We start from the raw sequence: 55,799 nt of genomic DNA on the forward strand, positions 1-55,799 counted from the left end.
AAGCGCTCGCCGGCCTCGCGCAGCAGCCGCTCGCCGTCGTCGGTCGGCCGGCACAGGTCGTCGGTCTCGCGCCCGCTGAGCATGTGATTGGTCTTGCCCTGCCGGTCGAGCTGCAGCGCACGCGCCTGGGCGACCCGCGCGGCGACCGCGGCGCTCGGCTCGCCGGGCGCCGTCGCACGCGACGCGAGTTCGGCCGGCGACAGCGCGGGCAGGTCGATCTGGATGTCGATGCGGTCGAGCAGCGGCCCCGACAGCTTGCGCAGGTAGCGCGTGGCGACGTCCGGTGTGCAGCGGCAGCGCCCGGACGGATCGCCGTGCCAGCCGCACGGGCACGGATTCATCGCGGCGATCAGCTGGCACGCGGCGGGGAAGTCGGCCTGCTGCGCCGCGCGCGAGATCGTGATGCGGCCGACTTCCAGCGGCTCGCGCAGCATCTCCAGCACGTGCCGGTCGAATTCGGGCAGCTCGTCGAGAAACAGCACGCCGAGGTGCGCGAGCGTGATCTCGCCCGGCTGCGGCGGGTTGCGGCCGCCGACCAGCGCGGCGGCGCTCGACGAGTGGTGCGGCGCGCGAAACGGGCGCCGCCGCCAGTGCGCGGGCGAGAAGCCGATGCGGCTCGCGGAAAGGAGCGCGGCCGACGCCAGCGCCTCGTCGTCGGTCAGCGGCGGCAGGAGGCCGGGCAGGCGCGCGGCGAGCATCGACTTGCCGGCGCCGGGCGGCCCGATCATCAACATGTGGTGCCCGCCCGCGGCGGCGACTTCGAGCGCGCGCCGGGCGCCGCGCTGGCCGACGACGTCCGCGAGATCGGGGGCGGCCGGCGCCGGCACGCCGTCGAGGCCGGGCGCCTCGACCGGCGCGAGCCGGGCATCCGGCGCACCGGCCAGGTGCGCGCATAGCGCGGGCAGGTCGGGCGCGCCGAACACGGTGACACCCGGCACCAGCGCGGCCTCGGCCGCGCTGTGGAGCGGCAGGTACAGCTCGGGCGGACGGGCTGCGACCGCCGGCCCGGACGGCGCGACGGCCGCGGCGCAAGACCCGAAGCCCGCGCCGGTCCCCGCGGCGGCGGGCCCGAAGCCAGATCCGGTCTCCGCGGCGCAGGAGCCGAAGCCCGCTCCAGTCGGCGCGGCGCGCCAGTCCCGTGCCGCGCCGCACGCCATCGCGAATGCGCCCCGCATCGGCCGCAGCGCGCCGGTCAGCGACAGTTCGCCCGCGAATTCGCGGCCGGCCAGCGCATCGGCCGGGAGCTGGCCGTTCGCGGCGAGGATGCCGAGCGCGATCGGTAGGTCGAAGCGGCCGGACTCCTTCGGCAGGTCGGCCGGCGCGAGATTGACGGTGATGCGCCTGACGGGGAAGTCGAATCCGCAGTTCTGCAGCGCGGCGCGCACGCGCTCGCGGCTTTCGCGGACTTCGAGATCGGGCAGGCCGACGATCGAGAACGACGGCAACCCGTTGGCAAGATGGACTTCGACGGTGACGTCCGGCGCGCGGCCGGCCGCCGGCGCGCGACTGCGCACCACGGCGAGCGACATGGCGAGGCTCCTGTAAATGAATCGGACGGGCAACGGCCATTCGGGCCGCATGCCGCGGGAATCGGAGGAATCGGTGCGCGCTTGCCGGCGTGGCGCGGAAAAGAACGAGGAACGACGAACAGCGAAGCGCTACGAACAGCGAAGAGCGAAGAGCGAAGAGCGAAGAGCGGAGAACAGAGAAGAGCGAGGAACAGCGAAGAGCGGGGGATTGCGAAGAACGACGAAACGACGAAACGGCTGACCGGCCGACTTCGGGTATCAGGCGCGGGCCGCACGAGGCGGCCCGCGCCCGGACCTGTCGGTCGGGTGGGGCGTCAGGCCTGGGACGCTGCGAGCTTCTGCTCGAGTTCCGCGACGCGCTTCTCGAGTTCCTCGAGACGCACGCGGGTGCGGGCGAGCACCTGTGCCTGCGTGTCGAACTCCTCGCGCGTGACGAGATCGAGCTTCGAGAAGCCTTGCGACAGCATGGCCTTCACGTTGCGCTCGACATCCTTGGCCGGCGAGTTTTTCAGCAGGTCGCTGACGCGCGACTGCAGGTCGTTGAAAACATCGCTGGGTTGCTTCATGAGATTTCCCTTCCTTGCACAAAAAATGTGCATCTTCAGTTGCGTACGTGCCCATGATGCACGCATGACCGGAAATGGTGCGCCCGCGGCGCGAATTCCGGGCATGGCGCCCGCATGGGTGAATGGCCCGGTGATCCGGGACGTGCGTGCACTCTAGCAATGATCCTTTCGGCGCGCTAGCAAACCTGGGCCACGTTGGCCATTCGGCCGGGCTTCCGCACCTTTCCGTACCTTTCAGCACGCGATGCAACCCCGTTTCCGAGCCGTTCGAGGCGGTGCTCGCGCGAACATGGCATGCGAGTTGCTGAGGAGAGACGGTCACACCATTCCAACCAATTCGACGGGACCAACCTGCGAGAGGACTTCATGAAACTGATTACCGCAATCATCAAGCCGTTCAAGCTCGATGAGACGCGCGAAGCGCTCTCCGCGCTCGGCGTCTCGGGCATCACGGTCACCGAGGTGAAAGGGTTCGGGCGCCAGAAGGGGCACACCGAGCTGTACCGGGGCGCCGAATACGTGGTCGATTTCCTGCCGAAGATGAAGATCGAGGCGGCCGTATCCGACGATCTCGTCGACCAGGCGGTCGAGGCGATCGAGCGCGCCGCCCGCACCGGCAAGATCGGCGACGGGAAGATCTTCGTCACGCCGATCGAGCAAGTGATCCGGATCCGGACCGGGGAGACCGGCGCAGACGCGCTGTAACAGACCAAGACAAGCGACAAGAGGAAACCCGAGATGCGCAAACTTCTGATGTCCCTGCTGATGGCCGGCTCGCTGATCGCGGCTGGCGTCGGTCCCGCGCTCGCCGACGACGCGGCCTCCGCCGCGGCTGCGTCCGCGCCCGCCGCCACGGCGTCCGATGCATCGGCAGCCGCGGCTCCCGCCGCTTCGGCGCCGGCCGCCACCGACGCATCGGCACCTGCCGCTGCCGCCGCACCCGCTTCGGGCGCCGCCTCCGACGCATCGGCCGCCGCCGCCGCGTCCGCGCCGGCCGCACCCGCTGCACCGACCGAGCCGTTCTCCGTCGATTCGTCGAAGATCAGTGCCGGCGACACCGCGTGGATGCTGACGTCCACCGCGCTCGTGCTGTTCATGACGATCCCCGGTCTCGCACTGTTCTACGCGGGCATGGTCCGCAAGAAGAACGTGCTCGCGACCGTGATGCAGAGCTTCGCGATCACCGCGGTGATCACGGTGCTGTGGACGGTGGTGGGCTACAGCCTCGCGTTCACGCCGGGCAACGGCTTCATCGGCGGGCTGTCGCGCGTGTTCCTGCACGGGATGGCCTACGTGAAGGGCGACAAGGCGACGACGCTGACCGTCAGCCATCTCGCGTCGACGATTCCGGAATCGGTCTACTTCGTCTACCAGATGACGTTCGCGATCATCACGCCGGCGCTGATTTGCGGCGCGTTCGCCGATCGCATGAAGTTCTCGGCGATGCTCGTGTTCATGACGCTCTGGTCGCTGATCGTCTATGTGCCGATCGCGCACATGGTGTGGGAGCCGACCGGCTGGCTGTCGGCCGACGGCGTGCTCGACTTCGCGGGCGGCACGGTGGTGCACATCAACGCCGGTATCGCGGGCCTCGTGTCGTGCCTCGTGCTCGGCAAGCGCGTCGGCTACGGCCGCGAATCGATGGCGCCGCACAACCTCGTGCTGACGATGATCGGCGGCTCGATGCTGTGGGTCGGCTGGTTCGGCTTCAACGCGGGCTCCGCGGTCGCGGCTGACGGCCGTGCCGGCTTCGCGATGCTGACGACGCAAGTGGCGACCGCCTGCGCGGCGCTCGGCTGGATGTTTGCCGAGTGGATCGCGAAGGGCAAGCCGTCGGTGCTCGGCATCGTGTCGGGCGCGGTCGCGGGTCTCGTGGCGATCACGCCGGCTGCCGGCTTCGTCGGCGTCGCCGGTGCGCTCGCGATCGGCATCGCGGCGGGCGTGATCTGCTTCTGGTCGGCCACGTGGCTCAAGTCGAAGCTCGGCTACGACGATTCGCTCGACGCGTTCGGCGTGCATGGCATTGGCGGGATTCTCGGCGCGCTGCTGACGGGCGTGTTCGCGGTCAAGGACATCGGCGGCTTCGACGGCAGCCTGCTGCTGCAGGCGAAGGGCGTGCTGATCACGCTGGTCTACAGCGGCGTGCTGAGCTTCGTGCTGCTGAAGCTGATCGACCTGACGATGGGCTTGCGCGTGTCCGAAGAGGAAGAGCGCGAGGGCCTCGACGTGATCCTGCACGGCGAACATGTCGAATAAGTCATAAGGATGACGGCGGGCCGCCGCGCAGACGGCGCCCGCCACGAATGAGCGCAGCGACTTCGGCCCGCCCACCCGGCGGGCTTTTTTTCTCCTGCCGCGTGCTGCCGTAGCGCATAACCCTTCACGCTATCGGGTCAATAGCCGAAAACTTCCTCCATATCCTTGTGAAGCCGGGAACAATCCCCAAATGGGCGAGGCAATTGCTCTACAATCTTCATTCTCCCGCTCGCGAGTGATTCATGGTTCCCCACCTCGTTACCGCGTTGAACGGTCCGCTGCTCGAGCTCGAGCAGAAGATCCTCGACGCGACGCCTGCGATCGAACGCTGGTTCAGGCTCGAATGGCAGGAACACACCCCGCCGTTCTATTGTTCGGTGGACCTGCGCAACGCCGGATTCAAGCTGGCGCCCGTCGACGCGAACCTGTTCCCCGGCGCGTTCAACAATCTGCCGTCCGAAGTGCTGCCGCTCGCCGTCCAGGCCGCGATGGCCGCGATCGAGAAGATCTGCCCGGACGCGAAGAACCTGCTCGTGATTCCCGAGCTGCCGACCCGCAACGCGTTCTACCTGGAAAACGTCGCACGGCTTGCGACGATCATGCGCCAGGCCGGCCTGAACGTGCGCTTCGGCTCGCTCGACCCGAGCATCACCGACATGACGCCGATCACGCTGGCCGACGGCCAGAAGATCGTGCTCGAACCGCTCGAGCGTTCGCAGCGCCGCCTCGGCCTGAAGAATTTCGATCCGTGCTCGATCCTGCTGAACAACGACCTGTCGGCCGGGATTCCCGCCGTGCTGGAGAACCTGCACGAGCAGTACCTGCTGCCGCCGCTGCACGCGGGCTGGGCCGTGCGCCGCAAGTCGACGCACTTCTCGTGCTACGACGACGTCGCGAAGAAGTTCGCGAAGATGGTCGGCGTCGATCCGTGGATGGTGAATCCGTATTTCGCGCACGTCGAAGGCGTCGACTGGCAGGCGCATGAAGGCGAGCAGGCGCTCGCCGACGCGATCGACGGCGTGCTGAAGAAGATCGCGCGCAAGTATCGCGAATACGGCATCAGCGAAAAGCCGTACGTCGTCGTGAAGGCCGACGCGGGCACCGCCGGGCGCGGCGTGATGACCGTGCACGACGCGGCCGAGATCGGCCGCATGTCGAAGGCCGAGCGCGCGCAGATGGCCGAGTCGAAGGCCGGCCTCGCGGTGCGCGACGTGATCGTCCAGGAAGGCGTCTACACGTTCGAGCGCGTCGGCGACGAAGTGGCCGAGCCCGTCGTGTACATGATCGACCGCTACGTGGTCGGCGGTTTCTACCGCACGCACGGCGGCCGCGAGCGCGACCAGAACCTGAACGCGCCCGGCATGCACTACGTGCCGCTCGGCTTCGAGCACACCGCGCTGCCGGATGCCGGCGCGAAGCCGGGCGCTGCGCCGCCGAACCGCTTCTACATGTACGGCGTCGTCGCGCGCCTGTCGCTGATCGCGTCGTCGATCGAACTGGAAAAGACCGATCCCGAAGCCATCCAGGTGTAACGGCTTCGCTACGTACAGGACCCGCATGGACATTCTCTTTATCGCCGACCCGCTCGAGCGCTTCAAGATCTACAAGGATTCGACCTACGCGATGATGGCGGAGGCCGCGCGGCGCGGGCATGCGGTGTACGCGTGCCAGCCGCACCAGCTCGCATGGACGGGCTCGGGCGTCGAGGCGGACGTGCAGCGCGTGACGATCGTCGGCGACACGGCCGACCTGCATCGTCATCCGTGGTTCGAGGCGGCCGCGCACGAATCGCGTCAGCTGACGTCGTTCGGCGCGGTGCTGATGCGCAAGGATCCGCCGTTCGACATGGAATACGTGACGGCCACCTGGATGCTCGAGCTTGCCGAACGGGCGGGCGCGCGCGTGTTCAACAAGCCGCAGTCGATCCGCGATCACTCGGAGAAGCTTGCGATCGGCGAGTTTCCGCAGTTCGTCGCCCCGACGCTCGTCACGCGCGACGCCGCGCGCTTGCGTGCTTTCCATGCCGAGCATGGCGACGTGATCGTGAAGCCGCTCGACGGCATGGGCGGGATGGGCGTGTTCCGCGTGAAGGCCGACGGCATGAATCTCGGCGCGATCATCGAGATGCTCGGCCACGACGGCACGCGCTCGCTGATGATCCAGAAGTTCATTCCCGAGATCACGGCGGGCGACAAGCGCATTCTGCTGATCGCGGGCGAGCCGGTGCCGTATTCGCTCGCGCGGATTCCGCAGGGCAGCGAGGTGCGCGGCAATCTCGCCGCGGGCGGGCTCGGCGTCGCGCAGCCGCTGACGCCGCGCGACCGCGAGATCGCCGCGACGCTCGGGCCGGTGCTCGCCGCGCGCGGGCTGCTGCTGGTCGGGCTCGACGCGATCGGCGACTGGCTGACCGAGGTGAACGTGACGAGCCCGACGTGCTTCCGCGAAATCATGGAGCAGACGGGTTTCGACGTCGCCGCGATGTTCATCGACGCGCTGGAGCGGGCGGCCGCGTAGCCCGCTTTCCGCGCAAGCCCGGCGGCGGCCGCGCAGGCCCCCCGTCGCCGGAGCGGTTCGACCGGCCTGCTACAATGCCCGCTTGCCCGGTGCCGCGACCAGCGCGCCGAAGGCCCGGCGGTCGGGCCGAAACCGTTGCAAGGCTGAACATGAAACGTTTCCCTTACTCGCTATGCTCGTTGCCCCGCTGCGGGGCGTCGGCCCGCCAGGGGCGGCCGGGGGCAGTCTGACATGGCCGGGATTCTGATCATCGCGCACGCGCCGCTCGCCACCGCGCTGCGGGACTGCATCGCGCACATCTACGGCGGCGTGCCCGCGCGCATCGGCTGCATCGACGTGCTGGCGGACAGCGACCCGACCCAGGTGATGGCGTTCGCGCACGCGGAGCTCGCGCGGCTCAGGGAAGAGAACGGCGTCGTCGTGCTGACCGACATGTACGGCGCGACGCCCGCGAACATCGCGGGCCAGCTCGCGAAGCTCGACAACGTGCGCGTGCTGGCGGGCGTGAACCTGCCGATGCTGGTGCGCGCCGTCTGCTACCGTACCGTGCCGCTCGACAAGCTCGTCGACAAGGCGTTGTCCGGCGGCGCGAAGGGCGTCCACGAGGTGTCGGCCGGCACGCCGCCGCCGCCGTCGGAAACCGGCTGCGGCCAGTGCGCGCCGATTCCGCCCGAGCCGCAACCGCGCACCGAATCGCACTGACCGTCCCGTTTTCCGTTTTAGACCGACCCGCCGACGCACGTCGCCGGCGGCCTCGACCGATCCGACCGAGAATCATGCTTCAACAAGAAACCACCATCGTCAACAAATTGGGGCTCCATGCGCGCGCATCGGCCAAGCTTACGCAACTGGCCGGCAACTTCCAGTCGGAAGTCTGGATGACGCGCAACGGACGCAAGATCAACGCGAAGAGCATCATGGGCGTGATGATGCTCGCGGCGGGCATCGGCAGCAGCGTGACGATCGAGACCGAAGGTCCGGACGAGCGCGAGGCGATGGACGCGCTGCTCAAGCTGATCGCGGACAAGTTCGGCGAAGGTCAGTGATCCGGGGCCTGCCCCGCGATCGTTGCCGTTTCGAAGCAGAATGCCGCGTATGTCGCGGCATTTTTTTCGTCCGCAGCATTGATGCGGAAATGGCAATGCTGCGCTGCATGCAGCCAGCACGGAGGTACGGAATTTATAATCGCTAACCGGGGTCATAAGCGCATCGCAGCAGTGTGCCGCGGCTTTACATGTACAGAGGAGGTGCGCGTGTCCTTCACGCTGCATGGCATTCCCGTCTCACGTGGTATCGCGATCGGGCGAGCGTATCTGATCGCGCCGGCGGCGCTCGACGTCGCCCATTACCTGGTCGAGGCGAACCAGATCGACGCCGAGGTCGAGCGTTTCAGCACGGCGCGCGAGGTCGTGCATCGCGAACTCGACGCGCTGCGCGCCGACCTGACCGACGATACCCCGACCGAAGTGGGCGCGTTCATCGACGTCCACATGATGATCCTGAGCGACGCGATGCTCGTGCAGGAAACCATCGACTTGATCCGCACGCGACGCTACAACGTCGAATGGGCGCTGACCGAGCAGCTCGAGCTGCTCACGCGCCACTTCGACGATATCGAGGATGAATACCTGCGCGAGCGCAAGGCCGACATCGAGCAGGTGGTCGAGCGCGTGCTGAAGGCGCTCGCCGGTGCGCCGTCGGCGTCGCAGGCGCTCGATCGCGCGGCCGCGCACAGCCAGAACGAGATGATCGTCGTCGCGCACGACATCGCGCCGGCCGACATGATGCAGTTCAAGTCGCAGTCGTTCCAGGCGTTCGTCACCGATCTCGGCGGCCGCACGTCGCACACGGCGATCGTCGCGCGCAGCCTCGGCATTCCGGCCGCGGTCGGCGTCCAGCACGCGAGTTCGCTGATCCGCCAGGACGACCTGATCATCGTCGACGGCGACCAGGGGATCGTGATCGTCGATCCCGCGCCGATCGTCCTCGAGGAATATTCGTACCGCCAGTCCGAGAAGCTGCTCGAACAGCGCAAGCTGCAGCGCCTGAAGTTCTCGCCGACGCAAACCCTGTGCGGCACGAAGATCGACCTCTACGCGAACATCGAGTTGCCCGACGACGCGAAGGCGGCGGTCGAGGCCGGCGCGGTCGGCGTCGGGCTGTTCCGCTCCGAGTTCCTGTTCATGCATCAGAAGGAGATGCCCGAGGAGGAGGAGCAGTTCGCCGCGTACAAGCGCGCGGTCGAGTGGATGAAGGGCATGCCGGTGACGATCCGCACGATCGACGTCGGCGCGGACAAGCCGCTCGAGGCGCTCGACGAAGGCTACGAGACGGCGCCGAACCCGGCGCTCGGCCTGCGTGCGATCCGCTGGAGCCTGTCCGAGCCGCAGATGTTCCTCACGCAGCTGCGCGCGATCCTGCGCGCGTCCGCGTTCGGGCAGGTGAAGATCCTGATCCCGATGCTCGCGCATGCGCAGGAGATCGACCAGACGCTCGACCTGATCCGCGAGGCGAAGCGCCAGCTCGACGACGCGGGGCTCGCATACGATCCGAACGTGCGCGTCGGCGCGATGATCGAGATCCCGGCCGCGGCGATCGCGCTGCCGCTGTTCCTGAAGCGCTTCGATTTCCTGTCGATCGGCACGAACGACCTGATCCAGTACACGCTCGCGATCGACCGTGCGGACAATGCGGTCGCCCACCTGTACGACCCGCTGCATCCGGCGGTGCTGCACCTGATCGCCTATACGCTGCGCGAAGCGAAGCGTGCGGGCGTGTCGGTGTCGGTGTGCGGGGAGATGGCGGGCGATCCGGCGCTCACGCGCCTGTTGCTCGGGATGGGGCTCACCGAGTTCTCGATGCACCCGAGCCAGTTGCTGGTCGTGAAGCAGGAGATCCTGCGCGCGCACCTGAAGGCGCTCGAGAAGCCGACGGCCGACGTGCTGGCCGCGTTCGAGCCGGAGGAAGTGCAGGCGGCGCTCCAGCGCCTGTCGGTCGCGGAACCGCGCGCGGACGCGGCTGCCTAGGCGGCGCGGACTGCGCGGCGAAACCGTCGCGCGCGTCGCGCGGGTAGCGAAACGTCACGCATGCGCCGCTCGGCGCATGCGTTCGTGCATCCCGCGCGCGTCAGTGCCGGCCCTGGCACACGGGGCAGTCGGCCTGGCGCGCGATCTTCATCGTCGTCCATTCCATGCGCAGCGAATCGAGCATCATCAGCCGCCCGTTGAGCGTCGTGCCGATCGCGCCGATCACGCGCAGCGCTTCGGCGGCCTGCATCGCGCCGATGATCCCGACCGTCGGCGCGAACACGCCCATCGTCGCGCACGCGACTTCCTCGAACGGCTGGTCCTCCGGAAACACGCACGCGTAACAGGGCGCGGCCGGGTCGCGGAAGTCGAACGTGCTGATCTGGCCGTCGAAGCGCAGCGCGGCGCCCGACACGAGCGGCACGCCGTGCGCGACGCACGCGCGGTTGATCGCATGGCGCGTCGCGAAATTGTCGGTGCAGTCGAGCACGACGGTTGCCTGCGGCACGTGCGCGTCGAGCCACGCATCGTCGACGCGCGCCGCGACCGCACGCACGGTCACTTCCGGGTTCAGCTGCGCGAGCGCGTCGCGCCCCGATTCCACCTTGCTGCGGCCGACCGAGGCCGTCACGTGCAGGATCTGCCGCTGCAGGTTCGTGAGGTCGACCGTGTCGGCGTCGACGAGCGTGATCGTGCCGACCCCGGACGCCGCGAGATACATCGCGGCCGGCGAGCCGAGACCGCCGGCGCCGACGACGATCGCATGCGCGTCGAGGAAGCGCTGCTGCGCCTCGATGCCGATTTCGTCGACGAGGATGTGGCGGGAGTAGCGGAGGAGTTGATCGTCGTTCATGGGAGAGGTCGGGTGAGGCATGCCGCCGGCGGCGGCGCGGACGCCTCTGCGTCCATCTGCGTATTCTAGGCGCACATGAAAAACGGGCCATCGCGGTCTTCCCGCGATGGCCCGTCGGATGCCGGCCGGCGCTTACTGCGGTGCCGACGCGGGCTTCGGTGCGGCGGCCTTCGCGCCCGACGCCTTCGCGGCGGACGCGGCCTTGGCCGCAGGGCTCTTCGTCGTGCTCTCGGCGAGCAGCGACTTCGATTCCTGCACCGGCTTGCCCTCGAGCTTGTTGAGCGCCTGCTGCATCATGAAGTCGTCGGTGCTGCCGAACTCGATCGGCTTGCGATCGCGGTCCTTCTGGCGCTGCTCCGGCGTCTTCTTGTCGTTCTGCTCCTCGAGGACGCGCAGCTGGTCCATCCGGCGCTGCTCGCGCTCTTCCTGTTCCTTCTTCTCGTTCGGGTCCTGCGTGTTCGCGAGGTGGTTCGTGTAGTCGACCTCGCGCGTCACGAGCACGTCGTCCGGATCGCCGTCCGCATACTGATCGACCGGCACATCGGGTGTGATGCCCTTGTTCTGGATCGAACGGCCGCTCGGCGTGTAGTAGTAGGCGGTCGTCAGGCGCAGCGCGGTGTCGGCCGTCATCGGACGGACCGTCTGCACCGAGCCCTTGCCGAACGTCGTCTTGCCCATGATCTGCGCGCGCTTCGAATCCTGCAGCGCGCCGGCGACGATCTCCGACGCGGACGCCGAGTATGCGTTCGTCAGCACGACCATCGGCACGGTCTTGAAGATCGGCGGCAGGCTCTTCAGCGGATCGCCGTCGAAGGACGGCAGGCGGTAGTTGTCGTAGGTATCGCGGTAGACCTGCTTCGAATCCGGGATCTGGCCGTTGGTCGACACGACGACGGAGTCGGGCGGCAGGAACGCGCCGGCGACGCCGACCGCGCTCTGCAGCAGCCCGCCGCCGTTGTTGCGCAGGTCGACGATCAGGCCCTTCAGGTTCGGCTGCTGGCGCGCGATGTCCTGCAGTTTCGCGGCGAGATCGGGCGTCGTGCGCTCCTGGAAGCTCGTGATCCGGATATACGCGTAGCCCGGGTCGAGCAGCTTCATCTTCACGCTCTGGACCCGGATGATCGCGCGCGTGACCGTGATCGGGAACGTGCGGTCGTCGCTCTTGCGGAAGATCGTCAGCGTGACCTTGGTGCCCGGCTCGCCGCGCATCTGCTTGACGGCCTTGTCGAGCGTCATGCCGCGCACCGGCTTGTCGTTGATGCGGGTGATCAGGTCGCCCGGACGGATGCCGGCGCGGAACGCGGGCGTATCTTCGATCGGCGAGATCACCTTGACGAGGCCGTCTTCCTGCGAGATCTCGATGCCGAGGCCCGCGAAGCGGCCCTTGGTCTGCTCCTGCAGCTCGTCATAGTCGGTCTTGTCGAGGAATGACGAGTGCGGGTCGAGGCTCGACACCATGCCCTTGATCGCCGCCGTCAGCAGCTTCTTGTCGTCGACCGGCTCGACGTACTCGCGCTTGATCTGGCCGAACACTTCCGCGAACAGGCGGAGCTGGTCGAGGGGAAGCGGTGCCGTGGCGGTCTGCTCGGCCGACGCCGAAACCTGCAGCGTGGCGAATACGCCCGTGGCGAGGCCCGCGGCAATCAGGCCGATGTTCTTCAATTTCATTCGCATAGAGAGTCTGGTGCGGTCGGGAAGCGCGTGGCGGTAGCGGGGATGTAGCGGACAAGTATAACTGTTCGCCCGATTGCTCAGTGGACCGGTGCGAAATGGTCCGGGAGCCCGGTCCCGGCGGGGGCGCCGGATGCGCAGCGGATTCGAAAGCGGGTTCGACAGCACCGGGGCCGCGAAGGTTCGCGCCCGCGCGCCGGAGCGGCCGGGCAGGCCGCGCGAGGCGGCCCGCCCGGCACGACGGGTATCAGCCCGCCTTGCCCTGCTTCGCGACGGCGGCCTGCGCCTTCGCGATCGCGTCCTGGTCGCCCAGGTAGTAGTGCGTGATCGGCTTCAGGTTCTCGTCGAGCTCATACACGAGCGGCACGCCGTTCGGGATGTTCAGGCCGACGATGTCGCTGTCCGAAATGCCGTCGAGGTACTTGATCAGCGCGCGCAGCGAGTTGCCGTGCGCGGCGATCAGCACCTGCTTGCCCGCACGGACGGCCGGCGCGATCGACTCGTTCCACAGCGGCAGCACGCGCGCGACCGTATCCTTCAGGCATTCGGTGAGCGGCAGCTGCTCGCGCGGCACCTTCGCGTAGCGCGGGTCGTCGAACGGCGCGCGCTCGTCGGTCGGCTCGAGCGCGGGCGGCGGCGTGTCGTAGCTGCGGCGCCACACGAGCACCTGCTCGTCGCCGAACTTGGCGGCCGTTTCCGCCTTGTTCAGGCCCGACAGCGCGCCGTAGTGGCGCTCGTTCAGGCGCCACGAGTGGACGACCGGCAGGTACATCAGGTCCATCTTGTCCTGCACGTGCCACAGCGTGCGGATCGCGCGCTTGAGCACCGACGTGTAGGCGAGGTCGAACGTGTAGCCGGCCTCCTTGAGCAATTCGCCGGCCTGGTAGGCCTCGTTGCGACCCTGTTCGGTCAGGTCGACGTCGACCCAGCCGGTGAAGCGGTTTTCCTTGTTCCACGTCGATTCGCCGTGGCGGATGAGAACGAGTTTGTACATGGATCTTGCGGTCGGTAGTGATAGGGAAGCGGGGCGCGTCGCGCGGTACCCGACCCGGGTCCGCCATCGCGCAAGGCGGTTATTTTATAATGGCGAGATTGTCCTCATCCGATTTCTCTTTTTCCGGCGGCATTCCGTGACGTTCTTTACCAATTACACGAACCTGGCCCTTATCGCGATCCTGCTGGTTTCCGGCGGCCTGCTCGCCTGGCCGGCCCTGCGCCGCGGCCGCGGCGGCCTGTCGGCCGCGGAGGCGACGCAGCTCATCAATCGCCGCAACGCGGTCGTGATCGACCTGCGTACCGCGTCCGACTTCGCCGCCGGCCACCTGCCGTCGGCGCGCCAGCTCGCCGCCGGCGAGATCGGCGCGAAAATCGCGCAGGTCGCGAAAAACAAGAGCACCCCCGTGCTGCTCGTCTGCCAGAACGGCCAGCAGTCGCAGAAGGCGGCGCGCGAGGTCGAGGCGGCAGGCTATGCCGAGGTACACGTGCTCGAGGGCGGCGTCGCCGCCTGGCAGCAGGCCGGGATGCCGGTCGTCAAACAAGGAGTGGCGAAGTGAGCAAGGTTTTGATGTACAGCACGCAGGTGTGTCCGTATTGCATTCAGGCCGAGCGCCTGCTGAAGCTGCGCGGCGTGGAGCAGATCGAAAAGGTGCTGATCGACCGCGATCCGGCCCGCCGTGAGGAAATGATGACGCGCACCGGCCGTCGCACGGTCCCGCAAATCTATATAGGCGACACGCACGTCGGCGGCTACGACGATCTGTCGAAGCTCGACCGCGAAGGCGGGCTCGCGCCGCTTCTGCAAGCGGCCTGATTAGGGCAGAATGGCCGCCGGCCGCGCCGCGGCTTGGGCGCGCAGGATTCAACCGAGGCGGCCGGCGTGAAGCCGGGCCGCCCCGTCACCACTTTTAGGGAAACACCATGTCCGACGTCGAAAACCAACCGTTCTTCAACATCCAGCGCGTCTACCTGAAGGATATGTCGCTCGAGCAGCCGAATTCGCCGGCGATCTTCCTCGAGCAGGACATGCCGTCGGTTGAAGTCGAAGTCGACGTCAAGGCCGAACGCCTCGCGGAAAGCGTCTTCGAAGTCGTCGTGTCGGGTACCGTCACCGCGAAGGTGAAGGACAAGGTCGCGTTCCTGATCGAAGCGAAGCAGGCCGGCATTTTCGACATTCGCAACATTCCCGACGAACAGCTCGACCCGCTCGTCGGCATCGCCTGCCCGACGATCCTGTTTCCGTACCTGCGCTCGAACATCGCCGACGCGATCACGCGTGCGGGCTTCCCGCCGATCCACCTGGCGGAAATCAACTTCCAGGCGCTGTACGAGCAGCGTCTCGCGCAGCTTCAGCAGCAGCAGGCCGGTGCGGCAGGCGCGCCGAACGGCTCGACGCTGAACTGACGTTTCACTCCGGACCGGTGCTGGGTATGAAAGTAGCCGTTCTCGGCGCCGGTGCCTGGGGCACCGCGCTCGCGGGCCATCTGGCCGCGCGGCACGATACGCTTCTCTGGGCGCGCGACGCCGCGCTGATCGCCGGGCTGCAGGCCCGGCACGAAAATTCCCGCTATCTGGACGGCATCGCGCTGCCCGATGCGCTGCGCTACGACGCCGATCTCGGCGCTGCGCTCGCGCACGGCGCCGCGGACGACGCGCTGTGCGTGATCGCCGCACCTGTGGCCGGGCTGCGCACGCTGTTCGGCGCGATGCGCGACGCGGGCTGCGTGCCCGCGCATGTCGTGTGGGTCTGCAAGGGCTTCGAGGCCGACACGCATCTGCTGCCGCATCAGGTGATCGCGGCCGAGCTGCCGGGGCAGCACAGCAACGGCGTGCTGTCGGGGCCGAGCTTCGCCCGCGAGGTCGGGCTCGCGCTGCCCGTCGCGCTGACGGTCGCAAGCACGTCCGCCGAATGCCGCGAGCGCACGCTCGCCGCGTTCCATCACGGCGCGATGCGGATCTATACGGGTGACGACGTGGTCGGCGTCGAGGTCGGCGGCGCGGTGAAGAACGTGCTGGCGATCGCGACCGGCATCGCCGACGGCCTCGGGCTCGGGCTGAACGCGCGCGCCGCGCTGGTCACGCGCGGTCTCGCCGAAATGTCGCGCCTCGGCGTCGCGCTCGGCGGCCGTGCGGAAACCTTCACGGGCCTCACGGGCCTCGGCGACCTGATCCTCACCGCGACGGGCGACCTGTCGCGCAATCGCACGGTCGGCCTGCAACTGGCGGCCGGCCGCTCGCTGAACGACATCCTCGGCGCGCTCGGCCATGTGGCCGAGGGCGTGCGCTGCGCGCAGGCCGTGCTCGCGCTCGCGCGCGCGCAGGCGATCGAAATGCCGATCACCGAAGCCGTGTGCGGTGTGCTGTTCGACGGCGTCGCACCGCGCGATGCGGTCAGCGGCCTGCTGCGGCGCGACGCGCGCGCTGAATAACGCCGACGAATCACGCCGACACACCGACGAATCACACCGATTTTTTGCGGCTGGGCGCGCTCGCGCAAAGCGGGCGGCGCCAAAGCGCACTACGCTTGAACAGTCTCCGGCGTTTCGGGAGGGTGCCATGCTGCAGATCGGTTCCACCACGCTCGACGCGCAACGCGTCGACATCACGACGCTCGACGTCGACGTGATCGTCAACGCTGCGAACGGTTCGCTGCTCGGCGGCGGCGGGGTCGACGGCGCGATCCATCGCGCGGCCGGCCCGGGCCTGCTCGCCGAGTGCCGCACGCTCGGCGGCTGCGAGACCGGCGACGCGAAGCTCACGCGCGGCCACGGGCTGCCGGCCCGTTACGTGATTCATGCGGTCGGCCCGGTGTGGCACGGCGGCGGGCGCGGCGAGCCCGAGTTGCTCGCGGCGTGCTACCGGCGTGCGATCGAGCTGGCCGAGGAGGTTGCGGCAACCTCGATCGCATTCCCGGCGATCAGCTGCGGCGTTTACCGCTATCCGGCCGAGGAGGCCGTCGACATCGCGGTCGGCACGGTCGCCGAAATGCTGCCGCAGGCGCCGAACCTCACACGCGTGGTGTTCGCGTGCTTTTCATCCGACATCTACGACCTGTATCGCGCGCGGCTCGCGCGTATCTAGCGCGTGAGCGGATCCGGCCGCGCGGCGCGGGCCGGGCGGGCGCATCAGGCGCCGCCTTCGAAGCCGGCCTGGCGCCACGCCTCGAACACGACCACCGCCACCGTGTTCGACAGGTTCAGGCTGCGGTTGCCCGGCCGCATCGGCAGGCGCACGCGCTGTTCGTTCGGGAAGCGTTCGAGCACCTCGGCCGGCAGGCCGCGTGTTTCCGAGCCGAACACGAACCAGTCGCCCGGCACGAATGCATGGTCGTGGAAGCGGCCCGAACCACGGGTCGTGAACGCGAACATTCGCGCGGGATCGGGTGCTTCGGTCGCGACGAACGCGTCCCAGTCGCGGTGCACGCGCATTTCCGCGTACTCGTGATAGTCGAGGCCCGCGCGGCGCATCTTCGCGTCGTCGAGCGGAAAGCCGAGCGGCTCGATCAGGTGCAGGCGCGCGCCGGTGTTGGCGCAAAGGCGGATCACGTTGCCGGTGTTCGGCGGAATTTCGGGGGCGACGAGGACGACGTTGAACATGGTTGGGTCTGGCTGGGCCGGCCGGGGCGGAGCGGCGTGCACTCCGTCCCGGCCGGCCGGTTCGTGACGGCCGGCGCCGCGCGCGGGCGGCCGGCCGGCCTCTCTATCTAATTAATCCCTGGCGGTGCGCAGCGCAACCAGATTCGTCACGCGTGCGGCACCCGCCGCCTTCAATGCCTGCGCGGCCGCCGCGAGCGTCGCGCCGGACGTCATCACGTCGTCGACGAGTGCCACGTGGCGGCCGGTGAGGTCGCCCGCCACCGCGAACGCCGCGCGCACGTTGTCGCGCCGCGCGCGCCGGTCGAGCCGCGATTGCGGCGCGGTTTCGGCCACGCGTGCCAGCAGCGCCGCGTCGGCGCGCACGCCGAGCCGGCGCGCGAGCGGCCGCGCGATCGCCCACGCCTGGTTGTAGCCGCGCGCGACGAGCCGTCCGTGCGACAACGGCACCGGTGCGATCACGTCGAAGCCGCCGGTGGCGCGCAGCGCGTCCGTGTCGTCGATCCGCTGTGCGAGCCGGGCCGCGAATTCCGCGCCGAGCGCGAGCCGCGCATGAAACTTCAGGCCGCGCGCGAGCCCGTCGAGCGGGGCGCGGTAATCGGCGAGCGCGAGCGTCGCATCGAACGGCGGCGGCGTCGCGCGGCATGCTTCGCAACGGTACGCGGACGCGGAGCCGGCGCCGCCGTGCCGGCCGCGGGCTCCGCGCGGCCGCGGCCGCCCGACGCCCAGCGGCACCGCGCAGACGTCGCAGCGCAGCCGCGCTTCGTTCCAGTACGCGGCGTCGCAGGCGCTGCAAATCACCGGATGTGACAAATTGCCGCACAGCGCGCACCGATTCGGCAATGCGAGTGCGACGACGCGCACGGCCAGCGCGCGAACCTGCGACAAAACGACGCGCATCGGGCGCGGGGCGGAACTGCGATCCATCGCGAACACTCCTGGCGGCCCCGTCTCGATGAAGGCTGCGAGGCGAGCGAGTATACTTCGGGCTCTTCGCCAGTGTGCCCGACATGTCCCCAGCTTCGACTTCAACCGGCCGTCCGGCCAATGACGCCCGGCGTCTGCGGCGGATCTTCGATCGCCGCGCCGCCGCGTTCGACGCGGTCGCGTTCCTGCCGCGCGAGATCGCGCAGCGGATGAACGAGCGTCTCGAATACATCAAGGTGAGCCCCGCGGCCGTGCTCGACGCGGGCTGCGGCCCGGGTGAGGACCTGCCGGCGCTGCGCGCGCGCTTTCCCGAAGCCCCGGTGTTCGGCGTCGACCTGTCCGGCGCGATGCTCGCGCGGGCGGGCCAGCGCGAGGTCGAGCAGGCGAGCTGGCGCCGCTGGCTGCCCGCGTCGCTCGGCCGGGCGCTGGGCCAGCGCGGCCCGCGCGTCGCGCAGGCCGACTTCTCGGTGCTGCCGTTCGCGGCCGGCGCGTTCGACCTGATCTGGTCGAATCTCGCGCTGCACTGGCATTCGCGTCCCGATACGGTGTTCCCTGAATGGCAGCGCGTGCTGCGCGTGAACGGCCTGCTGATGTTCAGCACGCTCGGCCCCGACACGCTGCGCGAGCTGCGCGCGGCCTGCGCGGACGCCGAAGCGGCGCTCGGCATCGCACCGCCGGCCGCGCGCGTCGTCGATTTCGTCGACATGCACGACCTCGGCGACATGCTCGTCGAGAGCGGCTTCGAGATTCCGGTGATGGACCAGGAAGTGCTGACCGTCACGTACAAGACCCCCGATTCCCTGCTGGCCGACGTGCGCCGCTGGGGCGCCTATCCGTTCGACCGCGCGGTGCCGCAGCGTGCGGCGCGGCGCTTTCGCGCGGCGCTCGGCGACGCGCTGGAAGCGCGCCGGCGCGCGGACGGCACGATTGCCCTGACGTTCGAGGTGATCTACGGCCACGCATGGAAGGCCGTGCCGCGCACGACCGCCGAGGGGCACGGCATCGTGCGCATCGAAGATATCGGAAAGGGGCGTCCGAAGAATCGGTAAAGCGGTAAAGAGGGGTTTTGTTATGTCTGAAATTAGCGGCGCAAAGCGGGGTCGAATTGACGCCAAAAACGGCCGGGAAGCTTGTGGCGCTTGGCTCGCGGGCCGATAGCCGCTTGCTTGTGGATGCCATTGAACCCGCCTATAATGCGTCAGCTTGTCGTCCCGGGGTCCCCGCAATACGGGCCGACGAGTCCGATGCAGGCATGCATCGCATGCCATTCGCGTGAGGCGGCGATGGAAGCAGCAAGGGTGTCGGCGGAGACGAACGGTGAACCGGTCCTCGAAGACTGGCTCATGAAACGCAACTGTTCGGTGTCGCCGCGCCAGTTCGTGCTGTTTTACGCGTCGCTCGCGGGCTTCTCGCTGGTGATCGCGGCAGTGCTGATGTGGCGGGGGGCCTGGCTCGTCATGCCCTTCACAGGAATCGAATTGCTGGCGGTCGGCGTCGCGTTTGCGATCCATGCCCGTCATGCGGTCGATTACGAGCGCATCAGGCTGTTTCCGCACCGGCTCGTGATCGAGCGGATGGATGCGGAGCGGCTCACGCAGATCGAATTCAATCCGCGCTGGGTGCGGGTCGAGCCGGGTGTGACGCCACGCGATCCGATTCGACTGGTATCGCGCGGGCAGACCGTCGTAATCGGGCAGCATCTCGCGCAGCACAAGCGTGCGCAGTTCGCCGACGAACTGCGCGTGTCGCTCAGGCGCTGCGGCTGACGAGGCGCGGGCACCGGCCGGAACAGGCCGGCGTCTTGCGACGGGGGAGGGTTTGAATGGAAATTTTGGGTAAGGATGCTATGAAAACAATCAAGCGAGCCCTCACGGGCGTGCTGGCATGCAGCGGATTGCTCTTTGCCGGCGCTGCTCTGGCGGTCGGTGATAGCCCGGGCGGCCCCCGCGTCAACGAGATCAACTTTCAGCCGCCGGTCACGAAAATCGCCGAGGAGCTCTACGATCTCCACACGATGATGCTGATCCTGTGTACGGTGATCTTCGTCGGCGTGTTCGGCGTGATGTTCTATTCGATCTTCGCGCACCGCAAATCCAAAGGCCACAAGGCCGCCAATTTCCATGAAAGCACGACCGTCGAAATCATCTGGACGATCGTGCCGTTCATCATCGTCGTGCTGATGGCGCTGCCGGCCACGAAGGCCGTCGTCGCGATGAAGGACACGACCAACGCCGATCTCACGATCAAGGTCACCGGTTACCAGTGGAAATGGGGCTACGACTACGTGAAGGGTCCGGGCGAGGGCATCAGCTTCCTGTCGACGCTCAGCACCCCGCGTGACGAAGTGATGGGCAAGAAGCCGATCACCGAGACCTACCTGCAGGAAGTCGACAACCCGCTCGTCGTGCCGGTCAACAAGAAGATCCGCATCATCACGACCGCGAACGACGTCGTTCACTCGTGGTACGTGCCCGCGTTCGGCGTGAAGCAGGATGCGATCCCCGGCTTCGTGCGCGATACGTGGTTCAAGGCCGACAAGGTCGGCACGTTCCGCGGCTTCTGTACCGAACTGTGCGGCAAGGAACACGCGTTCATGCCGGTCGTGGTGGTTGTGCTGTCGGACGACGACTACGCGAAGTGGGTGAGCGCGCAGAAGGCCAAGCTGGCCAGCGCATCGGTCGATCCGAACAAGGTTTACACGATGGCCGAACTCGTCGCGCACGGCGAGGAAGTCTACAAGGCGAACTGCGCGGCCTGCCACCAGGTGAGCGGCAAGGGCCTCGGCGCCTTCCCGGCGATGGACGGCAGCCCGATCGTGAACGGCCCGATCGCCGGCCACGTCGAGCGCGTGCTGCACGGCAAGGGTGCCATGCCGTCGTGGGCGTCGCTGTCGGACCTCGACATCGCATCGGTCATCACGTACGAGCGCAACTCGTGGGGCAACCACAAGAACGACCTGCTGCAGCCGAAGCAAGTGACCGACGCGCGCAACGGCAAGATGCCGGAAGACGTGGCGGGCGCCGCGGCGCCGGCCGAAGCGGCCTCGGCACCGGCGCAAGCCGCGTCGGGTGCGGCCGAGCAACCGGCGGCAGCGCCGGCATCGGCGGCTGTGTCGACGATCTACTTCGAAACGGGCAAGAGCGTGCTGCCGGCCGACGCGAAGGCAGCGATCGCCGCAGCGGCCGACTATGCGAAGGCACATCCGGACGCGAAGCTCGCGCTGTCGGGTTTCACCGACAAGACGGGCTCGGCCGACGCGAACGCCGAACTCGCCAAGCATCGTGCACAGGCCGTGCGCGACGCACTGAAGGCAGCAGGCGTGGCGGAAGACCACATCATCATGAAAAAGCCGGAAACGATCACGGGCGGGGCTGACGCGAAGGAAGCCCGGCGGGTCGAGATCGGGCCGGCGGCTTGACGTGTCGCTGAGTTAGTCGACGTATTCGCATTAGGAGATTCTCATGTCTAGCATCGGGCACGACGTAGCCGCGGACCACGCGCACGACGACCACGCGCACGAAATGCCGCACGGCTGGCGTCGCTGGCTGTTCGCCACCAACCACAAGGACATCGGTACGCTGTACCTGCTGTTCTCGTTCATCATGTTCCTGTCGGGCGGCGTGATGGCGCTCGGCATCCGTGCCGAGCTGTTCGAGCCGGGCCTGCAGATCATGCGTCCGGAGTTCTTCAACGAACTCACGACGATGCACGGCCTGATCATGGTGTTCGGCGCGATCATGCCGGCGTTCGTCGGCTTCGCGAACTGGATGATTCCGCTGCAGATCGGCGCGTCCGACATGGCGTTCGCGCGGATGAACAACTTCAGCTTCTGGCTGCTGCCGGTCGCGGCCGTGCTGCTGGTCGGTTCGTTCTTCGCGCCGGGCGGCGCGACGGCTGCCGGCTGGACGCTGTACGCACCGCTGTCGACGCAGATGGGCCCGGGCATGGACTTCGCGATCTTCGCGGTCCACATCATGGGCGCGTCGTCGATCATGGGCGGGATCAACATCGTCGTGACGATCCTGAACATGCGCGCACCGGGCATGACGCTGATGAAGATGCCGATGTTCGCATGGACCTGGCTGATCACCGCGTACCTGCTGATCGCCGTGATGCCGGTTCTGGCAGGCGCGATCACGATGGTGCTGTTCGACCGCCACTTCGGCACGTCGTTCTTCAACGCGGCAGGCGGCGGCGACCCGGTGATGTACCAGCACATCTTCTGGTTCTTCGGCCACCCCGAGGTGTACATCATGATTCTGCCGGCGTTCGGGATCGTGTCGCAGGTGATCCCGGCGTTCGCACGCAAGACGCTGTTCGGCTATAGCTCGATGGTGTATGCGACGGCGTCGATCGCGATCCTGTCGTTCATGGTCTGGGCGCACCACATGTTCGCCACGGGCATGCCGGTCACCGGTCAGCTGTTCTTCATGTACGCGACGATGCTGATCGCGGTGCCGACGGGCGTGAAGGTGTTCAACTGGCTCGCGACGATGTGGCGCGGCTCGATGACGTTCGAAACCCCGATGCTGTTCGCGATCGGCTTCCTGTTCGTGTTCACGTTCGGCGGCCTGACGGGCCTGATGCTGGCGATGGCGCCGCTCGACATCCAGTACCACGGCACCTACTTCGTGGTGGCGCACTTCCACTACGTGCTGGTGGCCGGGTCGCTGTTCGCGCTGTTCTCGGGCTGGTACTACTGGGCGCCGAAGTGGACGGGCTGGATGTACAACGAGACGCGCGGCAAGATCCACTTCTGGTCGTCGATGATCTTCTTCAACCTGACGTTCTTCCCGATGCACTTCGTCGGTCTCGCGGGCATGCCGCGCCGCTATGCGGACTACCCGGCGCAGTTCACGGACTTCAACCAGGTGGCGACGATCGGCGCATTCGGCTTCGGCCTCGCGCAGGTGTACTTCCTGTTCGCGGTCGCGCTGCCGGCCTACCGTGGCGGCGGCGACCTGGAAAAGGCGTCGGACAAGCCGTGGGATGGCGCGACGGGCCTCGAGTGGACGGTGCCGAGCCCGGCTCCCTTCCACACGTTCGAGCAACCGCCGCACGTCGAATAAGTTTCACCCGGCGTTCCGCCGCTGCCTGCCGCGCAGGCAGGCGCGGCGGGCGCCGAATCGATGTATCAGCGAAGTTTCAGCGAAGTTTCAGATGAACCGGAATCCACAAGAAAGACGAACGCCCGAGCAGATTCGCGCGGGCAACAAGCGGCTCGGCCTCATCCTGCTCGTCATCGCCGCCGTTTTTTTTGTGGGTGTCGTGATCAAGCAGTGGTGGCTGTCCACTCACTGATACGCAGTAACTGACGCAGTAGCGAGGAAGTCGTCGTATGTCGAAGCCGGAAGAGGGCGCCGTCGATCGCGCATTCAATCGTTCGATGCTGGTGAAGCTCTTCGTCGTGGCCGGACTGATGTTCGGCTTCGGCTTCGCGCTGATTCCGATGTATCGCGCGATCTGCCAGATCACCGGCATCAACAACCTGGTGCAGCGCGATGTCAGCGAACGCGAGGTGAAGAACTCGCAGGTCGACACGAGCCGCACGGTGTCGGTCGAGTTCGATGCGAATGCGCGCGGCCCGCTCGGTTTCAAGCCGGAGCACAACAGCCTCGACGTGCATCCGGGCGAACTGACGACGATCGTGTACGACGTGACCAACGGGCAGGGCCGGCCGGTGGTGGCGCAGGCGATTCCGAGCTACGCGCCGAAGCAGGCGACGGAGTTCTTCAAGAAGATCGAGTGCTTTTGCTTCACGCAGCAGACGCTGGCCGCGAACGAGTCGCGCAAGATGCAGGTGGTGTTCGTGATCGATCCGAAGCTGCCGAAGGACGTGAAGACGATCACGCTGTCGTACACGTTCTTCGAGCTGAACACGCCGGCCGCGCCGGTGCCGGCACCGCGCAAGACGGCGGCGCAGGGCGCGGCGAAGCCGGACGCATGACGACGGAGACGGGGCAGTGACAGAGACCAAGCGGAGCGGGTCGTTCGGCCAGGCGTTGCGAGCGGTGTTGTGGTCGTTCTTCGGGGTGCGCAAGCGGCGCGACCTGGAGGCCGACGCGACGCAGCTCAATCCGCTGCACGTGCTGATCGTCGCGTTGATCGCGGCCGGTGTGTTCATCGGCGTGCTGATCCTGATCGTGCGTGCGGTCGTGGGTTGAGGCTCGCGGCCACGAAAGAATGCAGTGCGTAGCGCCCGGGCGCTGCGTGCGGGAAAGAGCGGCGGCGGTCGCGCCGTGCAAGAAATAAAGCCGGAGCGGTTTCCGGTACACAAATTGGACTGAAGTGGAGAATCAAGCATGAGCGGTCAAAACCAGACCCCGTACTATTTCGTGCCGCATCCGTCGCAGCATCCGATCAGCGCGGCCTGCGGCCTGCTGGTCATGCTCGCGTCGGTGGCGCTGTGGATCAACGGTCACGACTGGGCTCCGTACACGGCGCTGCTTGGCCTGCTGTGGTTGCTCTTCACGCTGTACCACTGGTTCGGCGATTCGATCGCCGAATCGGAAGGCGGTCATTACGGCAAGAACGTCGACAAGTCGTACCGCTGGAGCATGAGCTGGTTCATCTTCTCCGAAGTCATGTTCTTCGGCGCATTCTTCGGCGCGCTGTTCTACGCGCGTGAAATCGCGCTGCACCAGCTCGGCAGCCTCGACTACAAGCTGATCTGGCCGGATTTCTCCGCCGTGTGGCCGAACGAAGGCCCGGCCGCGCTCGCCGGTCACTTCAAGACGATGGGCCCGTGGCCGATCCCGACGCTGAACACGGCGCTGCTGCTGTCGTCGGGCGCGACGCTGACGGTGTCGCACCACGCGCTGCGCGACAATCATCGCAACAAGGCGATCGCGTGGCTGGCCGCGACGCTCGTGCTCGGCGTCTGCTTCCTGTTCACGCAGGGCTTCGAGTACTACCACGCGTACAACGAACTGAACCTGACGCTGAACTCGGGCGTGTACGGCTCGACGTTCTTCCTGCTGACGGGCTTCCACGGCTTCCACGTGTTCCTCGGCGGCACGATGCTCGCGGTGGTGCTGGTGCGGATGATCCGCGGCCACTTCAAGCCTGATCACCACTTCGCATTCGAAGGCGCCGCGTGGTACTGGCACTTCGTCGACGTCGTCTGGCTCGGCCTGTACGTCGTCGTCTACTGGCTGTAAATGCAACAACGGCCCGCGCAGCGATGCGCGGGCCGTTTTCATTGGCGGGGACGGGGCAGCGGCCGGCTGCTTGCGCTCAACGCCAATCCGGCGCCGCCGCGACTCAGTCAGGCGGCGCTTTTGCTTGGTAGCGCCGCTGTGCGGCGAAATGTCACAGCGGTCACGGCGGTCACGGCGGCCGGCGCGGTGAAGGCATCAACGCCCGATCGGCAGGCCGGTCGAATGGATCCAGCCCATCCAGTTCGCGAACAGGATGAACAGGAACAGCGAGACCGACAGCCCGACGCGGGTGGCAAGCGACCACACCATGCGTTTCGTATGGCCGCGGTCTTGCATCATGAAGTAGAGCGCCGAGCCCATGCTGGCGACGATGAGGACGAAGGCGATGGGAACGAGGATGTGCATGACACGAACCGGACGACGGCAATTCGAAAGGAAGAGGATAATTATCGCACTTCGCTTTCGCGAATGCGCCTCGCGGGTGGCCCGATGAAGATCCGCTGGCTGCCTGCGCTGCTGATTCTCGTCGTCGTCGCGGTCACGATTCGCCTCGGGTTCTGGCAGCGCGACCGCGCGCACCAGAAGGAAGCGCTGCAGGCGAACGTCGTGCGTTACGAGCATGCGGCGCCGGTCGACGTCGGCGCGCAGCTGATTCCGCTCGCGTCGATCGAGTTCCACCGCGTGCGGGCGAAGGGCCGCTTCCTGCCGGAGCAGGCGGTGTTCCTCGACAATCGGCCGTATAACGACCAGCCGGGTTTTTACGTCGTGATGCCGTTTAAACTCACGGGCGGCGGCGTCGTGCTGGTGAACCGCGGCTGGCTGCCGCGCAACATCGCCGATCGCACGGCGATCGAGCCGTTCCCGACGCCCGGCGGCGAGATCGAGATCGAAGGCATCGCGCGCGCCGACGCGTCGCGCGCGTTCGAGCTCGGCGAAGGCGGCTCGGCCGCGCACCAGAAGATCCGGCAGAACCTGGACGTCGCCGCGTATGCGAAGGAAACGGGGCTGCCGCTGCAGCCGTTCGTGATCCAGCAGACGAGCGACGACGGCGACAAGCTCGTGCGCGACTGGCCGGCGGCGACGACCGGCGTCGAGCGCAATTACGGTTACATGTTTCAGTGGTGGGCCATGGCAGCGGCCGCGCTCGGTTTCGGCCTGTACGCCGCGCGGCGTGCGGCGAAGAAGTCGGCCGGCGCGTGAGCGCCATGGCAGGACGCGGCGCATGCTCCGCGGGTTCGTTTCGAGAGGTCTGATTTGTCCATGCAATCTTCCCGTCAGGGTCCGGCCGCTGCGCCGATCTCGCCCGCGGCCCGCAAGCGCGGCCGCTGGATGCTCGTGCTGCTGGGTCTCGTGTGCGCGGCGCCGATCATCGCGTCGTACTTCACCTATTACGTGATCAAGCCGAAGGGCGGCTCGACCAACTACGGCACGCTGATCGAGCCGCAGCGGCCGATTCCAGCCGACCTGCAGGTCACCGACGAAACCGGCAAGACGGTGCCGCTGTCGTCGCTGCGCGGCGTGTGGCTGTTCGTGATGACCGACCGCAGCGCGTGCGACGATGCATGCGCGCAAAAGCTCTACTTCATGCGCCAGATCCGCGTCACGCAGGCGGGCGAGCGGCACCGGATCACGATGGTGTGGCTGCGCAGCGATGCGAGCGCGATTCCGCCGAAGGTGCTGGAAGCCTATCCGGACACGCGCCGGCTGGTCGCCGATCCGGCCGCGGTGGCTGCATGGCTGCCGGCCGACGCCGGCACGAAGGACAGCGACCACCTCTACTTGATCGATCCGAACGGCAACCTGATGATGCGTTTCCCGAAAGACCCGAATCCCAGCAAGATCAAGTCGGACGTGACCAAGCTGCTGAAGTGGTCGAGCATCGGCTAAGGCGAGACGACGAGGCAACCATTCGATGTCGTATCTACTGCAACTCGGCCTGATCGGCCTCTGCATCGCGCTGCTGCCGATGTCGTACGTGTGGGTGAAGGCCGACGACAACAAGTTCCGCAAGCTGGTGTGGATCACCACGTTCCTGACCCTCGACCTGGTGATGTTCGGCGGCTTCACGCGGCTGACCGATTCGGGCCTCGGCTGCCCCGACTGGCCCGGCTGCTACGGCACGTCGTCGCCGTTCATCGCGCACGCCGCGATCACGGCCGCGCACCAGGCGATGCCGACCGGCCCCGTCAGCATGACGAAGGCGTGGATCGAGATGATCCACCGCTATTTCGCGATGGCGATCGGCGTGCTGATCATCGCGCAGGTCGTGATCGCCTGGTCGGCGCGGCTGCGCCGCCGCCCGCTGCACGTGTCGCCGTGGTGGCCGACGAGCCTCTTGCTGCTGATCGTCGTGCAGGGCGTGTTCGGCGCGTGGACGGTCACGATGAAGCTGCAGCCGGTGATCGTCACGACCCACCTGCTGCTCGGCCTCATGCTGCTCGGCACGCTCGGCTGGCTCGCGGCGCGGCAGACGCCGCTGCCGTCGCATGACCCGGAGGCCGGCCGCTACCGTGCGGCCGCGCTCGCGGCGCTGGTGCTGCTGGTCGTGCAGATCGCGCTCGGCGGCTGGGTGAGCACCAACTACGCGGTGCTCGCGTGTACCGACTTCCCGACCTGCAACGGTCAGTGGATGCCGCCGATGAACTTCGGCCAGGGCTTCCATCTGTGGCGCGCGCTCGGCATGACGAAGGACGGCGACGCGATCACGCAGGACGCGCTGGTCGCGATCCACTGGACCCACCGCACGTTCGCGTTCGTCGTCGTCGCATACCTGGCCGCGTTCGCGCTGAAGATGCGCCGCTTCGAGTCGCTGCGCCGGCCCGCGAACGGCGTGCTGCTGGTGGTTCTGCTGCAGTTCCTGACGGGCCTGACCAACATCGTGCTGCAGTGGCCGCTGCCGGTCGCCGTCGCGCACAACGGCGGTGCCGCGATCCTGCTGCTGCTCGTCGTCATGTTAAACTTTCGCATCCTTTCAAGCCGCCCCGGCCGTGTCGTGCAGCCCGCGCGCGACGCCGCCCCGGCGTGACCGTCCCCATGCAAAGCACCCTTTCCCAATCGCCCGGTAGCCGGTTCTCGCAGTACATGGCGCTGACGAAGCCGCGTGTCACGCAGCTCGCGGTGTTCTGCGCGGTGATCGGCATGTTTCTCGCGACGCCGGGCATGGTGCCGTGGCATGTGCTGATCGGCGGCACGGTCGGCATCTGGCTGCTGGCCGGCGCCGCGTTCGCGATCAACTGCCTCGTCGAGCAGAAGATCGACGCGATGATGCGCCGTACCGCGTGGCGTCCGTCCGCGCGCGGCGAGATCACGACTCCGCAGATCCTGCTGTTCTCGGCCGTGCTCGGCAGCGTCGGCGCATGGACGCTCTATACCTTCACGAACCCGCTGACGATGTGGCTGACGATCGCGACGTTCGTCGGCTACGCGGTGATCTACACGCTGCTGCTCAAGCCGATGACGCCGCAGAACATCGTGATCGGCGGCGCATCGGGCGCGATGCCGCCGGCGCTTGGCTGGGCCGCGGTCACCGGCGCGGTGCCCGGCGACGCGTGGATCCTCGTGCTGATCATCTTCGTGTGGACGCCGCCGCATTTCTGGGTGCTGGCGCTCTATCGCCGCAAGGACTACGAAAACGCGGGCCTGCCGATGCTGCCCGTCACGCACGGCGAGAAGTTCACGCGGCTGCACATCCTGCTGTACACGGTGATCCTGTTCGCGGTCACGCTGATGCCGTTCATCTCCGGGATGAGCGGCGCCGTCTACCTGGTGAGCGCCGTGCTGCTCGGCGCGGTGTTCCTCGCGTATGCGTGGAAGATCCACCGCGACTACTCGGACGAACTCGCCCGCAAGGCTTTCCGTTACTCGATCGTCTACCTGTCGCTGCTGTTCGCCGCGCTGCTGGTCGATCACTATGCGCGCCCGCTGCTCGGCGTGTAACCGCACGGTTTGAACGCAATGCTCCATTCATGGTTCGGGCGCCGCGCGCGTCAAGGCTTGATGCTCGCGTGCGCATTCGCGGCAGCCACGCTGCTCGCCGGCTGCGACAACGCGCCGAAATTCCAGAATCTCGACATCACCGGCAACACGCAGTTCGGCAGCGATTTCTCGCTGCCGGATACGGCGGGCAAGGTGCGCACGCTCGGCGACTTCAAGGGCCGGGCGGTCGTGATGTTCTTCGGCTATACGCACTGCCCGGACGTATGCCCGACGACGATGGCCGAACTGTCCGAAGCGCTGAAGCAGCTCGGCCCCGATGCGGCGAAGCGCGTGCAGGTGCTGTTCGTCACCATCGATCCGGAGCGCGACACGCCCGCGCTGCTCGGCCAGTACGTGCCCGCGTTCGATCCGTCGTTCATCGGGCTGCGGCCGGCCGACGAGGCGCAGCTCAAGAAGGTTACAAAGGATTTCCGCGTGTACTACGCGAAGGTGCCCGGCAAGACGCCCGGCAGCTACACGATGGATCACACCGCCGCGAGTTACGTGTTCGATCGCGACGGCAAGCTGCGCCTGTTCGTGCGCGACGGCCAGGGCCCGGGCCCGTGGGCCCACGACCTGAAGCTGCTGGTCGACTGAGCGGCGTACGCCGCAGGTTCGCCCGGGCGCTCGCCCGGCGCAATGCGTGACGGCCGCGACGCGCCGTCACGCATTCCTCCTTCTTTCCCTCGATCTGCATGCGCCGCCTCGCGGGGCGGCATGCGTGTGCACATTCGCGCGCTGGCACGCTGGCGCGCGTTACGGCAGCGCCGGCACGTTGAAGCCCTGCGCGGCACGCGTGATCCGGAATTCCGTCACGCGATACGTCGCGAGCCCTTCGGTCACGAACGGATCGGTTTCGAGGATCGCGTCCAGTTCGTCGCGGTCGATGCGGGCCGCGAGGATCACGCCGCCTTCGCGCGGCACCTTCGGCCCCGCCGCGATGAAGATGCCGCGCTCGAACAGCGGCTGCAGATACGCGCGGTGGCGTTCGAGTGCATCGTCGATGCGCTCGAGCGATGCGTTGTAGTGGATGTCGATGACGTACATGGATGGCCCTGGAATTGTCGCCGGCGCGTGGTGTGCCGGTCGGCCGGTCTTTTTAGCACAGCGGCCGTTCCGTGTCGTGGCGGCCGTCGTCGCGCATCGTCCGCCAGCACGGCCGCGGTGCATACCCATATGAGCGGGATGTATTTCACTTCCGGCCGATCCTGTGACACCATTTGCCCCTTCCTGCGAGTCCGGGGATACCCGTATCGCGCCCCATTTTCAGTTAGCAAGAAAGCGAGAAACAGATGAAGCGTCGCAGTCTCCTGAAGGTATTTTCCGTGCTGGCCACCGGTGCCGCGCTGACGCTGTCGGCGGGCGCGCACGCCGAAGACAAGATCATCAAGGTCGGCACGGTGGCCGGCCCGGATGCGGAAGTGTGGCAGGTCGTGCAGAAGGTCGCGAAGGAGAAGGAAGGCCTGAACGTGAAGGTCATCGAGTTCAACGACTACGTGCAGCCGAACGCGGCGCTCGACTCGGGCGACCTCGACGCGAACAGCTTCCAGCACCAGCCGTACCTCGACAGCCAGGTGAAACAGCGCGGCTACAAGATCGTCAGCGCGGGCCTGACCTACATCTCGCCGATCGGCGTGTACTCGAAGAAGTTCAAGGCGCTGAAGGACCTGCCGCAAGGCGCGAAGCTCGCGGTGCCGAACGATCCGTCGAACGAGAACCGCGCGCTGCTGCTGCTGCAGACGCAAGGCGTGATCAAGCTGAAGGCCGGCGCCGGCACGGGCGGCAATAACGCGACGGTGCTCGACATCGCCGAGAACCCGAAGAAGCTGAAGATCTCCGAGCTCGACGCCGCGCAGCTGCCGCGCGTGCTGTCGGACGTCGACGCCGCCGTGATCAACACGAACTACGCGCTCGCCGCGAACCTGCAGCCGACCAAGGATGCGATCGCGCTCGAATCGCTGACGAGCCCGTACGCGAACCTGATCGCCGTGCGCGCGAAGGACAAGGATCAGCCGTGGGTGAAGAAGCTGGTCAAGGCGTACCAGTCGGCGGAAGTGCGGGAATTCATCAAGAAGCAGTTCAAGGGCTCGATGGTCGCGTCGTTCTGAACGCGATCGATTGACCGAACGAAGGCCTGCATGTGTGCAGGCCTTTTTTGTTTGTGCGGTGAGGGATGTTCTATTGACGCTGCGCAGGCGCCGCCTCGCTGGCTTTAATGTGCCCGAGATTCGCCAGCGCAGGGAAGATCACACAACGCAATTGCATGCGTACTCGCCGGTAAACGCCGTCTGGTAACGGTCTGTTACGTTGCCATCGAGCCGGTGCGTCGCTGCTCGAATGCGGAACCGGTATGCCTTTTCTCGAGCCGGCATCCCGCTGTGCCCCGTCATTGCTCACGTCGAGCCGCGTGACAAAAGTTTCGCGGGATATTCCACCGTCGTTGCATAGAGAGCGGCCGGAAAATCGGCAGGAATTTGTCCGCGCGGTAGCCGTATGTCTTCGTTAGACTGAAAAACAGTTCTGAAAATCACACGCGAGGATATTGAATGGGGGCGGCCGAAAAGGTGGGCGGCGTTTACTATTATTATGGAATGGACAATCTGACTGCCGGGGAATTGTTCTTCTGGATAATGGTCGACGAATCCATGAATCAGTTGGGTGTCGACGATGCGGTGTCGATTGGCATGATTCTGCTTGGCAAAAACAATTTATCGACCCGTGTGAAACCCGGCGGAGCAATAAAAGGGACTTCGCGTGCAAGCCAGTTTTCGAGAAGGGTTTTTCAGAAGGCGCAGTTTCCGTTTGGTCTTAAGTTGCCCACCCTGGTGGGCGGGCCGGTGAGGGATCTGAAAGTCAGGATGGTGAGGAACATCGGCACTTTTGTGGGAAGAACGATACCCGTCGCAGGCTGGGTAATTCTCGCGAGTGACATTTGTATTATCGCTCACAAGGCAGCTAATCATTACAATAGGGTCGCGAGGGAGGGTGACAGGTTATGGTAGGCATTGAGGGTGAGGTGGTTGACTTCGTGAAGAAGAGGATTGGCTTCTCCATGTTGTCGAGGAGTGTGGATATAACCGAAAATACCGATCTGGACGTTGACCTGGGCTTTGATGCTGCTGAAGTCGAAGAGGTGATGAAGGAGTATTCGGAGGAGTTTGGTGTCGATATGAGTGGCTTCGACATTAAAAAATATTACCCCGAAGAGGACTCTTCATTTCTTGACTTGATCAATCCGTTCAAGAAAAGAGTCGTTCATCATGTCCCTGACCTGAACGTCCGAATGTTGATTGCATCGGCCAAGGCTGGGCACTGGCTCTACAGCTGACTGCTCACCGGTTTGCATTTGTCTGTGTCCGGGCGGTGGCATCGCGCCGACTCCTTTAGAGGCGCGGCAGGTCCAGCGTCGGCCGGCACGCGCTGCCCCTCACATCTCGCCGCGCCGCGAGCAGATCGCCATGATCTGCTGGATCGCGTAGTTGTCGCGCACGCCCGGCAGCGACTGCACGACGCACTCGTGGAAGCGCCGCTCGCGCGGCAGCAGCATCGCGTTGTTGCGGTACAGCGCGTCGCACGAGCGCTGGATCAGCTGCGCGGCCACGCCGTTGCGGCTCTCGCGCAGCGCGCCCAGCATGCAGTCGTCGTATTGCGCGTAGCCGTCGGTCAGCGCGAATGCCGCACCCGGCAGCGCCAGCGCGACGGCCGCGCATGCGATCGCCCGGATCCCCCGTTTCATGCGCCCTCCGATGGTGTGGATTGGGTCGGCGGACAGCATAACGTAAAGCGGCAAGGGCGGCTGGCGCATTGCGCCGGGATCGGCGCGCCGGCGTCGCTTCGGAGCCGAGATTGCGGCGGGCGGTCGTTCCGCCGACACACGCCAGCCACGCCCGGGGCGGCGCGCCGTCATATGACGGGGGCGCCGGCTTTTCCTGCGCTTTTCCTCTGACGAAAAAGCCGGTTTCGTACCAGTACTGTGCGACATGAGCGCATTGCCATATACTGTATATCCATACAGTTGTGGGTGGCGTCATGCTCGCATCCTCCATTTCTCCCGAATCCCTCCATCCATCGCTCTGGCGCGGCTCGCAGCTCGCGCGCGGCGGTTCGCGCACGATCGACACGGGTTTCGCGTCGCTGTCCGCCGAGCTGCCGGGCGGCGGCTGGCCGGTCGGCGGGCTCGTCGAACTGCTGGCCGCGCAGCCGGGCTGCGGCGAGATGCGGCTGCTCGCGCCGGCGCTCGCGCGCACCGTCAGCGCGCGGCGGCCGCTCGCGCTCGTCGCGCCGCCGCAGTCGCCGCATGCGACCGCGCTGGCCGCGCTCGGCGTGCCGGCCGACGCGCTGCTGTGGCTGCGCGCCGGCAGCCGCACCGATGCGTTGTGGGCCGCCGAGCAGGCGCTCAGGACAGGCTGCTGCGGTGCGCTGCTGCTCTGGCAGGACGCGCGGCCCGATGCGCTGCGCCGCCTGCATCTCGCGGCCGCGCGCACCGGCGACACGCTGTTCGTGATGCTGCGCCCGCTGTCGGCGGCCAAACAGCCGTCGCCGGCTGTGCTGCGCGTCGCGCTGCATCCGGTGCCGGGCGGCGTGTCGCTCGACATCGTCAAGCGTCGCGGGCCCGCGCACGGCGAGCCGCTCGCGCTCGATTTGCCGTCGCCCATCGTGGAGAGCCGCTATGCGCGTCTTGCTCGGCATCCATCTGCCGCGCCTGCCGCTCGACGTGTGCGCCCCGCCGCCGTCTGACGGCGTGGCGGACGACGCAGACGACGCAGGCTGCGCGGTGCTCGAGCAGGGTGTCGTGCTGATTGCCGACGCGCCCGCGCGCCGGCAGGGCGTGCGCGCGGGCATGAAGCGCGGCGGCGTGCTGACGCTTTCGCCCGACACGCGGCTCGTCGAACGCGATCCCGCCCGCGAGGCCGATGCGCTGCGCGCGGTCGCGCTCGCGTTGCTGCGCTTCTCGCCGTGCGTCGCGCTCGACGACGAAGCGACGCTGATCGTCGACGTCGGCCCGAGCCTGCGCCTGTTCGGCGGCCTGCCGTCGCTGTGCCGCCAGGTGCGCGCGACGCTCGCGGCGCTCGGCTATGCGGCGCGCCTGTCCGCCGCGCCGACCGGGCGCGGCGCGTGGCTGCTCGCGCGCACGTCGGCGCGTGCGCGCATCCGGCGCCGCGTGGCCGGGCCGACTTCGCTCGTTCGTACGCTCGATCGTTTGCCGTGCGTGCTGCTGCCCGATGCGCGCCCGTATGCCGGCTGGTTCGACGGCCTCGGCTGCCGCACGCTCGCCGATCTGCGCCGCCTGCCGCGCGCGGGGCTGCAACGGCGCTGCGGTCCCGCGCTGCTGGCCGCGCTCGATCGTGCGTACGGCGATGCGGTCGAACCGCTCGCGTGGATGGCGGTGCCGCCCGTGTTCGACGTGCGGCTCGAATTGCCGGAGCGCGTCGAATACGCGGAAGCCGTGCTGTTCGCCGCGCGGCGGCTCGTCGTGCAGCTCTGCGGGTGGCTGGCCGCGCGGCAGCTGTCGCTGGCCGCGATGACGTTCGAGCTCGAGCACGAGCGCGGCCGCCAGGCCGTGCCGCCGACGCCGCTCGAACTCGCGTTCGCCGCGCCCGTGCGCGACGAGACGCACTTCATGCGGCTGCTCGGCGAGCGGCTCGCGCGCGTCGAATTGCCGGCCGCGGTGATCGCGGTGCGGCTGAAGGCCACGCGCGTCGAATCGGTCGCACCGCCGGCCGACGATCTCTTCCCCGAGCCGGGCGGCACGCGCGAGACGCGCGCACGGCTGTTCGAACTGCTGGTCGCGCGGCTTGGCGCGGAGAACGTGCTGCGCGCGGCGCCGGTGGCCGACTATCGGCCCGAGGCCGCGAACCGCTGGCTGCCGCTCGATGCGCCGGCGGGCAAGCCGGCCGGTGGGCCGCCGGCCGTGCCGCCGCGCCCCGCGTGGTTGCTGGCCGAACCGTTGCCGCTGCTGATGCGCGGGGAGCGGCCGGTATTTCATACGCCGCTCCGGATCATGTCGTCGACGGAGCGGATCGAGGCCGGGTGGTTCGATGGTCAGCTCGCTGCACGCGATTACCACGTCGCGCAGGACGAAGAGGGCGCGTGCTATTGGGTGTTCAGGGAGCGAGCGGGGAGCGAGGCCGAACCGCACTGGTTCCTGCACGGCCTGTTCGGGTGAGCGGCGATGGTTGCGGAATTCGGTTTGCTGCCTGATTACGCGGAGTTGTTCTGCCGCTCGAACTTCTCGTTTCTGCATGGCGCGTCGCATGCGGAAGAACTCGTCGAGCGCGCGGTGGAACTCGGCTATCGCGGGATCGCGATCACCGACGAATGCTCGCTCGCCGGCGCGCCGCGCATGCATGTCGCGGCGAAGGCGAAAGGGCTGCCGCTCGTCATCGGTTCGTATTTCGACGTCACGCCGGATGAAGTCGCACCGGGCCACGATCCGGGCCCCGGTGCGTTCGGACTCGTATTGCTGGCGCAGAACCGCGAAGGCTACGGCAACCTGTCCGAGCTGATTTCATGGCGGCGGATGGAGGCGCCGAAGGGAACCTACCGGCTGACGTCGAGAATGTTGTCGAGGCCGCCCGAGGCTTTCGCTCATCTGCGCGGCATGCCCGACTGTTTCGCGATTCTCGTGCCCGCGTATCCGGTGCGTGCGGAGGTGCTCGATGCGCAGGTCGCATGGTTTCGCGCGACCTTCGGCGAGCGTGCGCGGCTCGGGCTGGTGCAGTTGCAGCGCGCGCTGGACGGCCCGCAGCGCGACGAGATTCGGGACGCAGGCGAGCGGCGCGACGTACCTGTCGTCGCGCTCGGCGACGTGACGATGCATCGGCGCTCATGCAAGCCGCTGCAGGACGTGATGACGGCGATCCGCGTCGGGATGCCGGTGTCGGAATGCGGCTATGCGCTCGCGCCGAATGCGGAGCAGCATCTGCGTGCGCGCGGGCGGATTGCGAAGCTGTTTGCGCCGGACGAAATCGCGGAGACCTGCGCGATTCTCGATGCATGCCATTTCGAACTCGACTCGCTGCGCTACGAGTATCCGGACGAGATCGTGCCTGAAGGTCATACGCCGACGAGCTATCTGAAACAGGAAACCCTGGCGGGCGGGCGCCGTCGCTATGCCGGGGAGCCGCCGGCTCATGTCATGGAGCGGATCGGCTACGAGTTGACGCTGATCGCGAAGCTGAGCTACGAACCGTTCTTCCTGACGGTGTACGACATCGTCAAGTTCGCACGTAGCCAGAACATCCTGTGCCAGGGCCGCGGCTCTGCGGCGAACTCGGTCGTCTGCTATTGCCTCGGCATCACCGAGGTCGATCCCGACCAGAGCACGATGCTGTTCGAGCGCTTCATCAGCGAGAAACGGGGCGAGCCGCCCGATATCGACGTCGACTTCGAGCATCAGCGCCGGGAAGAAGTCATTCAGCATATCTACGAAAAATACGGCAAGCATCGCGCCGCGCTCGCGGCTGCGGTCTCGACGTATCGCCCGCGCGGCGTGCTGAGGGAAATCGGCAAGGCGCTCGGCGTCGATCCGATGCTGGTCGACCGCGTCGCGAAGGGACATCGCTGGTTCGACGGCAGCCGCGACCTGCTGCAGCAATTCGCGTCGACCGGGCTCGATCCGGCCACGCCGATCATTCGCGCATGGGCTGAACTCGCGGGGCGCTTGCTCAACTTTCCGCGTCACCTGTCGCAGCATTCGGGCGGCTTCGTGATCAGCCGCGGCAAGCTCACGCGGCTCGTGCCGGTAGAAAACGCGGCGATGGACGGGCGGCGCGTCATTCAGTGGGACAAGGATGATCTCGAATCGCTCAAGCTGATGAAGGTCGACGTGCTCGCGCTCGGCATGCTGTCGGCGCTGCATCGCGCGTTCGACATGCGCACCGCATGGCGCGGGCCGGAGCAGGACGGCGAGCCGTTCACGCTGAAGCATATTCCGCAGGATGACGAAGCAACTTACGACATGATCTGCCGCGCCGATACGGTCGGCGTGTTCCAGATCGAATCGCGTGCGCAGATGTCGATGCTGCCGCGGCTGAAGCCGCGCAACTACTACGACCTCGTCGTCCAGGTGTCGATCGTGCGGCCCGGGCCGATCCAGGGCGGCGCCGTGCATCCGTATCTGAAGCGGCGCAGGATCGTGGCCGGCGAAGAGGAGGGGGAAGTCACCTATCCGAGCGAGGCGCTCAAGGAAGTGCTCGTTCGCACGCTCGGCGTGCCGATCTTCCAGGAGCAGGTGATGCAGATCGCGATGGTCGCGGCCGGATTCACGCCAGGCGAGGCCGACCAGTTGCGTCGCGCGATGGCGGCGTGGAAGCGCAGGGGCGATCTCGGCCCGTATCACGACAAGATCGTCGACGGGATGCTCGAGCGCGGCTACACGCGCGAATTCGCCGAGCAGATCTTCGAGCAGATCAAGGGCTTCGGCGAATACGGCTTCCCCGAGAGCCACGCGGCCAGCTTCGCGAAACTCGCGTACGCGAGCAGCTGGCTCAAATGTCACGAACCCGCGATCTTCGTCGCGTCGCTGCTGAACAGCCAGCCGATGGGGTTCTACGCGCCCGCGCAGCTCGTGCAGGACGCGAAGCGCCACGGCGTGAAGGTGTTTCCGGCCGACGTCACGCGAAGCGGCTGGGAAGCGTCGCTCGAAGCGCTGCCCGGCCAGCCGCCGCCGCACGGCCAGCCCGCGGTGCGGCTCGGCCTGTCGCTCGTGCGCGGTCTCGGCGAGGCCGCCGCGCGGCGCATCGAGGCCGCGCGCGCGGCCGGCCCGTTCGAGAACGTCGACGCGCTCGCGCGCCGCGCGCAACTCGAACGGCGCGATCTCGAAGCGCTCGCCGCCGCGAACGCGCTCGCGACGCTCGCCGGCCATCGCCGCGATGCACTATGGCAAGCCGTCGCCGCAGCCCCCGAACGTGACCTGCTCGCCGCCGCGCCGATCGACGAAACGGAGCAGCCCGTGCTCGGCGCGCCGTCGGAAGCCGACGACATCCTCGCCGACTATCACACCACCGGCCTCACGCTGAACCGCCACCCGGTCGCGCTGCTGCGGCCCGCGTTGCGCGCGCAGCGGCTGTCGTCCGCGGCCGAGTTGCGCGACCGTCCCGACGGCCGGCTCGCGCGTGCGTGCGGGCTCGTGATCGCGCGGCAGATGCCGGGCACCGCAAAGGGCGTGATGTTCATGACGCTCGAGGACGAGACGGGCTGCGTGAACGTGATCGTGCGGCCCGAACTGCTCGCGCGGCAGCGCCGCGAAACGCTCGATTCGCGGCTGCTCGCGGCGTCGGGCGTGTGGCAGGTCGTCAGCGACGTGCGGCACCTCGTCGCGCAGCATTTCGAGGACCTGACGCCGCTGCTCGGCGGCCTGCGCACGTCGAGCCGCGAGTTCCACTGACGCGGCGAGCCGGCACGCCGCCCGCCCGCTGCCGCCGGATGCATACCAGTCGACCGAACTGGTTCTATATAGGTATCGTTTTCAGCGCTCCAAACCCGACAAATCCGGCACCGGAACGGTCCCCTCGCATACCACTTCGGGTAAATCCCTATCCTGCATCGCGTTGTAAACAAAGGCTTTCCCGCTACTAAAACGCTTGCCGGGCAAGGCTTCCGGCGATTTTCACCTCTCTAATACCAGTTCGTTGATTGGTATTATGGTGGTTATATAATGCGTTCACTTTCGACGGTCCGAGATCGTCGTCCGACACCCGGAGGCACATGGAAACCGGCTGGTCCGAACTGGCGCCCGATCCTCTCGACGACACGCCGCTGTATCTGCAGCTCGCCCGCAACCTGGCGCGCGCGATTCACGCCGACGCGTGGCGCGCCGGCGAGGCGCTGCCGTCGGAGCGGCTGCTGTCGGGATCGGTCGGCGTGTCGCGGATCACGGCCCGCCGTGCGCTCGCGCTGCTGGTGGAGCAGGGGCTGATCAAGCGGGCGCGCGGGGCGGGCAGCTTCATCACGCCGCGCGTCGCCGATCCGCTGTCGCGTCTCGTCGGCTTCACCGCGAAGATGCAGCAGCGCGGTTTCGTGCCCGATTCGGTGTGGCTGTCGCGCACGCTGCGCGCCGCGCGCCGCGACGAGATCACGCGTCTCGGCCTCGCGCCGGGCGCGACGGTCGCGCGGCTGGAGCGGTTGCGCCGCGCGGACGGCATCGTGATGGCCGTCGAGCATTCGACGCTGCCGGCCGCGGTGGTGCCGGATCCGCAGGCACTCGGCGCGTCTCTGTACGAATACCTCGACGCGCGCGGGATGACCGTCGTGCGCGCGCTGCAGCACTTTCGCGCGTCGAACGCGACGCACGACATCGCGAAGTGGATGGCGGTGAAGCCGGGCTCGGCCCTGCTCGTGATCACGCGCATCGGCTACGGCGCCGACCAGCGCGCGATCGAAGTGACCGAAACGTATTGCCGCGACGACTATTACGACTTCGTCGCCGAACTGAAACGCTGACGCGCGAGACTGCCCGCGCGCCACGCGCAACGAAGCGAAACGAATCGCAACGCATTTGCAAATCGCGACGCGGATGTCCGCGTCACCAGATCATCAAGAGAAACGTCATGCTGACTGGAAACATCCTCACCCCCGACGGCTGGATTCACGGCTCGCTCGACAGCGAGAACGGCCGCATCACCACGCTCGACGGCACGCCCGCCGATCCCGCGAAGAACGACGCGCCGTACATCCTGCCCGGCTTCATCGACCTGCACGTGCACGGCGGCGGCGGCGCCGACGTGATGGAAGGCGGCGACGCGATCGAGACGATCGCGCGCACACACGCGCAGTTCGGCACGACGAGCCTGCTCGCGACGACGATGACCGCGCCGCGCGACGAACTGATGCAGGTCGTCGCGAACCTCGGCACCGTCGCCCGCACCCGCACGCAGGGTGGCGCGCGCGTGCTCGGCGTGCACCTCGAAGGGCCGTACATCAACCCCGGCAAGCTCGGCGCGCAGCCGGACGCGGCCGTGTCGGCCGTGCTCGACGAAGTGCTGAAGTACCTGTCGATCGCGCCGATCCGCGTCGTCACGCTCGCGCCGGAGATCGCCGGCCACATCGAGATCATCGGCGAGATGGCCGCGCGCGGCGTGCGCGTGCAGCTCGGCCACTCGCTCGCGACCTACGACGACGCCGTCGCCGCGCTCAAGCACGGCGCATGCGGCTTCACGCACCTGTTCAACGCGATGTCGCCGCTGCATCACCGCAACCCGGGCCTCGTCGGCGCCGCGCTCGCGCACGCCGAATACGCGGAAATCATCCCCGACCTGCTGCACGTGCATCCGGGCGCGATTCGCGCGGCGCTGCGCGCGATCCCGCGCCTGTACGTCGTGACCGACAGCACGTCGGCCACCGGCATGCCCGACGGCGAATACCGGCTCGGCAGCCAGCACGTGACCAAGTGCCTCGGCGGCGTGCGGCTCGCCGACGGCACGCTCGCCGGCTCCACGCTGACGATGGACCAGGCGCTGCGCAACCTCGTGTCGCTCGGCCTGCCGATCGCCGACGTGTCGAACCGGATGTCGCGCTATGCGGCCGACTACCTCGGCGTCACCGATCGCGGCCGCCTCGAGCGCGGCGCATGGGCCGACCTCGTCGTGTTCGATCGCGACCTGAACCTCACCGCGACCTACGTCGAAGGAGAATCGATTGTCGAATATGCTTAAGGAAGCGCGCGAGTCCGCCCAGGTCGTCGCCGCGCAACTCGCCGACACCACGCGCGTCGAAGCGCTCGCCGGTCAACTGCTCGATCACCCGCCGGCCGTCGCGCTGACGGTCGCGCGCGGCAGCTCGGATCACGCCGCCAGCTATTTCGCCAGCCTGACGATGAGCCGCCTCGGTGTGCCCGTCGCGTCGCTGCCGATGTCGGTCGCGACGCTGCAGCAGGCGCCGCTGAAGGTGCAGGACCAGCTCGCCCTCGCATTCTCCCAGTCGGGCAAGAGTCCCGATCTCGTCAACACGATGGCCGCGCTGCGCGAAGCCGGCGCGCGTACCGTCGCCGCCGTCAACGTGCTGCCGTCGCCGCTCGCCGACGCGTGCGAGCACCAGCTGCCGCTCCTGGCCGGCCCCGAACTGTCGGTCGCCGCGACCAAGAGCTACATCGCGATGCTGTCGCTGTCCGCGCAGATCGTCGCGTACTGGCAGCGCGACGCCGCGCTGATGACGGCATTGCGCGGCCTGCCCGACGTGCTCGCGCAGGCCGGCCGGCTCGACTGGTCGCCGGCCGTCGCCGCGCTCGCGGGCGTCGAGCGGATGATCGTGATCGGCCGCGGCCTGGGCCTCGCGATCGCGCAGGAAGCCGCGCTGAAGCTGAAGGAAACCTCCGGCATCCAGGCCGAGGCATTCTCGAGCGCCGAAGTCCGTCACGGCCCGATGGAGCTGATCGACCGCGACTATCCGCTGCTCGTGTTCGCGCCGCCGGGGCCCGAGCAGGCCGGGCTGCTGCAGCTCGCGCAGGACATGCGCGCACGCGGCGCGGCCGTGTTGCTCGCGGCGCCCGCCGGCACGCCCGGCGCGACCTTGCCGCTCGCGCAGTCCGCCCATTCGGCGCTCGACCCGATCGCCGCCATTCTTTCGTTCTACGTGATGGCGGCGGATCTCGCCGTCGCGCGCGGCCGCAATCCCGACACGCCGCGCCACCTGAACAAAGTCACCGAAACGCACTGATAGCCGAGACCGCCGATGAGACGCGCCGAGGAGTCCCAGTTGAAGAGTTCCACCCATGATCAGATCGTCCTGCTCAGCCCCCTGACCGGGCCGATCGTCGCGCTGGCCGATGTGCCCGATCCGGTGTTCTCCGGCGGGATGTTCGGCGACGGCATCGGCATCGACCCGCTCGCGGGCAGGCTCGTCGCGCCGTGCGCCGGCGTCGTGTCGCATCTCGCGCGCACCGGCCATGCGGTGACGATCACGACGCCGCAAGGCGCGGAAGTGCTGCTGCACATCGGCATCGACACCGTCGAGCTGAACGGGCAGGGCTTCACCGCGCACGTCGAAGCCGGCGCGCGTGTCGCGGCGGGCGACCTGCTGATCGAGTTCGACCAGGACGCGGTCGCGCGCAGCGCGCATTCGCTGGTTTCGGTGATCGCGATCGCGAACTCCGACGCGTTCGACGTCGTCGAGCGCGCGAGCGGTTTCGCGACGGCCGGCGAGACGCCGCTCCTGACGCTGCGCGGCAAGGGCGAAGCCGCCGCGCAGGCGGCGCAGGCCGGCGCCGCGGCGATGAACGAAGTGCGTCGCGAGATCGTGCTGACGCAGCCGGGCGGCCTGCATGCACGCCCGGCCGCGCGGGCACGCGAATCCGTGCGCGGCTTCGACGCGACGGTCGACGTGCAGTTCGACGGCCGCAAGGCGTCGATCGCGAGCGTCGTGGGCCTGCTCGGCCTCGGCGCCGGCGAAGGCGCGACGATCGAACTGATCGGCCGCGGCGCGCACGCGCAGCAGGCCGTCGACGCGGTCGAGCACGAGCTGCTGCGCGAAGCGCACGGCGAAGTCGAGGAGAAACCGGCGCGGCTGCGTTCGCCCGCGCCGCAGCCGATCGTGCGCAACACCGGCGCGATACTCGATCCGAACACGCTCGCGGGCGTGTGCGCGGCGCCCGGCATCGCGGTCGGCACGCTGGTGCGTCTCGACGATGCGGAGATCGTGCCGCCCGAACAGGCGAGCGGCACGCCCGCGTCGGAAAGCCGCCGGCTCGACCAGGCGCTGAAGGCGGTCGACACCGAACTCGACGAAACGGTGCGCGACGCATCGGCGCGCGGCGCGGTCGGCGAGGCGGGGATCTTCGCGGTGCATCGCGTGCTGCTCGAGGATCCGACGCTGGTCGACGCGGCGCGCGACCAGATCAGCCTCGGCAAGAGCGCGGGTTTCGCGTGGCGCGCGACGATCCGCGCGCAGATCGACACGCTGTCGAAGCTCGACGATGCGCTGCTCGCCGAGCGCGCGGCCGACCTGCGCGACATCGAGAAGCGCGTGCTGCGCGCGCTCGGCCACACGAGCGGTGCGACCCGCACGCTGCCCGCCGAGGCCGTGCTCGCCGCCGAGGAATTCACACCGTCGGACCTGTCGTCGCTCGATCGCCAGCGCGTGACCGCGCTCGTGATGGCGCGCGGCGGCGCGACGTCGCATGCGGCGATCATCGCGCGCCAGCTCGGCATTCCGGCGCTCGTCGCGGTCGGCGACGCGCTGTATGCGATTCCCGACGGCACGCAGGTCGTCGTCGATGCGAGCGCGGGCCGTCTCGAACATGCGCCGACCGCACTCGACGTCGAACGTGCGCGCAATGAACGCCAGCGCCTGGACGGCGTGCGCGAAGCGAACCGGCAACTGGCCGGCGCCGCCGCCGCGACGGTCGACGGCCGCGCCATCGAGGTCGCTGCGAACATCGCGACGCTCGACGACGCGAACACCGCGGTCGACAACGGCGCGGACGCGGTCGGCCTGCTGCGCACCGAGCTGATGTTCATCCATCGCCAGGCCGCGCCGAGCGTCGTCGAGCACCAGCAGAGCTACCAGTCGATCGTCGATGCGCTGCAGGGCCGCACGGCGATCATCCGCACGCTCGACGTCGGCGCCGACAAGGAAGTCGACTACCTGACGCTGCCGCCCGAGCCGAACCCGGCGCTCGGCCTGCGCGGCATCCGCCTCGCACAGGTGCGCCCCGATCTGCTCGACGATCAGCTGCAGGGCCTGCTCGCGGTGAAGCCGTTCGGCGCGGTACGCATCCTGCTGCCGATGGTGACGGATGCCGGGGAGCTCGTGCGGCTGCGCCAGCGCATCGACGAATTCGCGCGGGCGCAGGGCCGCACCGAGCCGATCGAGGTCGGCGTGATGATCGAGGTGCCGTCGGCGGCGCTGCTCGCCGACCAGCTCGCGCAGCACGCGGATTTCCTGTCGATCGGCACCAACGACCTGACGCAGTACACGCTCGCGATGGACCGCTGCCAGGCCGATCTGGCCGCGCAGTCCGACGGCCTGCATCCGGCCGTGCTGCGCCTGATCGACATCGCGGTGCGCGGTGCCGCGAAGCACGGCAAATGGGTCGGCGTGTGCGGCGCGCTGGGCGGCGATCCGCTCGCGGTGCCGATCCTCGTCGGCCTCGGCGTGACCGAACTGTCGGTCGACCCGGTGTCGGTGCCGGGCATCAAGGCGCGTGTGCGCCGTCTCGATTACCAGCTGTGTCGCCAGCGTGCGCAGGATCTGCTCGCACTCGACTCGGCACAGGCGGTAAGGGCAGCAAGCCGCGAGGTCTGGCCGCTCGACTGAACGTCGACGGCGGGCGCGCGACCCGTTTCACTACGCAAGCAATTAGGTCAACGACGCTTAATGACGAGACATGGATTGGAGGATTGAATGGACGGGAATCCGTTTCTGAAGATACAGGGCCTGGGCCGGGCGCTGATGCTGCCGATCGCGGTGTTGCCGGTCGCCGGCATCCTGCTGCGGCTCGGGCAGCCGGACGTGTTCAACATCAAGATGATCGCCGACGCCGGCGGCGCGATCTTCGACAACCTGCCGCTGCTGTTTGCAATCGGCGTGGCGGTCGGTTTCGCGAAGGACAACAACGGCGTGGCGGCACTCGCGGGCGCGATCGGCTACCTGATCGAAACCGCGATCATGAAGGACATCGATCCCAAGCTGAACATGGGCGTGCTGTCCGGGATCATCGCGGGTGTCGTTGCGGGCTTGCTGTACAACCGCTACAAGGACATCAAGCTGCCCGACTACCTCGCGTTCTTCGGCGGCAAGCGGTTCGTGCCGATCATCACCGGGCTCGTGTGCGTGGTACTCGGCATCGTGTTCGGATACGTGTGGCAGCCGGTCCAGCATCTGATCGACGCGGCCGGCCAGTGGCTGACGACGGCGGGCGCGATCGGTGCGTTCGTGTTCGGCTTCCTGAACCGCCTGCTGCTCGTCACGGGCCTGCACCACATCATCAACTCGCTCGCGTGGTTCGTGTTCGGCAACTTCACGCCGCCGGCCGGCGGCGAGCTCGTGCACGGCGACCTGCACCGCTTCTTCGCGGGCGATCCGACCGCGGGCACCTTCATGGCCGGCTTCTTCCCGATCATGATGTTCGGCCTGCCGGCCGCGTGTCTCGCGATGCTGCACGAAGCGCCGAAGGAGCGCCGCGCGATGGTCGGCGGCCTGCTGTTCTCGATGGCGCTCACGTCGTTCCTGACGGGCGTGACCGAGCCGATCGAATTCAGCTTCATGTTCCTCGCGCCGGTGCTGTACGTGATCCACGCGGTGCTCACCGGGCTGTCGCTCGCGATCTGCCAGCTGCTCGGCGTGAAGCTCGGCTTCACGTTCTCGGCCGGCGCGATCGACTACGTGCTGAACTACGGGCTGTCGACGAAGGGCTGGATCGCGATTCCGCTCGGCATCGCGTACGGCGCGGCGTACTACGGGCTGTTCCGTTTCTTCATCCGCAAGTTCAACATGGCGACGCCGGGTCGCGAGCCGGCCTCGGCCGACGCAGCAACCGAATCGTTCGCATCGGGCGGCTTCGTCGCACCGGCGGCCGGTGCCGCGGCGGCAGCGCCGCGTGCGCAGCGCTACATCGCCGCGCTCGGCGGCGCGGGCAACCTGACGGTCGTCGACGCCTGCACGACGCGCCTGCGCCTGAGCGTCGTCGATCCGGAGAAGGTGTCGGAGCCGGAACTGAAGTCGATCGGCGCGCGCGGCGTGCTCAAGCGCGGCGGCAACAGCGTGCAGGTGATCATCGGGCCGGAGGCGGACATCATCGCCGACGAGATGCGTTCGGCGATCGGCAGCGGTGCGGCCGGTGCCGCGGCGACGGCCACGGTCGCGGCCGCGCAGCCGGTCACCGGCGCGGCGGCCGGTCCGCTCGATCCCGATCCGCTGCGTTGGCTTGCGGTGTTCGGCGGCGCGACCAACGTCGCATCGCTCGACGCGATCGCGACCACGCGCCTGCGCGTCGTCGTGCGCGACGCAGCGGCGGTCGATCGCGATCGGCTCGGCGCGCTCGATGTCGCATGGGTGGCGCCGGACACGTTCCACATCGTCTGCGGCAACGCGGCAGCGCGCTATGCGGAACAGCTCGGCGCGCGCCTGCCGTCGACGGGCGGTGGTGCGGCCGTGCAACCGGCATGATCTGACGAGACCGGCCCGATCCGCCTCGCGGATGCGGGCCGCCGGTCGGTAAAACGAAAACGGCTTGCGACGCGTGTGTCGCAAGCCGTTTTTCTTTGGCGGCGCGCGGACGCGATGCGTGCATCGGCATCGCGCTAAATTGGCGTCGACGTGCCGCGCGTGCCGAACGAATGACCGGACGAAAAAAACCTCGCACGTAGCGAGGTTCGTTCCCGATGGCGCGCGGCGGGGCGATCAGCCGCCGCCGCGCATGAGTGGTCAGTCGCGGCGTGCGCGCATCGGCGCTTCCTGCGGCTTCTGCCGCGCTTCGAGCCACATCGCGTTGACGATGCCGAACGACAGCGCGACGCCGATACCGAGAATCCAGCTGAAGTACCACATGATCCGACTCCTTGCGAAACGGTGGGCGAGGGCGCGTGCGCGCCCCGGCCGGGTTCAATACATCGAGTGCTTGTTCTCTTCGAGCGACTGGTGCGTGACCTTGCCGCGCATCACGCGATACACCCAGCTCGTATAGAGCAGGACGATCGGCAGGAACACGATCACCGCGAACAGCATCACCTGCAGCGTCATGTGGCTCGACGTCGAATCCCACACGGTCAGGCTGCTGCGCGGGTCGAGCGACGACGGCATGATGAACGGGAACATCGAGAAGCCCGCGGTCAGGATCACGCCGGCGATCATCAGGCCGGTGCAGAAGAACGCCGTCTTTTCCTGCTTCGAACCGGCGAGCAGCAGCGCGAGCAGGCCGCCCGCGATCCCGACGACCGGCGCCGCGATCATCCACGGATACGCGCCGTAATTCGCGAGCCACAGGCCCGAGCCGGCGGCGACGTCCTTGAGCAGCGGGTTCGCGACGGTGTCGGTTGGCGCGGCGTGCGTGATGTGGAAGCCGCCGACATACGAGGCGATCAGCACGCCGGCCAGCGCGAACAGCACGACCGCGAGGAACGACGCCACCCGCAGCGCGATCGACGCGCGGCGTGCGATCACGCCGTCGGTCTTCATCTTGATGAATGCCGCGCCGTGCGCGACCAGCATCGTGAGGCTGACGAGCCCGCAGAGCAGCGCGAACGGGTTCAGCAGCGCCCAGAAGCCGCCGTAGTAGGTGACGCGCAGGTCGCTGTCGAACTTGAACGGCACGCCCTGCAGCAGGTTGCCGAACGCGACGCCGAACACCAGCGCCGGCACGAAACCGCCGACGAACAGGCCCCAGTCCCAGCCCGCGCGCCAGCGCGGGTCGGGCCGCTTGCTGCGATAGTCGAAGCCGACCGGCCGGAAGAACAGCGCGAACAGCACGAGCAGCATCGCGAAGTAGAAGCCGGAGAACGACGCGGCATAGACGAGCGGCCAGGCGGCGAACATCGCGCCGCCTGCCGTGATCAGCCACACCTGGTTGCCTTCCCACGTCGCGCCGACCGTGTTGACGATGATGCGGCGCTCCTCGTCGGTCTTGCCGAGGAACGGCAGCAGCGCGGTCGCGCCCATGTCGAAGCCGTCGGTGACGGCGAAGCCGATCAGCAGCACGCCGACGAGCAGCCACCAGATCAGCTTGAGCGTTGCATAGTCCATAGCGATTCCTTGTTCCGTTGCGGGGGCGTGCTCAAACCGAGGCACGCTCGCCGGCTGCGGCGAGTTCGTGGTGATAGCGGCCGGTATGCAGCGACGACGGGCCGAGGCGCGCGTACTTGAACATCAGCTTGATCTCGATGACGAACAGCGCGGTGTAGAACAGGATGAAGCCCGCGAGACTCAGGTACAGGTCGGACGGCTGCAGGCTCGACGCGGACAGGTGCGTCGGCAGCACGCCGGCGATCGTCCACGGCTGGCGGCCGAGCTCGGCCACGATCCAGCCGAATTCGATCGCGATCCACGGCAGCGGGATCGCCCACAGCGCGTAGCGGAGGAACCAGCGGCGGTTGTCCTGCAGCAGCTCGCGGCGCGCGCAGAACCAGAACGCGGCAACGAACGTCGCGACGAACAGGAAGCCGAGGGCCACCATGATCCGGAACGAGAAGAACACGGGCGCGACCGGCGGGATCGTCTTCTTCGCGGCGGCCTTGATCTGCTCGGGCGTTGCATCGACCACGTTCGGCGTGAACTGCTTGAGCATCAGCCCGTAGCCGAGATACTGCTTGTGCTGGTCGAACAGCGCGCGGGTCGCGTCGCTCGTGTCGCCCTGCTTGATCTTCTGCAGCGCGCCGTACGCGACCATCCCGCTCTGGATGTGCTCCTCGCTATGCTTCGCGAGCTCGCGCAGGCCGATCACCGGCTCGTCGATCGAGCGCGTCGCGATCAGGCCGAGCGCGTACGGGATCTTGATCGCGTAGTCGGTGCGCTGCTCCTCCTGGTTCGGGATGCCGATCAGCGTGAACGATGCGGGCGCCGGCTGCGTTTCCCATTCGGACTCGATCGCGGCGAGCTTCATCTTCTGCACTTCGCCGGTCGTATAGCCCGATTCGTCGCCGAGCACGATCACGCAGAGCGTCGCCGCGAGACCGAAGCCGGCCGCGACCGCGAACGAGCGCAGCGCGAAGTCGACGTCGCGCTTCTTCAGCAGGTACCACGACGACACGCCGAGCACGAACATCGCTGCCGACACGTAGCCGGCCGACACGGTGTGGACGAACTTCACCTGCGCGACCGGGTTGAACAGCACGTCGAACAGGCTCGTCATCTCCATGCGCATCGTCTGGTAGTTGAACTCGGCGCCGACCGGATTGTTCATCCAGCCGTTCGCGACGAGGATCCACAGCGCGGACAGGTTCGAGCCCAGCGCGACGAGGAACGTCACCATCAGGTGCTTGACCTTCGACAGGCGGTTCCAGCCGAAGAAGAACAGGCCGACGAACGTCGATTCGAGGAAGAACGCCATCAGGCCCTCGACCGCGAGCGGCACGCCGAAGATGTCGCCGACGTAGTGCGAGTAGTACGACCAGTTCGTGCCGAACTGGAATTCGAGCGTGATGCCGGTCGTCACGCCCATCGCGAAGTTGATCCCGAACAACTTGCCCCAGAACTGGGTCATGTCCTTGTAGACCTGTTTGCCGGTCATCACGTAGACGGCTTCCATGATGACGAGCAGCCAGGACAGGCCGAGCGTCAGCGGCACGAACAGGAAATGGTAGAGCGCCGTGATGCCGAACTGCAGACGCGACAGATCGACGACTTCGCTACTTATCATGGTGGTCTCCCTCGGTAGATGCAGGCGCCGGCACCGAGAGCAGCTTCTCGGCGACGACGGCAGGCGGCAGCGACATGTGCTCGGCCTGCGGATGATTGAAGAATGCGTATTTGAGTGACATCAGGAGGATCAGCTTGACGATCAGCACCAGCGTGATGTCGCGCATCAGGGTCGGCCCGCGCGCCCACGCGGCGATGCGTGCGCGCCAGCCGGTGCCTGCCGCGTGCGGGGGACGCGGCGCAGGCTCTTTATTGATCGAGATCAAGGTGATTATCCTGAATCGATTTACATCGGTTTTTGGGGCGACTTTACGTCGGATTTATGACGGCAGTTAAGCTGTTTTAATCCTTTTAAGCCGACATGCCAATTTTAAAATACCGGCTTTCCGATGCCGAGTGCTGCGCTGCGGCAGACCGTCGCGAAGCGCGTGTCGAAACTTGAGGCAGATCAAGGTTATGCGGAAGGGGCCGGAATTCGCCCGATACCCGATCAATAAGGTCGATTAATCAGACACGATCGAGGCTAAAACGACAGACGAAAAAAACCGCTGCCGGTCGGGCAGCGGTTTTGGGTGAGGCGCTCTAAATCGCGGATTCAGGCGTATTCGGCAAGTGCGGTGCGCATCTTCTTCATGGCGCTCGCTTCGATCTGGCGGATGCGTTCCGCCGATACGCCGAACTCGGCCGCGAGATCGTGCAGCGTCGAGCCGCCCGAGCCGTCGTCGTCGACGTGCAGCCAGCGCGCCTCGATGATCCGGCGGCTGCGTGCGTCGAGCGCTTCCAGCGCCTGTGCGATGCCGTCCGTCTGCAGCATGTCGCGCTGACGCGCGGCCAGCACGGCGGTCGGCTCGTTGTGCGAATCGGCCAGATAGGCGATCGGCGCGTACGATTCCTCGCCGTCTTCCACTTGGCCCTCGAGTGCGATGTCGCCGCCCGACAGGCGCGTTTCCATTTCGGTCACGTCTTCGCGCTTGACGTTGAGCTCCTGCGCGAGGCCGTCGATTTCCTCGGGCGTCATCGCCTGCATGCTCTTCTTGTGGCTGCGCAGGTTGAAGAACAGCTTGCGCTGCGCCTTCGTCGTCGCGACCTTCACCATCCGCCAGTTGCGCAGGATGTACTCGTGGATCTCGGCCTTGATCCAGTGGATCGCGTACGACACCAGACGCACGTTTTGCGCCGGGTCGAAACGCTTCACCGCCTTCATCAGGCCGATGTTGCCTTCCTGGATCAGGTCGCCGTGCGGCAGGCCGTAGCCGAGATAGTTGCGCGCGATCGACACGACGAGCCGCAGGTGCGACAGCACGAGACGGCGTGCCGAGTCGAGGTTGTTGTCTTCGCGGAATTCGGTCGCGTACTGGCGTTCCTCTTCGGCGGTCAGCAGCGGGATCCGGTTGACGGCCTGGATATACGCGTCGATGTTGCCAAGCTGGCCCGGCAACATCGATTGAGTTGCGAGCGCCAGCGAGCCTGCCGATTCGGCCTTGGCCGGCGTCGGGCTCAGGGTGTTCGGAAGGGTCAGGGCGTGGCTCACTAAAAAACTCCTTTGGAATCAGGGACAAACCCCTGGTCTCGGATGAGATTCCGGGGCCCATCTTAGCACTCCCGTAATCCGAGTGCTAATTCCTTAGAGGGCACGGGGGCATCCAAGTTCCCGATTTTCTATCGAACTTGTCGAGGCGATAGTCTAATTTGCGACCGGGCTGGCGGGGGGAAGTTCCGTAAGCCATTGTTTCTGATGGTAATCAGTAGACGATTTCGATTTTTGTAGTTTTGGAAGCAAACAATTTCGCTTCGTGATGCCGATCCGAAAAGTCCTTTACCATACCATTCAGTTCGCTCGGGCCCGGCCGCTGCGGCAAGGCTCCATTCAACCCACAAAGTTGGAGTGTCAGATGAACAATAAGAAGAATCGCCGGCCTCGTAACCGGCTTGCGCTGCATGCGCTCGTGGCGGCGTCGCTGCTGGGCGGATCGGGCGCCGCGTTCGCGGATCGATGGGGAATCCAGGCCGGCGGCGGGTTTTCCGATCGCCACGGGATCGACAAGGGCGATCTCGGCGTCGTGTGGGATCCGGGCTGGAACTGGTGGGAAATCGGCGGCTGGCACTTCGCGTTCGTGATGGAAGGGCACGCCGGCTACTGGCATACGGGCGGCAATGTTCATGGCAGCATCGGCGAATTCGGCGCGCAGCCGATGTTCCGCTTCATCAAGAGCGCGGGCCAGATGCGTCCGTTCATCGAGGCCGGTGCCGGCATCCGCTTCCTGACTTCCCCGACGATCTCCAACAATCTGTCGCTGGCGACGTCGTTCCAGTTCGTGGACGTCGTCGGCGTTGGCGCCCAGTTCGGAGAACGGCAACAGTATCAGGTCGGTTACCGTTTTCAACATGTGTCTAACGCGGGTATCAAAGAGCCGAATCCTGGTATAAATTTCCACCAGTTCTACGTGCAGTACAACTTCTGATCCGCACGCCGGCGCACGGCGGGCGCGTTGCCGAGGAGTCAGGCGATGGCGAAGGTGATCGATGCGATTCGCGCACTCGAGCGCGATCGGTTCCGGGCGATGGTCGACGGAGACGGCGAGGCGCTCGATGCGCAATTGTCGGACAAGGTGTTCTTCGTGCACACCAACGGCAAACGCGAAACCAAGCAGCAGTTCATCGACGCCATCGTCGCCGGCCGCCGCCGCTATCGCCAGATCGAAATCCAGTCGCAGGACCTGCTGCCCGTCGGCGATGCGACCTGCGTCGTCACCGGGCGCGCGTTGATCGAGATGGAAACGAACAACGGCGGGCTGGTGTTTCCGATCGCCTATACGGCCGTCCACACGCATGAGCAGGGCCACTGGCGCCTGCTCGCGTGGCAGGCGACGCGGTGCGCGACCGAGACATGAGCGCGCATGGCGCTCCTTTTCATGTCCCGACCGAAGCGGCCTTCTGGGCCGCTTTTTATTGGCCCGTGCGGCGCGGATCGCGCGGCGCACGGGCGGTCACGCACCGCTCGCTGACGTTCGAACCCTGAAGCGAAACCTGCCGTCAGGCCGCCGCGCGGCGGTCGGCGCACTGCCAGGCCGAGCGGTTGATCGCGCTGACGACCGCATCGAGCGCGGCGCTCGCCGCGTCGTCGTGCACCCCGACACCATGCCGCAGCGGCGCGTCGCCAACCCGGCAGCCGACCGATACCGCGATCCGGCCGTCCGTCGTGCGCGCGTGTTCGCACGAGGCGACGTCGATCGTCGCGCCTGCTGCCGTCGCGAAGGCCGCGGCCATGCGCTGCACGGCGTCTTCGGGCGTCGCGTCGGCCGGCGGCGCGCTCGCGATGTCGCGGTTCTGCCAGCGTGCGCCGTTGCCGTGGCGCGCGGCCGGGCCGTCGGTCTCGAAGAATTCGCGCGCGAACAGCGCACAGATCGCGTCGCCGGTCACTTCCTCGCCGGATGCGTCGGCGAGCGTCTGCACCGCGTGGCTGAATTCGATCTGCACGCGGCGCGTCGGCGTGAAGCCCATCCCGCGTTCGAGCAGGAACGTCGCGCCGCCCTTGCCGGACTGGCTGTTCACGCGGATCACCGCGTCATAGCTGCGGCCGAGGTCGGCCGGGTCGATCGGCAGGTACGGCACTTCCCACACCGCGTCGGGGCGTTGCTGCGCGAAGCCCTTGCGGATCGCGTCCTGGTGCGAGCCGGAGAACGCGGTGAACACGAGGTCGCCCGCGTACGGATGGCGCGGATGCACCGGAATCTGGTTGCAGTGCTCGACCACGCGGCGCACCGCGTCGATGTCGGAGAAATCGAGGCCCGGGTCGATGCCCTGCGTATAGAGGTTCAGCGCGAGCGTGACGAGGTCGACGTTGCCGGTACGCTCGCCGTTGCCGAACAGGCAGCCCTCGACGCGGTCGGCGCCCGCGAGCAGCGCGAGTTCGGCGGCGGCGACCGCGGTGCCGCGATCGTTGTGCGGATGCACGGACAGCACGATGCTGTCGCGATACGCGAGGTTGCGGTCCATCCACTCGATCTGGTCGGCGAACACGTTCGGGCTCGCGGCTTCGACGGTCGCCGGCAGGTTGACGATCATCTTGTGATCGCGGGTCGGACGCCACGCCTGCGCGACCGCGTCGCATACTTCGCGCGCGAACGTCAGCTCGGTCATGCTGAAGGTTTCAGGAGAGTACTGATAGGTCCAGTGCGTGTCCGGGCGGGCCGCCGCGTGTTCCTTGATGAGTCGCGTGCCCTCGACCGCGAGCGCCTTCACGTCGTCCTTCGACATCCCGAACACGATGCGCCGGAACGACGGGCAGATCGCGTTGTACAGGTGCACGATCGCGCGCGGCACGCCTTCGAGCGCGTCGAAGGTGCGCGCGATCAGGTCTTCGCGCGACTGCACGAGCACTTCGATCGTCACGTCGTCGGGGATCCGCTTCTCGTCGATCAGCTTGCGGACGAAATCGAAGTCGGTTTGCGACGCCGACGGAAAACCGACTTCGATCTCCTTGAAACCGATCGCGACCAGCATGTCGAAGAACTCCAGCTTCTGTTCGATGCTCATCGGCTCGATCAGCGACTGGTTGCCGTCGCGCAGGTCGGTGCTCATCCAGACCGGCGCACGCTCGATGGTGCGGGTCGGCCAGCGGCGGCCATTGATGCGGACGGGTTCGAACGGACGATACTTGTCTTGCGGGTTGCGCTTCATCTTCTGGACCTCGGGTCTCAAGTCGCGAGCGAAGACGGGCGGCATGGGCGACGGTAGGCGCTGCCTCGCACCGTGGCGCCGGAAACGCGCTGCGGATGCGGATGATCTTCGCGAATCGACCGACGGATAGACGGACGAATGCTGACGACTTCGGGTTGTAAAAACTGCGAGAAGGGTGCTGCGAGGAACTGCAGGGAGGGACCGTGCGGACAGCACACGGCGCTAAGACAGCCTTAGGCTAGTCGTAGCGATAGCGACCGCGCTAGGCGGCCGGAGGTAATTCGGAGGGTGTTCGGAAAGGAACGCATGGCGACAACTCTATGCCAGGATGCGGGTGCGTGTCAAATGGTCGGTTGAAAGGCCGGCGCGACAGCACGCCGGCCCGGGATGCCGGTCACGGTGCGATCCGGGTGATCCGCACGATCGTGTCGACCTGCCGCGCAAGCGTGTCGGGCACCGGAATTTCGCCGCGCAGCACGGCGTCCGTCCACGCGGCAGTGGTCGCCGCGTCACGCGATTCGGGCAGCGCGACGGGCGGTGCGTCGCTCGACGAGCGCTCGGGCTCGATCAGCGTGTCGCACACGCCGTCGTGCAGCCAGTCGACCTGCACCTGGCGCCGCGTGTCGGCCACCGCTTCGCCTTCGGTGCCGCGCGCGAGCAGCGCACCGCCGAGCGCGGCGTCCGGATGATCGCGGAACAGTTGCGCGAGGCTGTCGCGGTACGGCGGATGCGTGTAGTTGACGAGCCGCAGCCCGGCCGGCGCGAACGGCTGCAGGATCTTCACGAGCGTGTGCGTGGAGTTGCGCACGCCGAGCACGCCGCGCAGCGCCAGCAGACGCGCGATGCGCGGCGCCAGCGCGTCGATCGGCGCGAACGCGACGCGGCGCTCGGCGAGCATGTCCTCGATCGCGTCGTGCGACTTCGACGGCGCGATCGACAGCGCCGAGAAGATCTCCGCGCTCGTCACGCGGCCCGGATCGCGCTCGACGCCGTGCACGAGCACCGGCACGCCTTCGCGCGCGAGCAGCAGCGCGAGCAGCGGCACCAGGTTCGGCTGCTTGCGCGCGCCGTTGTAGCTCGGGATCGACACCGGGCGGAATGCGGCATCCTGCACGTGCACCGGTTCGAACGACGCCTGCGCGGCGGCGAGCATCGCGGACAGTTCGTCGGCGCTTTCGCCCTTCAGGCGATATGCGATCAGGATCGCGCCGAGTTCGACGTCCGACACGCGCGCGTCGAGCATCGCGCGATAGAGCTCGAACGTGTCTTCGGCGGACAGCGCGCGTGCGCCGTTCGGGCCGCGGCCGATTTCCTTGATGAAGCGTGCGCAAGGGAACGGCGAGGCGGCGGAGTCGTGGGGAGCGGTCATCGGGGCGTGGGGCGGGCGGCCGGCATCGGGCCGCGCGGTGAGCGGTAAGGAATGCCCCGAGTATCGCATGGGCGCGGCTCGCCCAAGCGCGGCTGCGCGCGCCACCGCCGCGCGGCGCGCTAAACTCGGGTTCCCGGCGGCGGCGGCGCCGTGCGTGCGCTGCAGGCGCCGTTACCGGCCGAATACGACCAACAGAGAGACACCCATGAAGCTTTACAGCTATTTCCGCAGTTCCGCGTCGTACCGCGTGCGGATCGCCCTGAACCTGAAGCAGCTGCGGTACGACACGGTCCCCGTGCACATGCTGCGCGACGGCGGCGAGCAACTGAAGGACGCGTATCGCGCGGTGAATCCGGATGCCGTCGTGCCGACGCTGATCGACGGCGATGCCACGCTGC

Annotated in this window: 56 protein-coding genes (2 of these 56 running past the window's edge); 39 read left to right on the forward strand and 17 right to left on the reverse strand. The window is 67.3% G+C overall.

The window, feature by feature from the left end; translation table 11 throughout:
- A protein-coding gene (locus tag U4Y91_RS21715) for a YifB family Mg chelatase-like AAA ATPase (RefSeq protein WP_321806811.1) crosses the window boundary here: on the reverse strand, nt 1-1,529 show its 5' portion. Its footprint begins 136 nt before the window's first position; only the first 1,529 of its 1,665 coding nucleotides appear in the window; the start codon lies at nt 1,527-1,529; its stop codon lies off the left edge, out of view.
- Nucleotides 1,530-1,843: 314 nt separating this feature from the next.
- Complete coding sequence (locus U4Y91_RS21720; RefSeq protein WP_006398174.1) at nt 1,844-2,095, reverse strand: accessory factor UbiK family protein; 252 nt, start codon at nt 2,093-2,095, stop codon at nt 1,844-1,846.
- A gap of 366 nt (nt 2,096-2,461) precedes the next feature.
- Between U4Y91_RS21720 and U4Y91_RS21725 the strand changes: the two genes are divergently transcribed.
- The 7 genes from U4Y91_RS21725 (at nt 2,462) to ptsP (U4Y91_RS21755) (ending at nt 9,891) form a co-directional block, all read left to right on the forward strand.
- On the forward strand, nt 2,462-2,800 hold the full coding sequence (locus tag U4Y91_RS21725) for a P-II family nitrogen regulator (RefSeq protein ID WP_006398175.1): 339 nt from the start codon (nt 2,462-2,464) through the stop codon (nt 2,798-2,800).
- A 33-nt stretch (nt 2,801-2,833) separates the two neighbouring features.
- Complete coding sequence (locus U4Y91_RS21730; RefSeq protein WP_321806812.1) at nt 2,834-4,351, forward strand: ammonium transporter; 1,518 nt, start codon at nt 2,834-2,836, stop codon at nt 4,349-4,351.
- 242 nt (nt 4,352-4,593) lie between these two features.
- Nucleotides 4,594-5,883, forward strand: a complete 1,290-nt coding sequence (gene gshA / locus U4Y91_RS21735) for a glutamate--cysteine ligase (RefSeq protein ID WP_044848231.1) — start codon at nt 4,594-4,596, stop codon at nt 5,881-5,883.
- 25 nt (nt 5,884-5,908) lie between these two features.
- A complete protein-coding gene (gene gshB, locus U4Y91_RS21740) occupies nt 5,909-6,865 on the forward strand; it encodes a glutathione synthase (protein WP_124520704.1) in 957 nt (318 codons plus the stop codon).
- 231 nt (nt 6,866-7,096) lie between these two features.
- Entirely contained in the window at nt 7,097-7,567 is a 471-nt protein-coding gene (locus tag U4Y91_RS21745) for a PTS sugar transporter subunit IIA (RefSeq protein ID WP_044848229.1), read from the forward strand.
- Between the two features lie 74 nt (nt 7,568-7,641).
- Nucleotides 7,642-7,911, forward strand: a complete 270-nt coding sequence (locus U4Y91_RS21750; protein WP_006752075.1) for an HPr family phosphocarrier protein — start codon at nt 7,642-7,644, stop codon at nt 7,909-7,911.
- Between the two features lie 207 nt (nt 7,912-8,118).
- Complete coding sequence (ptsP, locus tag U4Y91_RS21755; protein WP_321806813.1) at nt 8,119-9,891, forward strand: phosphoenolpyruvate--protein phosphotransferase; 1,773 nt, start codon at nt 8,119-8,121, stop codon at nt 9,889-9,891.
- Nucleotides 9,892-9,991: 100 nt separating this feature from the next.
- On the opposite strand, the gene U4Y91_RS21760 is transcribed toward ptsP (U4Y91_RS21755), so the two are convergent.
- From U4Y91_RS21760 to gpmA, 3 genes are all read right to left on the reverse strand, one after another.
- Nucleotides 9,992-10,744 carry a HesA/MoeB/ThiF family protein gene (locus U4Y91_RS21760; RefSeq protein ID WP_321806814.1) on the reverse strand — a complete coding sequence of 251 codons (753 nt, stop codon included), beginning with the start codon at nt 10,742-10,744 and terminating at the stop codon, nt 9,992-9,994.
- Nucleotides 10,745-10,876: 132 nt separating this feature from the next.
- Nucleotides 10,877-12,418, reverse strand: a complete 1,542-nt coding sequence (locus U4Y91_RS21765) for a S41 family peptidase (RefSeq protein WP_321806815.1) — start codon at nt 12,416-12,418, stop codon at nt 10,877-10,879.
- Between the two features lie 244 nt (nt 12,419-12,662).
- Nucleotides 12,663-13,409 (reverse strand): 2,3-diphosphoglycerate-dependent phosphoglycerate mutase, encoded by a 747-nt coding sequence (gene gpmA / locus U4Y91_RS21770; RefSeq protein WP_321806816.1) that lies wholly within the window; start codon nt 13,407-13,409, stop codon nt 12,663-12,665.
- 136 nt (nt 13,410-13,545) lie between these two features.
- Here gpmA and U4Y91_RS21775 point away from each other — a divergent pair, with 136 nt between their 5' ends.
- The 5 genes from U4Y91_RS21775 to U4Y91_RS21795 all read left to right on the forward strand — a co-directional run bounded on the left by U4Y91_RS21775 (nt 13,546) and on the right by U4Y91_RS21795 (nt 16,492).
- Entirely contained in the window at nt 13,546-13,968 is a 423-nt protein-coding gene (locus U4Y91_RS21775) for a rhodanese-like domain-containing protein (RefSeq protein WP_044848225.1), read from the forward strand.
- Nucleotides 13,965-14,225: a glutaredoxin 3 gene (gene grxC, locus U4Y91_RS21780; RefSeq protein ID WP_124615792.1), complete on the forward strand. Its 261-nt coding sequence runs from the start codon at nt 13,965-13,967 to the stop codon at nt 14,223-14,225. Before U4Y91_RS21775 ends, grxC begins: the two co-directional genes overlap by 4 nt.
- A 107-nt stretch (nt 14,226-14,332) precedes the next feature.
- A complete protein-coding gene (secB, locus tag U4Y91_RS21785) occupies nt 14,333-14,815 on the forward strand; it encodes a protein-export chaperone SecB (protein ID WP_017334323.1) in 483 nt (160 codons plus the stop codon).
- 26 nt (nt 14,816-14,841) lie between these two features.
- The gene (locus U4Y91_RS21790; RefSeq protein WP_044848223.1) at nt 14,842-15,840 is read left to right on the forward strand and encodes an NAD(P)H-dependent glycerol-3-phosphate dehydrogenase; all 999 of its coding nucleotides are present in this window, start codon (nt 14,842-14,844) and stop codon (nt 15,838-15,840) included.
- A 127-nt stretch (nt 15,841-15,967) separates the two neighbouring features.
- The gene (locus U4Y91_RS21795; protein WP_321806817.1) at nt 15,968-16,492 is read left to right on the forward strand and encodes an O-acetyl-ADP-ribose deacetylase; all 525 of its coding nucleotides are present in this window, start codon (nt 15,968-15,970) and stop codon (nt 16,490-16,492) included.
- Between the two features lie 44 nt (nt 16,493-16,536).
- Here U4Y91_RS21795 and trmL read toward each other — a convergent pair whose 3' ends face one another.
- Both trmL and U4Y91_RS21805 read right to left on the reverse strand, forming a co-directional pair.
- On the reverse strand, nt 16,537-17,007 hold the full coding sequence (trmL, locus tag U4Y91_RS21800; protein ID WP_321806818.1) for a tRNA (uridine(34)/cytosine(34)/5-carboxymethylaminomethyluridine(34)-2'-O)-methyltransferase TrmL: 471 nt from the start codon (nt 17,005-17,007) through the stop codon (nt 16,537-16,539).
- Nucleotides 17,008-17,118: 111 nt separating this feature from the next.
- Nucleotides 17,119-17,931 (reverse strand): ComF family protein, encoded by an 813-nt coding sequence (locus tag U4Y91_RS21805; RefSeq protein ID WP_321806819.1) that lies wholly within the window; start codon nt 17,929-17,931, stop codon nt 17,119-17,121.
- Between the two features lie 83 nt (nt 17,932-18,014).
- On the opposite strand from U4Y91_RS21805, the gene U4Y91_RS21810 reads away from it, so the two are divergent.
- From U4Y91_RS21810 to U4Y91_RS21845, 8 genes are all read left to right on the forward strand, one after another.
- Nucleotides 18,015-18,980 (forward strand): methyltransferase domain-containing protein, encoded by a 966-nt coding sequence (locus U4Y91_RS21810; protein ID WP_321806820.1) that lies wholly within the window; start codon nt 18,015-18,017, stop codon nt 18,978-18,980.
- A gap of 195 nt (nt 18,981-19,175) precedes the next feature.
- Nucleotides 19,176-19,697, forward strand: coding sequence for a DUF2244 domain-containing protein (locus U4Y91_RS21815; protein WP_321806871.1), 522 nt, complete (start codon nt 19,176-19,178; stop codon nt 19,695-19,697).
- Nucleotides 19,698-19,753: 56 nt separating this feature from the next.
- Entirely contained in the window at nt 19,754-21,349 is a 1,596-nt protein-coding gene (gene coxB, locus U4Y91_RS21820; protein ID WP_321806821.1) for a cytochrome c oxidase subunit II, read from the forward strand.
- Nucleotides 21,350-21,392: 43 nt separating this feature from the next.
- Entirely contained in the window at nt 21,393-23,000 is a 1,608-nt protein-coding gene (gene ctaD / locus U4Y91_RS21825) for a cytochrome c oxidase subunit I (protein ID WP_044848217.1), read from the forward strand.
- A gap of 91 nt (nt 23,001-23,091) precedes the next feature.
- Nucleotides 23,092-23,232 carry a cytochrome oxidase small assembly protein gene (locus U4Y91_RS21830; protein ID WP_006760728.1) on the forward strand — a complete coding sequence of 47 codons (141 nt, stop codon included), beginning with the start codon at nt 23,092-23,094 and terminating at the stop codon, nt 23,230-23,232.
- A gap of 37 nt (nt 23,233-23,269) precedes the next feature.
- Nucleotides 23,270-23,878, forward strand: coding sequence for a cytochrome c oxidase assembly protein (locus tag U4Y91_RS21835; RefSeq protein ID WP_321806822.1), 609 nt, complete (start codon nt 23,270-23,272; stop codon nt 23,876-23,878).
- A 16-nt stretch (nt 23,879-23,894) separates the two neighbouring features.
- Nucleotides 23,895-24,095 carry a DUF2970 domain-containing protein gene (locus U4Y91_RS21840; protein ID WP_006760730.1) on the forward strand — a complete coding sequence of 67 codons (201 nt, stop codon included), beginning with the start codon at nt 23,895-23,897 and terminating at the stop codon, nt 24,093-24,095.
- A gap of 138 nt (nt 24,096-24,233) precedes the next feature.
- Entirely contained in the window at nt 24,234-25,091 is an 858-nt protein-coding gene (locus U4Y91_RS21845; protein WP_044848214.1) for a cytochrome c oxidase subunit 3, read from the forward strand.
- 195 nt (nt 25,092-25,286) lie between these two features.
- On the opposite strand, the gene U4Y91_RS21850 is transcribed toward U4Y91_RS21845, so the two are convergent.
- Nucleotides 25,287-25,496, reverse strand: a complete 210-nt coding sequence (locus U4Y91_RS21850) for a twin transmembrane helix small protein (RefSeq protein WP_059599872.1) — start codon at nt 25,494-25,496, stop codon at nt 25,287-25,289.
- 84 nt (nt 25,497-25,580) lie between these two features.
- Between U4Y91_RS21850 and U4Y91_RS21855 the strand changes: the two genes are divergently transcribed.
- The 5 genes from U4Y91_RS21855 to U4Y91_RS21875 are packed head-to-tail and all read left to right on the forward strand — an operon-like array spanning nt 25,581 to nt 29,663.
- On the forward strand, nt 25,581-26,291 hold the full coding sequence (locus U4Y91_RS21855) for an SURF1 family protein (protein ID WP_321806823.1): 711 nt from the start codon (nt 25,581-25,583) through the stop codon (nt 26,289-26,291).
- A gap of 60 nt (nt 26,292-26,351) precedes the next feature.
- Nucleotides 26,352-26,978 (forward strand): cytochrome C oxidase subunit I, encoded by a 627-nt coding sequence (locus U4Y91_RS21860; RefSeq protein ID WP_321806824.1) that lies wholly within the window; start codon nt 26,352-26,354, stop codon nt 26,976-26,978.
- Between the two features lie 25 nt (nt 26,979-27,003).
- On the forward strand, nt 27,004-28,116 hold the full coding sequence (locus U4Y91_RS21865) for a COX15/CtaA family protein (RefSeq protein WP_321806825.1): 1,113 nt from the start codon (nt 27,004-27,006) through the stop codon (nt 28,114-28,116).
- Between the two features lie 8 nt (nt 28,117-28,124).
- Nucleotides 28,125-29,027, forward strand: a complete 903-nt coding sequence (gene cyoE / locus U4Y91_RS21870; protein WP_257773565.1) for a heme o synthase — start codon at nt 28,125-28,127, stop codon at nt 29,025-29,027.
- An 18-nt stretch (nt 29,028-29,045) separates the two neighbouring features.
- The gene (locus U4Y91_RS21875) at nt 29,046-29,663 is read left to right on the forward strand and encodes an SCO family protein (protein WP_321806826.1); all 618 of its coding nucleotides are present in this window, start codon (nt 29,046-29,048) and stop codon (nt 29,661-29,663) included.
- Nucleotides 29,664-29,822: 159 nt separating this feature from the next.
- Here the strand turns inward: U4Y91_RS21875 and U4Y91_RS21880 are convergent, their stop codons facing one another.
- Entirely contained in the window at nt 29,823-30,113 is a 291-nt protein-coding gene (locus tag U4Y91_RS21880) for a YciI family protein (RefSeq protein WP_044848209.1), read from the reverse strand.
- 245 nt (nt 30,114-30,358) lie between these two features.
- On the opposite strand from U4Y91_RS21880, the gene U4Y91_RS21885 reads away from it, so the two are divergent.
- The 3 genes from U4Y91_RS21885 to U4Y91_RS21895 all read left to right on the forward strand — a co-directional run bounded on the left by U4Y91_RS21885 (nt 30,359) and on the right by U4Y91_RS21895 (nt 32,394).
- Complete coding sequence (locus U4Y91_RS21885; protein WP_321806827.1) at nt 30,359-31,174, forward strand: MetQ/NlpA family ABC transporter substrate-binding protein; 816 nt, start codon at nt 30,359-30,361, stop codon at nt 31,172-31,174.
- Between the two features lie 438 nt (nt 31,175-31,612).
- Nucleotides 31,613-32,068, forward strand: coding sequence for an STM2901 family protein (locus tag U4Y91_RS21890; RefSeq protein WP_321806828.1), 456 nt, complete (start codon nt 31,613-31,615; stop codon nt 32,066-32,068).
- Nucleotides 32,062-32,394, forward strand: coding sequence for a DUF1493 family protein (locus tag U4Y91_RS21895; protein WP_321806829.1), 333 nt, complete (start codon nt 32,062-32,064; stop codon nt 32,392-32,394). The genes U4Y91_RS21890 and U4Y91_RS21895 overlap by 7 nt, the downstream gene beginning before the upstream one ends.
- A gap of 99 nt (nt 32,395-32,493) precedes the next feature.
- On the opposite strand, the gene U4Y91_RS21900 is transcribed toward U4Y91_RS21895, so the two are convergent.
- Nucleotides 32,494-32,802 carry a VF_A0006 family four-cysteine protein gene (locus U4Y91_RS21900; RefSeq protein WP_044848207.1) on the reverse strand — a complete coding sequence of 103 codons (309 nt, stop codon included), beginning with the start codon at nt 32,800-32,802 and terminating at the stop codon, nt 32,494-32,496.
- Between the two features lie 293 nt (nt 32,803-33,095).
- Between U4Y91_RS21900 and imuA the strand changes: the two genes are divergently transcribed.
- The 8 genes from imuA to nagE all read left to right on the forward strand — a co-directional run bounded on the left by imuA (nt 33,096) and on the right by nagE (nt 46,169).
- Entirely contained in the window at nt 33,096-33,803 is a 708-nt protein-coding gene (imuA, locus tag U4Y91_RS21905) for a translesion DNA synthesis-associated protein ImuA (RefSeq protein ID WP_321806830.1), read from the forward strand.
- Entirely contained in the window at nt 33,736-35,232 is a 1,497-nt protein-coding gene (locus U4Y91_RS21910; protein ID WP_321806831.1) for a DNA polymerase Y family protein, read from the forward strand. Before imuA ends, U4Y91_RS21910 begins: the two co-directional genes overlap by 68 nt.
- A gap of 6 nt (nt 35,233-35,238) precedes the next feature.
- Complete coding sequence (locus U4Y91_RS21915; protein WP_321806832.1) at nt 35,239-38,454, forward strand: error-prone DNA polymerase; 3,216 nt, start codon at nt 35,239-35,241, stop codon at nt 38,452-38,454.
- 320 nt (nt 38,455-38,774) lie between these two features.
- Entirely contained in the window at nt 38,775-39,509 is a 735-nt protein-coding gene (locus tag U4Y91_RS21920) for a GntR family transcriptional regulator (protein WP_321806833.1), read from the forward strand.
- A 107-nt stretch (nt 39,510-39,616) separates the two neighbouring features.
- Entirely contained in the window at nt 39,617-40,720 is a 1,104-nt protein-coding gene (gene nagA / locus U4Y91_RS21925) for an N-acetylglucosamine-6-phosphate deacetylase (RefSeq protein ID WP_044849197.1), read from the forward strand.
- On the forward strand, nt 40,713-41,720 hold the full coding sequence (locus U4Y91_RS21930; RefSeq protein WP_321806872.1) for an SIS domain-containing protein: 1,008 nt from the start codon (nt 40,713-40,715) through the stop codon (nt 41,718-41,720). The genes nagA and U4Y91_RS21930 overlap by 8 nt, the downstream gene beginning before the upstream one ends.
- A 15-nt stretch (nt 41,721-41,735) precedes the next feature.
- Nucleotides 41,736-44,318: a phosphoenolpyruvate--protein phosphotransferase gene (gene ptsP, locus U4Y91_RS21935; RefSeq protein ID WP_321806834.1), complete on the forward strand. Its 2,583-nt coding sequence runs from the start codon at nt 41,736-41,738 to the stop codon at nt 44,316-44,318.
- An 87-nt stretch (nt 44,319-44,405) separates the two neighbouring features.
- Nucleotides 44,406-46,169, forward strand: coding sequence for an N-acetylglucosamine-specific PTS transporter subunit IIBC (gene nagE, locus U4Y91_RS21940; protein WP_321806835.1), 1,764 nt, complete (start codon nt 44,406-44,408; stop codon nt 46,167-46,169).
- 258 nt (nt 46,170-46,427) lie between these two features.
- On the opposite strand, the gene cydX is transcribed toward nagE, so the two are convergent.
- The 5 genes from cydX to rpoH all read right to left on the reverse strand — a co-directional run bounded on the left by cydX (nt 46,428) and on the right by rpoH (nt 50,883).
- On the reverse strand, nt 46,428-46,550 hold the full coding sequence (gene cydX, locus U4Y91_RS21945) for a cytochrome bd-I oxidase subunit CydX (protein ID WP_060035688.1): 123 nt from the start codon (nt 46,548-46,550) through the stop codon (nt 46,428-46,430).
- Nucleotides 46,551-46,604: 54 nt separating this feature from the next.
- On the reverse strand, nt 46,605-47,741 hold the full coding sequence (gene cydB, locus U4Y91_RS21950) for a cytochrome d ubiquinol oxidase subunit II (protein WP_321806836.1): 1,137 nt from the start codon (nt 47,739-47,741) through the stop codon (nt 46,605-46,607).
- 31 nt (nt 47,742-47,772) lie between these two features.
- On the reverse strand, nt 47,773-49,353 hold the full coding sequence (locus tag U4Y91_RS21955; protein WP_321806837.1) for a cytochrome ubiquinol oxidase subunit I: 1,581 nt from the start codon (nt 49,351-49,353) through the stop codon (nt 47,773-47,775).
- The gene (gene cydP, locus U4Y91_RS21960) at nt 49,343-49,618 is read right to left on the reverse strand and encodes a cytochrome oxidase putative small subunit CydP (RefSeq protein WP_415750484.1); all 276 of its coding nucleotides are present in this window, start codon (nt 49,616-49,618) and stop codon (nt 49,343-49,345) included. The genes U4Y91_RS21955 and cydP overlap by 11 nt, the downstream gene beginning before the upstream one ends.
- Before the next feature lie 329 nt (nt 49,619-49,947).
- Complete coding sequence (rpoH, locus tag U4Y91_RS21965) at nt 49,948-50,883, reverse strand: RNA polymerase sigma factor RpoH (protein ID WP_321806838.1); 936 nt, start codon at nt 50,881-50,883, stop codon at nt 49,948-49,950.
- A gap of 361 nt (nt 50,884-51,244) precedes the next feature.
- Here rpoH and U4Y91_RS21970 point away from each other — a divergent pair, with 361 nt between their 5' ends.
- Nucleotides 51,245-51,814, forward strand: coding sequence for an acyloxyacyl hydrolase (locus U4Y91_RS21970; RefSeq protein ID WP_321806839.1), 570 nt, complete (start codon nt 51,245-51,247; stop codon nt 51,812-51,814).
- 45 nt (nt 51,815-51,859) lie between these two features.
- Nucleotides 51,860-52,243, forward strand: a complete 384-nt coding sequence (locus tag U4Y91_RS21975) for a nuclear transport factor 2 family protein (RefSeq protein ID WP_321806840.1) — start codon at nt 51,860-51,862, stop codon at nt 52,241-52,243.
- A gap of 142 nt (nt 52,244-52,385) precedes the next feature.
- On the opposite strand, the gene leuA is transcribed toward U4Y91_RS21975, so the two are convergent.
- Both leuA and ybiB read right to left on the reverse strand, forming a co-directional pair.
- A complete protein-coding gene (gene leuA, locus U4Y91_RS21980) occupies nt 52,386-54,032 on the reverse strand; it encodes a 2-isopropylmalate synthase (protein WP_321806841.1) in 1,647 nt (548 codons plus the stop codon).
- 394 nt (nt 54,033-54,426) lie between these two features.
- Entirely contained in the window at nt 54,427-55,401 is a 975-nt protein-coding gene (gene ybiB / locus U4Y91_RS21985) for a DNA-binding protein YbiB (protein ID WP_321806842.1), read from the reverse strand.
- Between the two features lie 205 nt (nt 55,402-55,606).
- Here ybiB and maiA point away from each other — a divergent pair, with 205 nt between their 5' ends.
- Nucleotides 55,607-55,799 carry the 5' portion of a maleylacetoacetate isomerase gene (maiA, locus tag U4Y91_RS21990; RefSeq protein WP_321806843.1) on the forward strand. Its footprint extends 452 nt past the window's final position, so 193 of the gene's 645 nt are visible here — the first part of the coding sequence; its start codon is at nt 55,607-55,609; its stop codon lies off the right edge, out of view.

This window comes from Burkholderia sp. BCC1993, from assembly GCF_905339865.1.
Classification (GTDB): domain Bacteria; phylum Pseudomonadota; class Gammaproteobacteria; order Burkholderiales; family Burkholderiaceae; genus Burkholderia.

Bases quoted from the DNA above. Each gene is read 5' to 3' on its own strand.
- U4Y91_RS21720 (WP_006398174.1), bottom strand. From the start codon at position 2,095: ATGAAGCAACCCAGCGATGTTTTCAACGACCTGCAGTCGCGCGTCAGC.
- U4Y91_RS21725 (WP_006398175.1), top strand. From the start codon at position 2,462: ATGAAACTGATTACCGCAATCATCAAGCCGTTCAAGCTCGATGAGACG.
- U4Y91_RS21730 (WP_321806812.1), top strand. From the start codon at position 2,834: ATGCGCAAACTTCTGATGTCCCTGCTGATGGCCGGCTCGCTGATCGCG.
- gshA (WP_044848231.1), top strand. From the start codon at position 4,594: ATGGTTCCCCACCTCGTTACCGCGTTGAACGGTCCGCTGCTCGAGCTC.
- gshB (WP_124520704.1), top strand. From the start codon at position 5,909: ATGGACATTCTCTTTATCGCCGACCCGCTCGAGCGCTTCAAGATCTAC.
- U4Y91_RS21745 (WP_044848229.1), top strand. From the start codon at position 7,097: ATGGCCGGGATTCTGATCATCGCGCACGCGCCGCTCGCCACCGCGCTG.
- U4Y91_RS21750 (WP_006752075.1), top strand. From the start codon at position 7,642: ATGCTTCAACAAGAAACCACCATCGTCAACAAATTGGGGCTCCATGCG.
- U4Y91_RS21760 (WP_321806814.1), bottom strand. From the start codon at position 10,744: ATGAACGACGATCAACTCCTCCGCTACTCCCGCCACATCCTCGTCGAC.
- U4Y91_RS21765 (WP_321806815.1), bottom strand. From the start codon at position 12,418: ATGCGAATGAAATTGAAGAACATCGGCCTGATTGCCGCGGGCCTCGCC.
- gpmA (WP_321806816.1), bottom strand. From the start codon at position 13,409: ATGTACAAACTCGTTCTCATCCGCCACGGCGAATCGACGTGGAACAAG.
- secB (WP_017334323.1), top strand. From the start codon at position 14,333: ATGTCCGACGTCGAAAACCAACCGTTCTTCAACATCCAGCGCGTCTAC.
- U4Y91_RS21790 (WP_044848223.1), top strand. From the start codon at position 14,842: ATGAAAGTAGCCGTTCTCGGCGCCGGTGCCTGGGGCACCGCGCTCGCG.
- U4Y91_RS21795 (WP_321806817.1), top strand. From the start codon at position 15,968: ATGCTGCAGATCGGTTCCACCACGCTCGACGCGCAACGCGTCGACATC.
- trmL (WP_321806818.1), bottom strand. From the start codon at position 17,007: ATGTTCAACGTCGTCCTCGTCGCCCCCGAAATTCCGCCGAACACCGGC.
- U4Y91_RS21805 (WP_321806819.1), bottom strand. From the start codon at position 17,931: ATGGATCGCAGTTCCGCCCCGCGCCCGATGCGCGTCGTTTTGTCGCAG.
- U4Y91_RS21810 (WP_321806820.1), top strand. From the start codon at position 18,015: ATGTCCCCAGCTTCGACTTCAACCGGCCGTCCGGCCAATGACGCCCGG.
- U4Y91_RS21815 (WP_321806871.1), top strand. From the start codon at position 19,176: ATGCAGGCATGCATCGCATGCCATTCGCGTGAGGCGGCGATGGAAGCA.
- coxB (WP_321806821.1), top strand. From the start codon at position 19,754: ATGGAAATTTTGGGTAAGGATGCTATGAAAACAATCAAGCGAGCCCTC.
- ctaD (WP_044848217.1), top strand. From the start codon at position 21,393: ATGTCTAGCATCGGGCACGACGTAGCCGCGGACCACGCGCACGACGAC.
- U4Y91_RS21830 (WP_006760728.1), top strand. From the start codon at position 23,092: ATGAACCGGAATCCACAAGAAAGACGAACGCCCGAGCAGATTCGCGCG.
- U4Y91_RS21835 (WP_321806822.1), top strand. From the start codon at position 23,270: ATGTCGAAGCCGGAAGAGGGCGCCGTCGATCGCGCATTCAATCGTTCG.
- U4Y91_RS21845 (WP_044848214.1), top strand. From the start codon at position 24,234: ATGAGCGGTCAAAACCAGACCCCGTACTATTTCGTGCCGCATCCGTCG.
- U4Y91_RS21850 (WP_059599872.1), bottom strand. From the start codon at position 25,496: ATGCACATCCTCGTTCCCATCGCCTTCGTCCTCATCGTCGCCAGCATG.
- U4Y91_RS21855 (WP_321806823.1), top strand. From the start codon at position 25,581: ATGAAGATCCGCTGGCTGCCTGCGCTGCTGATTCTCGTCGTCGTCGCG.
- U4Y91_RS21860 (WP_321806824.1), top strand. From the start codon at position 26,352: ATGCAATCTTCCCGTCAGGGTCCGGCCGCTGCGCCGATCTCGCCCGCG.
- U4Y91_RS21865 (WP_321806825.1), top strand. From the start codon at position 27,004: ATGTCGTATCTACTGCAACTCGGCCTGATCGGCCTCTGCATCGCGCTG.
- cyoE (WP_257773565.1), top strand. From the start codon at position 28,125: ATGCAAAGCACCCTTTCCCAATCGCCCGGTAGCCGGTTCTCGCAGTAC.
- U4Y91_RS21875 (WP_321806826.1), top strand. From the start codon at position 29,046: ATGCTCCATTCATGGTTCGGGCGCCGCGCGCGTCAAGGCTTGATGCTC.
- U4Y91_RS21880 (WP_044848209.1), bottom strand. From the start codon at position 30,113: ATGTACGTCATCGACATCCACTACAACGCATCGCTCGAGCGCATCGAC.
- U4Y91_RS21885 (WP_321806827.1), top strand. From the start codon at position 30,359: ATGAAGCGTCGCAGTCTCCTGAAGGTATTTTCCGTGCTGGCCACCGGT.
- U4Y91_RS21890 (WP_321806828.1), top strand. From the start codon at position 31,613: ATGGGGGCGGCCGAAAAGGTGGGCGGCGTTTACTATTATTATGGAATG.
- U4Y91_RS21895 (WP_321806829.1), top strand. From the start codon at position 32,062: ATGGTAGGCATTGAGGGTGAGGTGGTTGACTTCGTGAAGAAGAGGATT.
- U4Y91_RS21900 (WP_044848207.1), bottom strand. From the start codon at position 32,802: ATGAAACGGGGGATCCGGGCGATCGCATGCGCGGCCGTCGCGCTGGCG.
- imuA (WP_321806830.1), top strand. From the start codon at position 33,096: ATGCTCGCATCCTCCATTTCTCCCGAATCCCTCCATCCATCGCTCTGG.
- U4Y91_RS21910 (WP_321806831.1), top strand. From the start codon at position 33,736: ATGCGCGTCTTGCTCGGCATCCATCTGCCGCGCCTGCCGCTCGACGTG.
- U4Y91_RS21915 (WP_321806832.1), top strand. From the start codon at position 35,239: ATGGTTGCGGAATTCGGTTTGCTGCCTGATTACGCGGAGTTGTTCTGC.
- U4Y91_RS21920 (WP_321806833.1), top strand. From the start codon at position 38,775: ATGGAAACCGGCTGGTCCGAACTGGCGCCCGATCCTCTCGACGACACG.
- nagA (WP_044849197.1), top strand. From the start codon at position 39,617: ATGCTGACTGGAAACATCCTCACCCCCGACGGCTGGATTCACGGCTCG.
- U4Y91_RS21930 (WP_321806872.1), top strand. From the start codon at position 40,713: ATGCTTAAGGAAGCGCGCGAGTCCGCCCAGGTCGTCGCCGCGCAACTC.
- ptsP (WP_321806834.1), top strand. From the start codon at position 41,736: ATGAGACGCGCCGAGGAGTCCCAGTTGAAGAGTTCCACCCATGATCAG.
- nagE (WP_321806835.1), top strand. From the start codon at position 44,406: ATGGACGGGAATCCGTTTCTGAAGATACAGGGCCTGGGCCGGGCGCTG.
- cydX (WP_060035688.1), bottom strand. From the start codon at position 46,550: ATGTGGTACTTCAGCTGGATTCTCGGTATCGGCGTCGCGCTGTCGTTC.
- cydB (WP_321806836.1), bottom strand. From the start codon at position 47,741: ATGGACTATGCAACGCTCAAGCTGATCTGGTGGCTGCTCGTCGGCGTG.
- U4Y91_RS21955 (WP_321806837.1), bottom strand. From the start codon at position 49,353: ATGATAAGTAGCGAAGTCGTCGATCTGTCGCGTCTGCAGTTCGGCATC.
- U4Y91_RS21970 (WP_321806839.1), top strand. From the start codon at position 51,245: ATGAACAATAAGAAGAATCGCCGGCCTCGTAACCGGCTTGCGCTGCAT.
- U4Y91_RS21975 (WP_321806840.1), top strand. From the start codon at position 51,860: ATGGCGAAGGTGATCGATGCGATTCGCGCACTCGAGCGCGATCGGTTC.
- leuA (WP_321806841.1), bottom strand. From the start codon at position 54,032: ATGAAGCGCAACCCGCAAGACAAGTATCGTCCGTTCGAACCCGTCCGC.
- ybiB (WP_321806842.1), bottom strand. From the start codon at position 55,401: ATGACCGCTCCCCACGACTCCGCCGCCTCGCCGTTCCCTTGCGCACGC.